Genomic DNA, 57671 nt, shown 5'->3' with positions numbered 1-57671 from the left:
CGCCGACGAATACGTCTCGGTTTCCGTCGACAGCGCGCTTACCAACGTCGGGGTGATGGCCACGATGCGCACCGCGATGTCGGCGGCCCGGCTGACCGGGAGGCCGGAGAATCCACAGTGGGCCGACATCGCCGCCCACATGGCAATGCCGCCTGACATCGCGCCGGGGGTGCCCGCGGAGTATCTCGGCTATCAGGGGGCGAAGATCAAGCAGGCCGACACGGTGCTGATCAGCTACCCGTTCTCCTATGCGGCACCGGGCTATTCACCCGAGGCGACCCTGGCGTACTACTTCGACCGAACCGATCCCGACGGCCCCAACATGAGCAACAGCGTCGGCGCGATCCTCAGCGCGCAGTACGACCCCTGCCGCACCCAGCAGTTCCTGGACCGATCGGTGCAGCCGTACGTTCGACCACCGTTTCGGTTCCAGTCCGAGGCGCGTGGCGACCGGTCGGGTGAAAACACCATCGGTCAACCAGCGTGGATTTTCGTCACGGGTGCGGGCGGATTCCTCCAGGGTTTGCTGTATGGGCCGACCGGGCTGCGGTGGGCCGCGACGGGTCCCCGGCTGGACCCGATGCTGCCCAGCGGGTTTCCCGAGGGGATGACGGTGCGCGACCTCGCGGTAGGCGATAGCAGGCTGACCTTGGTTATCCGACCGGAAGGCACGACGGTCGACGTCACTGCGGGCGGTCCGGTCAACGTCGAGACGCCCGGTGGCCCGGCGACCATCCACCCGGGAATACCGCTGACGCTCCCGACCAGGAGCGCCTGCCCCTGACCGAAGACACCGCACGGCGAATCTCCGATCAATGTGCGAAGAGTCAGCCCGGACAGGACGATGCGACGGGAAATCTTCCGGCTGAGGTTCGGGCGATCGGTGGTGTCGAGTGCGTCGGTGCGTTGAGTGCGCCAGGATCGGAAGGCTTGGTCCACGTCGGTGTGGGTTTCCTGGGCAAGCAGGGCGTTCGGGCGGTAACGGAGGTAGGCGTGTGGCGAGGTTCTCGCCGTTCCTCACCATCGTTGACCCAAGCACGCATAATCTGACCCGTCGCCACCCCGCAACCCGCCCGCGCCTGACACGGTAGGGGAACCGCAGTGTCCACGGTCCGTACCAGGTCTGTTCGAACAATCTCGGCCGGCGCGTGTAGGCAATCCGAATTCAGCGCTGCGGCCGAATGAGGGCGATCGGCTCCGAACTGCTCGTGCCCGCTGTCAGGCCATCGCAGGCAGCGGCGGGATGAGTTTCGTCCAGAATTCGTGGCGGACCGCATCCCACTGCCTCGTCAGTTCCGGAAGGAGTTCTCGCGCTTGCGCGAGATCCGGGTAGTCGCCGGAGCTGAAGGATACTACCGGCGAAGCGTCGGATGCGTGGTCCACGGAGACAATTGCGATCAGATGATGCTTGAGCAAGCGCCACGTCACGCGTAGTCCGTCGACTTCCGTTCGGCGTATGTCATCCATCTTCGACACCCCGTCGTCGCACGCTTACCTCGTCCATGCGGCGACCGCTATCGGTCGGCCGCACTCGGCTATGCGCCAACATCTCGGCTGGCAACTCGGCATGGTCACGGATGCACCGCTGGAGGTGCTCGCTAGGGCTGGTCGGGTTCTCGGACATCGGGATTCCTGCTTCGATCGTGACGCCCGCGCGTCGAGGTATCCGGGAAGGCAGTTCGCATGCCCTTTAACATAAGACATTAGATTTCATAGTTCAATGGTACGTCGGTAAGTATCGCGTTAACTCCGACCACCTGTCCGGATTGCCGCTTTACTGTCTGGCCGTTCGGGAGTCATGGCGGTCAGACCGCCGAACCGGCGAGTCTTGGGGCCCGCGGCCACCGCCCCGCCGCCTGATGATTACCTGGGCGATCCGCAGCATGGGCGTTGTATCTCTAACTTTAGAGTTCATAGTTCAAGGCTAGAATCGTGTTACGTCCCCGCCACCCGAGGAGCAGCGTTGTCCCACCAGGAGAGCGCCGGATTGACCGCTCTCGGCGCGGTGCTGTCGCCGCTCGAGGGCGGCGGTCCGAAAACCGAAGCCGTAGTGCAGCGGCTGTCCGCCGCCATCAGCCTCGGTGTGATGGTTGACGGCCAGCAGTTGCCGAGTGAGACCGATCTCGCCAACCAGTTGGGTGTGTCGACGATGACCCTGCGGGAGGCGCTGGCCGCACTGCGGCAGCAGGGGGTCATACACACCAAGCGGGGGCGCGGTGGTGGCAGCTTCATCTGTGCTTCGGCGGAAGCCCTCGTGAGCACCTCGCTGGCGCGGTTGCAGCAGATGAGCATCCAGGAGCTGCGCGATCTGGGTGACGAGCACTTCGCCGTCACCGGTGCGGCCGCCGTATTTGCCGCGCGCCGTGGATTGCGGGCAGATATAGCCCTGCTCCGCGCCCTGGCCGACCGACTGAACGACAGCACCGAACTCGTCTCGGCACGCCAGGCCGACAGCCGCTTCCATATCGAGATGGCGGTGTGCGCGCAGTCCACCCGGCTGACCCGCGCCGAGGTCGGTCTGCAGGTCGAGCTCTCCGCCTTGCTCTGGCTACCGCGGCTGAAACTGGACCCCGCCGCCGAGGCGGCCGCCCATCGTGACCTGGTGGACGCGATCGAACGAGAAGACGATGCCCGGGCGAGGGAGCTGGCAGAATCACATACGGAATCACGCATCCGCCGCCTGGTCGCCCTACGCTTGGAGCTCAGTGATCGATGAGGGATACCGATAACTTCCCAGCCCCGGTGACCGTCGAGTCGCTTGCTTATTTCGTCACAAAACTGGCCGACGAGGTCTACCTGTCGCTGGCAACCATCGGGACCGCGCTGACCACCCTGTGGGATGGTCTCGCCGAGAAGCTGCGGTCCGCCCCCCAGTCGACCGACCTGGCACCGTTGCGCGAGACCATTGTCGGCGAGCTCGAGCGGCGCGGAAAGCTGTTCAACGGCGCAGGCGTAGTGATGGCCGACGGTGTTCTCGCGGATCGCCCCCGATACCTGGAATGGTGGCTTCCGGACGCGCAGCGCGGACCGCAACGCCTGGTGTTGGAATTAAATCCCCATAGTGAATACTTCTACGATTACACCGGAATGGACTGGTTCGCGATCCCACGCGAGCAGGGTAGGCGATGGGTGCACGGGCCGTACCTCGATTACGCGTGCACCGATCAGTACGTTTGCACGTTCGCGATTCCGGTCACGTCCACACCGGGAACTTTCCTCGGAGTCGCCGGCGCCGATGTGCCGGTTGCCGCGATCGAGGAGGCCTTGCTTCCGCGATTCCAGGCGTCGAGTCAGCGGGTAGTGCTGGTCAACAGCGAGGGCCGCGTCATCATGGGGACCGATCCCGAATTCACGACCGGATCCAGGACCAGCCGGATGGACCGATCGGCTGCGGCAGTGCCGATCGAGGCGATGCCCTGGTCGTTGCGTCCGCTGGGATCCATGGCATCCCACTGACAGCGCGGCTGCGGCTGACGGCCAACCCGATCGTGTTCGCCCCGGGCCCGCCGTCCGCACCCATTCGCTGACGGCGTTTGCCCTCGCCGCAGCCCCGCAGTTGACTCAACCACGGCCGGATCCGCCATAAATCGCCATGGGTTCGGGAATGGCCGCCGCCGAACCGGCCCCAGCCGAGCGCGTACCGGTACCGGCGCCAGTATCGACCGACGCGGTCCAGCCCCTCTTTCCGTGCGGTCTCGGAATTTGCATCCGCGCACCTATTTCTATCCCGTCTGCGTGGTATGAGCCATAGATAGCGTCCGTGTCGCAGCATGGCCTATAGGCACGGATCCTCGCGAGAGACTCGGTAAATCGGGTAGTGCACTTATAGGGGTGTGAATGTCGGCGGCTGATGCCGCACACTGTTGATATGCCAGCGGTGTGCTCACCCGTTACCGACCGCAAAAGCGAGCGCGGGGTGCTCGAGCGGGCATTTACGGTGTTGGAGGTACTGAGTGGCCTTCAGCTGAGCGAGTTGGCGCGGGAAACCGGTCTTGCCAAGTCCACCGCCCGCCGCATCGCGGATCATTTGGTCGCGGTCGGCGCCGTCGAGCGGATCGACCATCGCTACTTCAGACGGGTGTCGGCGGTGATGACCCGGTTTCGGTGAATGGCAATGCTGGAGTGAGTTCTGATACGGCTAATGAAGGAGTGCCATCATGCAGAAGAGACTGCCCTATGTGACAGCGGTGTCGGGAGCGGCTGCTGGTGCGGTTCCGGCTCAGTCGGCGGTAATCGCCCCTGCGGCGACCAGGAATTTCGCCCAGCCAGCTCACTGGGGCGATCACCGTGGCTGGGGCGGCCGCCGCCGCTGGGAACCGGGCTGGGAAACCGGTAGCTGGTAAGGGCAGGTGGACTCGTGATGTCTACTGAAACGCGCGAAGAGCGGCTCGCGCGCCGCATCTCCGATTTGTACGCCAACGACCAGCAGTTCGCCGACGCCCGCCCGAGCGAGGCGATTACCGCGGCGATCGACCAGCCTGGGCTGCGACTGCCACAGCTCCTGCGGACGGTGGTCGAGGGTTATGCGTCCCGGCCAGCGCTCGGGCAACGCGCCGTGCAGTTCGTCGAAGACCCGGAGACGGGCCGCACTTCCCCCGAACTGCTGCCCAGGTTCGACACCATCACATACCAGGAGCTGTGGGACCGCGCCAGCGCGATCGCCAGCGCCTTGACCAACGACCCGGAGCATTCGGTGCGGCCTGGCGATCGCGTCGGTGTCCTGGGCTTCACCAGCGTCGACTACACGACCGTCGACTTGGCGCTCATCCAGGTGGGCGCAGTGTCCGTTCCGCTACAGACCAGCGCAGCGGTGACCCAACTCCAGCCCATCGTCGCGGAGACCGAGCCGCGCGTGATCGCTTCGAGCGTGGACTATCTCGCCGACGCCGTCGAACTGGTGCTGACCGGCCACGCGCCCCGGAGGCTGGTCGTGTTCGACTACCACCCGGAGGTCGACGACGACAGCGAGGCGTTCGAAGCCGCTCGGGCACGTTTGGCGGAAGCGGGCAGTCCGATAGTCCTCGAGAGATTGGCCGACGTGCTCGAACGCGGGAAGGCGCTGCCAGCCGCACCATTGTTCGATCCCGACGACGATGACGACCCGTTGACGCTGCTGATCTACACCTCCGGCAGCACCGGCGCGCCCAAAGGCGCCATGTACCCCCAGCGGCTGGTCGCCAACTTCTGGCGCAGGTCTACCAGAGCGGCGTGGGGCCAGCAGAGCGCTGAGCCGCTGATCGCGCTCAACTTCATGCCGATGAGCCACGTCATGGGGCGGATGATCCTGTACGGGACGCTCGGCAATGGCGGTACGGCCTACTTCGCAGCCAAAAGCGATCTCTCGACACTGTTGGAGGACCTCGCGCTGGTGCGGCCCACTCAGCTGACCTTCGTGCCGAGGATCTGGGACATGTTGTTCCAGGAGTTCCAGAGCGAACTGGACCGGCGGTCTTTCGACGCCGTCGATCGAGCGGCACTCGAAGCGGAGGTGATGGCGCAGCAGCGGCAGAACCTTCTCGGCGGACGAGCCGTCTCGGCGATGACGGCCTCCGCGCCGATTTCGGCCGAGATGAAAGCGTTCGTCGAGTCCTACCTCGACCTGCATCTAGTGGACGGATACGGCTCGACCGAGGCCGGGGCCATTTTCGTCGACGGCCACGTGCGACGCCCCCCGGTGATCGACTACAAGCTGGCCGATGCTCCCGACCTGGGCTACTTCCACACCGATCGGCCACACCCCAGAGGTGAGCTCCTCGTCATGTCGGACGACTTGTTCCCCGGCTACTACAAGCGGCCGGAGGTCACCGCCGAGGTGTTCGACGCGGACGGCTACTACCGGACCGGAGACATAGTTGCCGAGGTCGGACCCGATCAGCTCGTGTACCTGGACCGCCGCAACAACGTGCTGAAGCTCTCGCAGGGCGAGTTCGTCACGGTCTCGAAGTTGGAGGCGGTGTTCGGCAGCAGCCCACTGGTCCGACAGATCTACGTCTACGGCAACAGCGCACGCGCCTACCTGTTGGCGGTCGTGGTTCCCACCGAGGACGCGTTGTCCCGCGGCAGCGGCGATATCGATTCGCTGCAGACGCTCATCGGTGACTCGCTGCAGGATGTCGCCAGAACAGCCGGACTACAGTCCTATGAGATCCCACGCGGCTTCATCATCGATACAACACCGTTCACACTCGAGAACGGCCTGCTCACTGGCATTCGCAAGCTGGCGAGGCCGACGCTCAAGGAGCTCTACGGCGAGCGTCTGGAACAGCTCTATACGGAGCTGGCCGAAGGTCAGGCCAACGAGTTGCGCGCGCTTCGCCGCAGCGGCGCGGACCGGCCGGTGCTGGAGACGGTCAGCCGGACCGCAGGCGCACTGCTGGGCGCTTCGACTGCTGATCTGCGGCCCGATGCGCACTTCACAGACCTAGGCGGAGACTCCTTGTCCGCGTTGTCATTCGCCAACCTGCTGCACGAGATCTTCGACATCGACGTGCCGGTGGGCGTCATCGTGAGCCCGGCGACCGATCTGCACATTCTCGCCGACTACATCGAGGCAGAGCGGACGTCCGGCATCAAGCGGCCTACCTTCGCGACGGTGCACGGCCGCGATGCGACCGAGGTACATGCACGTGATCTCACGCTGGACAAGTTCATCGACGCCAAGACGCTGGCCGCCGCCCCCACGCTGCCACGCCCGAACGGCGAGGTGCGGACTGTGCTGTTGACCGGCGCGAGTGGTTTCCTCGGTCGCTACCTTGCTCTGGAATGGCTCGAACGGTTGACTTTCGTCGGCGGCAAGCTGATTTGCTTGGTGCGGGCGAAGGACGACGCGGCGGCCCGCGAACGCCTGGACAAGACTTTCGACAGCGGCGATCCGCAGCTGCTGCGGCACTACCGGCGCCTGGCCGTCGATCATCTGGAGGTCATCGCCGGCGACAAGGGCGAACCGAACCTCGGCCTGGATCAGCACACGTGGCAGCGGTTGGCCGATACGGTCGATTTGATCGTCGATCCTGCGGCAATGGTCAACCACGTCCTGCCCTACGACCAGCTGTTCGGTCCTAATGCGCTGGGCACCGCCGAGCTGATCCGCATCGCGCTCACCACGAAGCTGAAGCCGTTCAGCTATCTGTCAACCGTCGGAGTGGGCGACCAGATCAAACCGTCGGCTTTCACTGAGGACGCCGACATCCGGGTCATCAGCCCGACACGCAAGGTCGACGACAGCTACGCCAACGGCTACGGGAACAGCAAATGGGCCGGCGAGGTGCTGCTGCGGGAGGCCAACGACCTGAGCGGTCTGCCGGTGGCAGTGTTCCGCTGCGACATGATCCTGGTGGACACCGAGTACACGGGGCAGCTCAACCTGCCGGACATGTTCACCCGCATGATGCTGAGCCTTGTGGCCACCGGCATCGCCCCCGCGTCGTTCTACGAGACCGATCCGGACGGCAACCGGCGGCGAGCGCACTACGACGGACTGCCCGTCGATTTCGTCGCCGAGGCGATATCCACCCTCGGCGAACAGGTGGTGGACGGGTTCGAGACCTACCACGTGATGAATCCGCACGACGACGGTATCGGGCTGGACGAGTACGTCGATTGGCTGATCGACGCCGGGTACTCCATCCAGCGCATCCCCGACTACCGCGCCTGGTTGCAGCGGTTCGAGACCGCCATGCGTGCCCTGCCTGAACGGCAGCGCCAGTACTCGCTACTGCCGCTGTTACACAACTATCAACGACCCGAAAAACCGATCTGCGGGTCCATAGCGACCACCGAGCGATTCCGTTCCTCGGTGCAGAAAGCGAAAATCGGCCCGGACAAAGACATCCCCCACGTCTCGCCGCCGATCATCGTCAAGTACATCACCAACCTGCAAATGCTCGGACTGCTATTCGAGTCGTCTGACGCAATATGATCCCGTGAAACTCATCTGATGAGTCGCCGAGGTAGCAGACGTCGAGTTCGTCCTATCGTGTGCCGGACCCCGCCTGCGCCCCTTTCGCCTCCCCTTCTTTCCGTCTGAATGTGGCATTCAGCAGATGCGATCGGGTGAATGCCCCTTTCAGACGGTTCACGAGGGGAGCGAGGGGGCGGGGATCGATGTCGTGGAGTTCCTCGGTGAGCAAGCGGATGGGTTCAGTGCACGAGTCATAGCGGGCGCTGGGGTCTTTTGCGAGCGACCGGTGCAGGATCGCGTCGACCCCGGGCGGAATCCAATGGTGGCGCTGGGAGATCTCCGGAGGTGGATCGTTCAGTTGGGCCTCTGCGGTGGCCATCAGGTTCGCGCGGGGGAACGGCGGGCGGCCGGTGAGGAGGTCGATGGCCGAGCAGGCCAGCGCGTACTGGTCCGTCGCCGGAGACACTGTGCGCGCCTGCAGCAGTTCCGGCGCGGCGTACGGCACCGACACCACGACGAAACCGTTGATGGCCAGGGGCGGTTCGGGCCGCCGGAGCCACCGGGCCTGATCGAAGTCCGAGATTTTCACTGGCGCAGGCTCGTCCGCGCCGACCAACACATTCGCCGGTTTCACGTCGAGATGGACCACACCGTTGGCGTGCGCGAAATCCAACCCGGCCGCGACATGAGCCAGCACGTGGAGCACCCGCCGCAGATCCGGGTGCTGGTGCGGCATCCGCACCAACGTCGACACCGTCGCGCCTGCCACGTACTCGCGCGCCGACCACAGCCTGCCGTCGGTTTCACCGTGCGTGTACATCCGCACGATGTTGGGGTGCCGTAGCGCGGACAGGATGTCGAACTCGTGCACAAATCGCGCACGCGCCTCGGGTGACCGGCTGTCGTCCGGCCCCAGAATCTTCAGTGACACAAGGCGCGACCGTTCCGGATCCTCGGCGAGATACACCTCGCTGCTGCCGCCACGACCCAGCCGGGCCCGCACAACAAATCCCGCAAACTGGTCACCTGGCTCGAGTACCACCGCCTCACCATAGTTCGCCGGCGTCCGCTGCAGGCCAGTGTTTGCTACTTGTGCAGTTGACTTCGAACATTGACACGTGCTGTGTCGGCTGACGGTCGTACCGAAGGCCCCTACGACCCAAGTCGGACGGCTGCACCCCTTCCTCGTCGACACGCAGCACAGACGACGCTGATCGATGCGCGGAGACGTCGCGAAGCTGAACTGACGATCGCTATTGCGGCTGATGCGATGATCTCTGGGTTCGCCTGCCGAGCCAAGGCGCTGTCGCTTGGTCTATCTCCTCGCCGGTCGCACTGTTGTGGTCGAACAAGGTCCTGGCATTGCCGCTGCTGATGCACACCGGCAGCGGGTAGAGCGCGATTCCCCGGAAACCCGACGTCTTCTCCGCGTTTCGAAGGATCGGTAACTCATTCAAATCGTCGACGAACACCGGAAGAGTACTCGCCCGGACCGCATTCCGGTATGCGCTCACGTAGCTGGCCGCGAGAATGTCCTGGATCGCCGGTGGGGCGACAGTGGTCGGCACGGCGGGACCATTGTGCGAATTGGACACGCGTCGGCCGAGCGGTGAACCGTAGGCCGGCGGGGGGACAGCCATGCTCTCGAAAAGTCTCGTGAATTGCGTTGTGATCGAGGCGACTTCGTCGTCGACGAGGGTGTGGTACTGCTGGAGGGCATACCGGGTCATCCGGCCGGCCGCAAACAGGGCGTCAGCATGTAGCTTGTACTCCGGCCCGGGAATATGCACGAACAGATCTGTGCGGATCCCGTGCTGGTCGGCCAGCGCAGCAAGCGCGATCATCGTTCTTCCGAGACGCGCGACCGCCTCCGGTACATAGATTTGTGTTTCGCCGCGCTCGATCTCCACAATCCGGTTTGCCCGCTCGGAAGGCGGCATGCCAGGCCGTTCCAAGACCGTCCGCTCCCCGGTTCGATCGTAGGTGCGCAACCCGGACCCGCCGAACAGACACACACCGGATACCGCCGTGAGACAGTCGACGTCCTCCATTGACGGCGGTTCGCCGACCATGCGCGCATGGAGATAAACGGGGTCGTCAGGGGCGTCGATGAGGGCGCCGCGGACAAAGGACAGCGATTCCAATTCGATCCCGCCGGGGTCGCCGCTTGTTGTGAAGATGCCGCTCAGATGGCGATCGAGTATGCGGACGATCTTCCGCAGAGGTTTCGGTCGTGCCGGTGGCAGCACCGTCTCCGGGCCGAACACGAGGTCACCGTGCTGTCTGCACCCGATGGAATCGGTGCGACGCGGTGCGAGTAAACAGTTCATGGTTTCCGAGCCCGCACTGGTTCGTCGGCGCCGGGCATGATCTGCTGGCACAGCTCGGCTTCGGATCTCGGGCGACTGTGGTCACCGTGCCCGCGGAGGATGGTGTTCATCCTGATAGCGGCAGGTTCGAGAGCTTCGGCAACGAGGTGCACCGCGTGATCAGGGTCGGCACGTTCCCCGCAGGTGAACACGTCCACGAAGGCCGCACCGATCTCGGGGTAGGCGTAGATGGATGCGTGTGACTCCGACAGCAGTAGCAGAACGGTGATTCCGCGGGGCACGAAACGTTTGGAGGTGACATCGAGTACCGTGGCCCCCGCTCGGGCGACCGCTTCGGTGAGAAGGGTGCGCAGCAGATTCTCGTCGTCGAGCAGCGTCGGATCGATGCCTTCGAGTTCGGCGATCGCGTGTCGGCCGGTGAATGTCCCGACTGCGGTCACTTCCGTATGTTCCTCTCGTGCAATCGCGACATGTCGGCATGGGGCACAGCATCTGGTTCGGTTCGGTGAAATATGCTTCGTCGCAGCGGGAACGCAGGTCTGCTCGCACCGGAATTGTCAACTTTCACAATCTCTGCCTGCCGCATCTGGGGTCCGGGTCAACCGGCGCCACCCTCATGTGTGGTCGGTCAAGTCTGTCGCCACTACCTGAGGCCGAAGCAGTGGGGAAATCCCTACACTGGCCGCGGATTCGCGGCCACTTCCGGCATCAGGATCGTTGTGCGGCAAAGCGCAGGCTCGGAGACCGGGACCGGCGACTCGGCACTCAACGGAATGACATTCCCTACCTTCGGGCAATCAGCAGAGAGGCTTCGCAGCATGGCGTCATACGTCGCTGCCAGAACGAGATTTGCTGATGGAGAGGGAAAATGGCGCACGAAATCCGCGATTAATAGTGATGCGGAGTCCGCGCTTGTGATTCGCCCCCGGATCAGCCGAGATGGTCGGCCGTCGTTCGCTCGCTCCGGTCTCTCTGTGGCGCAGCTCGATTCGATCTGTCGGTAATGGCCTAGCGGAACCAACGAGAGCGCCACAGATCGCCAGGAATGCTCAACACCTACGCCACGGTGTCGAGCCTTCCTGGCGACCCATGTACCCCAGACAGTACGAGGCGTTGCGCCGCACCGCCACCCGGCTCATCACCAGTAGTAGAACCCCCTGCCGCAGCTGTTCGACTCGGGCGGTGATGTGCAACCGTCGACGGACCACTGGATAGACGAAGTGCTGTACCCCTCGTGCGCTACCGTTCTCTTCGATTGCTGACACCACTCGTAGGAGTGACCGTAACAGTCGAACCACTGCTTTTGAGCAGCGGCCGCTGTCGGACTCATGGCGACGAGTGCGGTAAGCGGCAGAACCAAAGCAGCGGCGCCATAGGCCATAGCGGTGGCCGCCCTCTTCAGTTTGTTCATATTGAATTCCTCCCTTTCAGCCGATCGCGCTACGACGATCGGACGGTTTCGTGCCCCGAATTGTGGTGCCAGCGGATCTTCGATGGCTATGAAAAATTCATCTGAAATCCATTTATAGCTGGCCGATTTCGAAGCAATCTTTGCCGGTCGGCCTTGCCGAATTCTTAACGATTGGTAAATGCCTGTCTCGAACCAGGTGGGCCTACCCCGCCTCGTTGGTCCCTGGAGTCACATCGCGGACTGTGGGAGAAGCGGCCCGCCGAACTCGAATGTCCAACTCGAACCTTGGACTCTCTGCTCGAGAGTCTGCAACGCGGCGAAGCGGTTACGTCGGGGCAGAATCCGTAGCCCGCCGCCTGTGTCGGCCGTTCTTCGTTGGCGAACATAGTCCGCCGAACATGTTCGGCGAAAAGATGTTTCGACACACCGCTTGGCTTCCTCGGTCGTCTTTCCTTCGCCAGTTCCTCCCCGTGGCCGCCGCATCTGGCACTCAAACCCGATCGGAGATCCGGTCACCCGGGCACTGATCGCACATGACTACCGACCAGGCTTCGGACTTGCTCGTCCAGGCAACTCGCCCGGATGACTGGCGGTGCGCCAATAGCATCGTCTACCTTCTGGGAGGCGAGCCAGATCTGAGTAGATCGTGATCGAGCGCATCGCCGAACCGGCGGCTGTTCACTCCGCCAGACGGTCCAAGGATCTATTCAGCAAGGAGCTGCAAGTGCGTCTCGACGGCACGGAATTCACCACCGACTGCACCGGTCGGTACCTCACCACGAACGGTATGGTGCCTGCCGCCCGATCCAGGCACCATCCGGCCCGTGCGCGGGTCGTTCAGACCGTCGATTGCGCCGGCCGCGGGCGCGGGCAGGCGGTGGCGCGATGACAGACCTCGACGGTAAGCGGGTGGTGATCACCGGGGCGGCGCGCGGCATCGGTCTGGCCACCGCGCGCGGTGCGATCGCGCGGGGCGCCCGGGTGGCACTGCTCGATCGCGACGAACTCGAGCTGAAGCAAGTGGTGACGGAACTCGGCGCCGCAGCTTCGGCTTTCGTCGCCGATGTCACCGATCCCGAGGGACTGTCGGCGGCTGTCGCATCGGCCGCGGCCGAGTTCGGTGGCATCGACGTGGTTGTCGCCAATGCCGGAGTGGCGCCGAAGATGGCGACCGTCGCAGGCACCAGCCTGGCCGAGTTCGACCGGGTGATCGGCGTAAACCTGCGCGGGGTGTGGAATACGGTGCAGGCTGGTTTGCCGCACTTGGGCGCAAGCCGCGGCCGCCTGGTCGTGGTCGCCTCGGTGTACTCGTTCGTCAACGGCGTGCTCGGCGCACCATACGCGGTCAGCAAGGCCGGTGTAGAAGCGCTCGCGCGCACGCTGCGCGTCGAGCTGGCGGTGGCCGGGATCGGCATCACCACAGCGTATTTCGGCTTCGTCGACACCGACCTGGTGAACGCCACCAAGCTGGGTGACCCGCTGTTCGAGAAGACCGAAAAGCTGTTCCCGCGCATGCTCACCAAGCGCATCAGCCCCGACCGGGCCGCCAAGAAGATCCTGAGGGCGGTAGAACGCAATCGCACCCGAGTCGTGGCCCCCGCCCTCTGGCGACCCCTGGACTGGCTGCGTGGCATTGTCGGTCCGCTCGGCGACATAGTTCTCGCCCGCGCCGGAAAACTGCGGGACATTCTGGTCCAGGTGCGCGCCCGCGAAATCTCGTCCGCAGACGAGACCTGAGCGCTGTTCATCCAGCCGTCGCGGATCGCCGCTGCCGTGCTGTCGGGGCCAGTAGCCGAGCATGACGTTCGCGCCGCCAGCGATGATCCCGACGGTGCCCCGCGATACCTCGTTGCCTGTTTCGTCCACGAGGCGGAGGACCTCCACGCGCGGTGCGGCGCGCCCAGCTGGAACGCTTGCCCGACGCCTGCCTCGGCCCACCCGCCGGCAGTGACGCGAGGTCCAAGTCCCCGCCAGATCGAGCTCGAGCGCTGTGGCTTGCCGATTTTACCGGCAAAGTGGTGGGCTTTTGGAAACCCCACATCGATCACTCCCCCGATCCCGCTCGCAGTCCGGTCGAGAAAGAAGGCGGTTAACCAGGCAATCGCGTGGAATAGCCAGTCATGTCAGCGCCGAGATGACGATGGAGCAAAACATGGACGACGAGATCGAACACCCGCCGCGGCTCACAGCGTTCCCGCGCATCGACGACTACGGTTTCATCTCCGACTGCGAGGTCAGTGCTCTTATCGCCCCCAACGGAGCGATCGAGTGGATGTGCCTACCCCGCATGGACTCCCCCAGTGTCTTCGCGGCCATACTCGATCGTTCCGCCGGGTCGTTTCGGTTCGCCCCCGACGACTTCGTGGTGCCCACCGATCGCCGCTACATCCCAGGCACCATGGTCATGGAGACGAGCTGGCGCAGCGGCGAAGGGTGGGCGACGGTCCGCGATGTGCTGCTGGTCGGGCCCTGGCGACACCAGAAACCCGGCCGTAGCGCCCATCGCCGGACCCCCACCGACTACGATGCCGAGCACATCCTGCTGCGGACGGTGCACTGTGAGACCGGGCAGATCCAGTTCGGGCTCGACTGCCAGCCGGCCTTCGATTACGGCAGGCATCGCGCTCGTTGGGAATACCTCGACAGCTATCGCCTCGCGCAGGCCAGCGCTGAGGGGATCGATCTACGGCTGACGTTGAGCACCGACATGCGCTTGGGACTGGAAGGTACGCACGCGGTTGCCCGCACCCTGCTGAAGACAGGCGACACACGCTTCTGCGCGCTCTCCTGGGGAAGTCGCGATGCTCCCTGTGCCGTTGACGAGGCCGATGAACGGTTGCTGCGGACGATCCACCACTGGCGGCACTGGCTGGCCGGCGGGCGATTTCCGGACCATCCGTGGACAGCCCAGCTCACCCGCAGCGCCCTCACTCTCAAGGGCCTGACCTTCGCCCCAACCGGTGCCATCACTGCTGCCGCCACCGCGTCACTGCCCGAAACACCAGGCGGACAACGCAATTGGGACTACCGATACTCATGGATCCGCGATTCCGCCTTCGCGCTGTGGGGCCTGTATACATTGGGCTTCAGCTGGGAGGCGAACGACTTCTTCTCTTACATCCTCGACTTGGCCGAAGAAGCCCGGGACATGCAGATCGTGTACGGCATCGGCGGCGAAACCGACCTCACCGAGCAGACCCTCACCCACCTGCGTGGCTACGACAATGCCGCCCCGGTGCGCATCGGCAACGACGCATACCGGCAACGCCAGCACGATGTATGGGGCGCGGCGCTGGACTCGGTCTATCTGTACGCCCGCCATCAAGATCAAATCGACGCACGGGCCTGGCCGCTGCTGGGCCGGGCGGTCAAGAGCGCCCTCACCCACTGGCGCGAGCCCGACCATGGCATCTGGGAAGTTCGCGGGAAGCCCCAACACTTCACCTCCAGCAAAGTCATGTGTTGGGTCGCCGCCGACCGTGGCGCCCGGCTGGCCCGCATCCACCAGGACTTCGAACGCGCGCATCGCTGGCAACAGGCCGCCGACGACATCCACGCCGACATATGCACGCATGCGGTCGACTCCCGGCAGGTGTTCACCCAGTACTACGGCAGCACGGCACTGGATGCTTCGACGCTGCTTATCCCACTGGTTCGATTCCTACCTCCCGACGACAACCGGGTACGCAACACAGTGTTGGCCATCGCCGACGAACTGACCGAAGACGGCCTCGTATTGCGATACCGCGTCAATGAAACCGACGACGGATGCGCAGAGGAAGAAGGCGCTTTCACGATCTGCTCGTTCTGGCTGGTCTCGGCGCTGTCGGAGATCGGCGAAAAGAAGCGGGCCAAACAGCTGTGCGAGAAACTGCTTGCGTACGCCAGCCCCCTCGGCCTCTACGCCGAGGAAATCGACCCCCGAACCGGCCGGCATTGGGGCAACTATCCCCAAGCGTTCACCCACCTTGCCTTGATCAACGCCGTGATGCACGTCATCCAAGACGAACAAGCCATACTTCGGCAGGAACTCGGCGGGGAATCGATAGCCCCACGACTGGGCGACGCACCATTCACACTGGGATATATCCACCGCTAACCCCGATAATGGGGATTACAGGGCGATTCTTCGGCAATTTGCGCTGACCGAAGCCGGCACCGGGGCAGTCGCAGGCCGAGCGGAGGCCCCGATTGTCTGCGGCCGATCACTCCGCTTCCCTTTGGCGCAACGGCCGCACCGAGCAAGCACAGCGAGTTGCCGGCGGTATCGTCGTTGAATGGCCCGTGCGACACCGTCCGAGACCGAAGAGGCTGTCGATTCCGTGGCGTCTGGTGATATCGGCTCGCGAGGGCGAGCAGGCTACCGGCGATCGACAGGGTCGAAGCGAGGTGAGGCCCGGCGTCGCGAGCTGCTCGATCGAGTCACCGACGATCTGGTCACCAATGGTTTAGCGGACTTCTCGCTTCGGCGTGCCGCGCGGGCGGCTGGGACCACACACAAAGTGCTCCTTTATTACTTCGACGGAGCCGACGACCTGCTGCTGCAGGCGGTACTTCGGCAGCGCGGCAGACGCGTCGAAGCCGCTGCGGTCGCTGCGGGCCGAGGGCTCGAGCGTCAGAAACTGTCGGCTCGGGTGCGAGCCATCTGGCCCGTCCTCATAGGCCAGGAGTCGGGGCTGGGGTTACTGGATCAGGCCATCGGATTAGCCATGTACGACCCCCAGCGATATTCGTCCTTCGGACGCGAGGCGCAGCAAGAGTACCTCCCGACGCTGCTGTCGATCTGCCCCGAGGACTGGCCGGACCGACGGAAGGTCGAGGTCGCCGAAATGATCCTGGCCGCCCTGCGGGGCTTCTTGGTGGACTGGCGGACCAGCGGAGACAGATCGGGGGTCGACGCCGGCTTCGAAGCGCTGACTCGCGCACTCGACAGGGAAGAAGCCGCCCACGAATAACTCCCACACCGGCCGGTCAACCCGACTCCACGCGGGGACATCGTCGATTGACGTAAAGTGAGCCACGTGGTTCACTTTAGATATCGGTGTCTGATCCATCGGAGGTTGACGTGCGGGTGTCGATGAACAGGAACAAGGTTCGTTTCATAAGCGGCGACACCGAGTGCGTCGCCTGGCACTATCCGGGGAGCAACGGTGTCTGCGTGATCATGGCCGCGGGGACGGGAATCACCAAGGAACCCGGCACTGACCTGTTCGCGAAGCGGTTCAACGATGACGGATTCACAGTCCTCGCCTTCGACTTTCGCCATCTCGGGGAAAGCGGCGGTCAGCCACGCCAGGTCGTGCGCATCGGTGAACAGGTCGCCGACTGGGAAGCCGCGATCGGGTTCGCCGCAAGCCTTCCCGAAGTCGACCCGAGCAGGCTTGCGATTTGGGGTTTCTCCCTGGCAGGAGGTGAAGTCTTCGAGGTCGCCGCGCGCAGTTCGAACCTGGCCGCGGCGATCGCCCAGACGCCGTTCGCCGACGGGCCGGCCGTTGCTCCCAACGCGATTCGGCACGCAACGTTGGTAGCCATGCTGCGCCTGATCAGCCGAGGAATACTCGATGCACTCGGCGGCATCGTGGGCCGTGAACCGATTCTGGTGCCCCTCGTCGGCCCATCCGGCACCATCGCAGCCCTTTCCACGCCCGATGCGGTCGAAGACAGTGATCGGGCACTCAACCCGGACAACATGTACCCGGACTGGCAACAGACCATCGCCGCCCGCTCCACACTGCGCCCAGGGTTCTACCGACCCGGCCATGACGCATCCCGAGTGCGGTGCCCACTGCTCGTCCTCGTAGCCACCGACGATCAATCCGTTCTCGCCGAGCCCGGCATCCGCGCAGCGAACCAAGTGCCCCACGGGGAGGTGGTCCGCGTACCCGGCGGACACTACGCACCCTTCCTTGACGAACACGAACAAACCATCAAGGCCGAGCTGTCCTTCCTGAGGCGGCACTTGTTGGATGATCCACAGGCGAGCCGTCTCTCCGACCCAGGACATGACGCGGTCTCAACCTCCTGAATTGTGGAGGGCGTCGGCAAAGGCCGGGTGGCGCTCATATGCAGGGCTCAGCCGAAGCACCCGGTGCAGCGCCAACCAGTACCTCGGCGCAGCGGGCCAGTTCCAGGTGGTAGGAACTGTCCCGGCCGTCGAAACCGCTGCGCGGCGTGGTGACCAGCCCACTATCGCGCAGCAACCGCAGATGACAAGAGACCAGGTTCCGCGGCTCGCCCACCAGCGTCACCAACTTACGCACCCGGTAATCGCTATCGGACGGTTCCGCCGCCAGCTGCCATCACAACGGATGGGCTGCCAGTTGCACGAACGCCGGGACGGCTTGCCGCGGTGGCTCCACGGCCAGAGGATGGCATCGGATACATCGAATGGATTTGATCGGACTGACCGGACTCGGGTGTCGATAGGAGGAGGGTGTCCAGGAAAACGCCGACGAATGTGTCAGACGAGCTGCGGCGGAGTCTGGGGGTGACCGATGCCGTCGTGATCGGGCTCGGCTCCATGATCGGAGCGGGGATCTTCGCTGCCTTGGCTCCGGCGGCGCGCGCGGCGGGGTCGGGACTGCTGTTCGGACTTACGGTAGCGGCGGTGGTGGCGTACTGCAATGCGACCTCGTCAGCGCGGTTGGCCGCACGCTACCCAGCCTCGGGCGGCACGTATGTGTACGGCCGCGAACGGCTCGGCGAATTCTGGGGGTACCTGGCGGGGTGGAGTTTCGTGGTCGGCAAGACCGCATCCTGCGCGGCCATGGCGTTGACCGTCGGCACGTACGCCTGGCCCGAGCGGGCGCACGCCGTCGCCGTAGCGGCGGTCGCCGCGTTGACGGCGGTCAACTTTCGCGGCGTGCAGAAATCCGCGGTGCTGACGCGGCTGATCGTGGCAATGGTGCTGGCCGTGCTCGGCGTGGTGGTGGCGGCGGCACTGACCTCCCCCGCCGCCGATTCCGCACGGCTGGCGTTCGGTTCCGACGCCACCTTCGGCGGGGTGCTGCAGGCGGCGGGTCTGCTGTTCTTCGCCTTCGCCGGATACGCGCGGATCGCAACCCTAGGCGAGGAGGTCCGTGATCCCGCGCACACGATCCCGCGCGCGATCCCGCTGGCGCTCGGCATCGCTCTACTCGTGTACGCGGTCGTCGCCGCAGCGGCGCTCACAGTGCTGGGACCAACGGGGTTATCCGAGGCGACCGCGCCGCTGTCACGCCTCGTACAGGAGGCAGGTGCGGGCTGGCTCGAGCCGGTGGTGCGGGCCGGAGCCGTGGTCGCGGCGCTGGGGTCGCTGCTGGCGCTGATCCTCGGGGTGTCGCGCACGGCCTTGGCCATGGCCCGTGACCACCATCTGCCCCACACGTTGGCGGCAGTGCATCCACGTTTCGCGGTGCCGTACCGCGCCGAGGTCGCGGTCGGTGTGATCGTGGCCGTCGCCGCCGCAACCACCGACGTCCGTGCCGCGATCGGGTTTTCGTCCTTCGGTGTGCTGCTGTACTACGCCGTCGCCAACGCGACCGCGTGGACGTTGACTCCGGCCGAGGGGCGGCCCGCCCGGCTGATCCCGGTGCTTGGGCTAGCGGGATGCCTAGTTCTGGCGTTCACCCTGCCGGGGAGGTCGGTGCTGGCCGGGGCCGCGGTGGTGGCCGTGGGCGCCGCTGTCTACGCCGCGCGCCACCGCTTCGCTTCCTCTGCCACCACGACACCGAAGAACCGGCACTAGCGTATCCCGAGCGGAAGGGGGGTCGTATGCCCGACCACAACACTTGGCTGGCTCGGCTGACCGCGACGACGGCGCCGGGTTCGGTGATCTGGATCCGTCTCTACGTGGGAGCGGTGTTCTTCTTCGAGGGCATCCAGAAGTTCCTCGACCCCGATACGCTGGGAACTGGGCGGTTCAACAAAGCCGGTATCCCCGCGTCGGAATTCTTCGCCCCCATAGACGGGGTCTTCGAAATCGCATGCGGCGCATTGATCCTCGCCGGGCTGCTCGCGCGGATAGCAGCGCTACCGATGATCGTGAACATGCTCGGCGCACTGCTGATCACGAAACTGCCCATTCTGTGGGGCGACGCGGCACTGTTCGCCGGCAAGTCCGGATGGTGGGACCTCATCCACGAATCCCGCACAGACCTCGCACAGCTGTGCGGCAGCGTATTCCTGCTCATCGTTGGCGCGGGCCCCTGGTCATTGGACGCCCGCCTCAACCGCAGCCTCGCACCGAGTACGGTGCGTGCGCGTTCACGATGAGCTCCTCACATGCCCGTGACCACCAACAGCATCGGCCCGATGGATAGAGATGGAGCAGCCCAGACGAATAACGGTGTACTCGTCCGGGCACGCTTCCAAGCGAGGACGAATCCGCACAGATCAGCCCCGGGGCGATGCGGTCGGTGAGCGCGGGATCCGGAGGTGTCCCCGCCGTCAACTCCCCATCGAACGTTCGAGGTGGACGATGAGTGGGCTTGCGGCGCCGAGGGTGAGCAAGGCCCTGGGTTCGATGCTCGTCCCTGATATCGGAACGAGCTGGTGGCGCTGCAGAATCATCGCGATCGCGAACTGCATCTCGGCCATGGCGAAGGTATTGCCGATGCAGAGCCTGGGCCCGGCGCCGAACGGGTAGTAGCCCGCCGGATCACCGGTCGCACTGTCGCGCTTGTTGAAACGGTCCGGGTCGAACCGCTCGGGATCGTCCCAATACTGCCGGTGCCGGTGCATGAGGTACGAACACCACAGGACGTTCGTCCCGGCAGGAATGGGATAGCCGCTGATCTCGTCGTCCTCCCCCGCCTGCCGGAATATCTGCCAGGCCGGTGGATAGAGGCGCAATGTCTCTTCGATGACGTGGCGGGTATAGACCAGCCGGGGCAGGTCGTCCATCGTGGGCCTGCGACCTCCCAGGACCTGATCGATCTCCGCGCGCAGCCGTTGCTCGACCGCGGGGTGTCGGCCGATCGAATACCACACCCAGGCGAGCGTGCTGGCAGTGGTCTCGTGGCCGGCGAACAGCATCGCGAACACCTCATCCCGAAGCTCTGCGTCGGTCATGCCGACTCCGGTGTCCGCGTCCCGGGCACGCACCATCATGGCCAACAGGCTGCCCCGGTCGCCTTCGTCCTCCCGGTGCCGGTGGATGATCTCGTAGGTGACCTCGTCCAGCACCCGCAGGGCGCGGTGGAAGCGGCGATGCCCAGGAGTTGGCACCGAGAGCGGCACCAGCGGAAACCGTATGTAGGCCGACATTTCTCGGGTCGAGGTGGCGACCGCGTCGGTGAAGCGACGGGTCATTGCATCCGCGGGGTCCATAGCGAAGAGAGCGCGCACGACGACCCGCAGCGTGAGACGGCTCATCTCGGCGCGCACATCGAGGTTCCCGCCGCGGGCCGACACCTGCTGCCAGCTGTCCAGGAAGGATTCGATCGTGTCGGTCATGAGCTCGCCGAAGGTGGCGATGCGCTGGCGGTGGAAGGCTGGTTGGAGAAGTCGTCGCTGACGCAGCCAGCCCGGTCTGGCCGCCATGAAAAGACCATTGCCGAACAGAGCACGCGCCATGGTGTAGGACGGGCCGCCCCGATCGTAGATGCGCTGATGCCGCTTGAGTATGTGATCGACGTCGTCGGGGTGGTTGATCAACACGAACGGCATCCCGACCAGATCGACGGAAACGATGTCCCCGTACTCCTCGACCAGCCCGGACAGAAAGGCCAATGGTGACCGTTGAAATGCCAAGGTCGACCTCATCTTCCCGCGTGGGCCGGGTGGCCGGAGGGACTGTTCGGATTTTGCTGATATCCACGATGCAATCGCCATGATGATCTTGCTCTCCGTTGGACTTTTCGAACCGACTCAATGGTTCGATCGCCGCTCCTGTCCGGCCAAGTAGGGAGATCCCCATACCGCGCCGATCGAATGTACAGATGTTCGTAATTGCACCGATGCGGGCAGACATCATCCCGAGAATTCGAATGAAAGCAGTAGGGAATTCCCTACTGCCCATACTCGGACGCCCGCGCCACACTTGGGACCCAATCAATCCCGTGGTTCCAGACAGGCAGCAGTAATGAATATTCATGACATCGAGGCAGGCGGGGTGGATCACTTCTGGAATTCCGTACCGCTTGAAATGCCGCACGCGCCGGCGACCGAAATCGCCTCCGGTGCGGAGCGATCGCGGGGCCCCCAGGAGCTCCCGCCAACCGACCTGGGTGCGCACCAGATCCGAGCGGTCCGCGACACATACGGTCCGGTCGGAACTGATGAGGTGCGGCAGCACGTCATGGCGGCAAGACGCACGGGAATACCGGTCTACCCGCTGAGCACGGGCAGGAACTGGGGTATGGGCTCACGTTCTCCGGTGGTCGACGGATGCACCATCCTCGACCTGAGCACGATGACCACCATCCGGACACTCGACCTCGACCTGGGCTACGCCGTGGTGGAACCGGGCGTCACCCAGCGGCAACTCGCGGATCTACTCGAGGACACGCCATGGATGTTGAACGTGACCGCGGGTTGTGCGGACGCCAGCATCGTCGGGAACACGCTCGAGCGTGGCGACGGCACGATCCGGTCCCGCGTCGACGATCTGCTGGGACTCGAGGTCGTGCTCGGCACCGGTGAGGTCATGACGACCGGCGGCCTGGACCGCACCGGTCGGCGCCCCGGTACCGTCGCCGGGCCGGATCTGACCCGAGCCTTCCTGCAGAGCAACCTCGGTGTGGTCACCGCGATGGCGATCAGCCTCATTCCGCGGCGCGAGGCGATCACACTCATCCATGCCACCTTCGCCAGAACTGCTCTCAACGAGGCCATCGACGCTGTGATCCGGGTGGGCCGGGCGCGGGTCGCCACCGACGGCATGTTGCGGCTGAAGGAGCTTTTCGTGGTGCCTGAGGCGGGCAACGCCGCGCTGCCCGAAGGCGCCGACCCCGGCTTCGTCACGGTCGAGGTTCCACTGCTCGGCTCCGGCGCGGCCGTCCGGCTCGCCGAAAGCGACATCCGCCGAACGTTTTCCCGTGTCCCCGGGCTGGTTTCGTGCCGATCGCTGGACACCTTCGCCACGCCCGCCGACGACCCGCTGTACCCGCGGACACTGTTCGCACGCGGGATCCCGTCCTGTGCAAACCTGCGGCGTCGACTGGGCGTCAGCACCTGCTCGCAAGTCGACGCGGCCTCCGTCGGGTGGCTCATGTTCCTGCCCGTGGTACCTCTCGAGCAGGCCGCCATGCGCAAAGCGGTCGAGCTGTTCCACTCGGAATCGGAGAAGTACGACACCGCCGGCATGCTCGAGTTCAACGTGATCTCGCAGCATTCCACCAATATGGTCACGCAGATCCCGTTCCTGCGCGCTGCCGAAGCGGTCGAGCGGGCGCACGCGCTGCGGCACTCAGCCCGAAAATCGTTCCTGCGCGCGGGCTTCCCGCCGTACCGTTCCGATATCGATCATGTGCCGTTCGAATTGGCCGATCGGTCGGCCGCCTTCCAGGACGGGCCGCTGAGCGGACTGAAGCGCTTCTGCGATCCGAACGGGATCATCGCGCCAGGCCGATTCCTGGCATCGGACCGATGACCGACCGACAGGCGAGGGCGGCCTTGGACCTCGACTACGTAATCCTGGGCGCCGGTGTCGGCGGTGCACTGCTGGCACTGCTACTGGGCCGGGACGGCCACCGCGTGCTGGTGGTGGAGCCACGGCTACACCAGGCCACCCGCGGCGCGGAGATCCTCAAGCCTCGCAGCATCCGCATGCTCGCCGAACACGGCCTGCTCGACCGGCTGATGTGCCTGGGCGCCCTGGAACGGCAGATCATCGACTTCCATCACGATGGCGCGCTGCTGTTCTCCTACGATTTCGCCGAGCAGACGTCGCTCGGACACTTCCTGATCGCCCCCTACACCGACACCATAGGAACGATCCTGTCGGCATGTGCTGAACTGCCGAATATCGACATTCGGTTCGGCCGACGCCTGCTCGATGTACACACCACAGATTCCTTCCTCGGCGAAGGGACGCTCGATGACGGCACCCCGTTCCGGGCCCGTGCCCTCATCGACTCCAGCGGATCCGCCTCGCCGCTGCGTGAGTTCGTCGGATCCGAACGGGATACCAGCAGCCACGGCCATGTCCTGCGGATGACGACGATTCCGGTCACGGCCAGTGTGCTCACGCGGAACCGGCTCTACTTCAGTTCGTCCGGCTGGTTCGCCTACTTCTACCCCGTGACCGCCGTGTCGGCCAGAGTGTTCGTCGGCGTTCCCCGGGAACTGGAGACACCGGTATTCGAGAGCGGCAGCATCGACCTGAAAGCACAACTCGGCGCCTTCGTCACCAAAAGCGGCGACGCGCTTGCCCTCCTGGAGACCCGCCGGTTCGTGCCGGCACCCGTGTCGGCGTACAGCAGCAAGCCCTACCACCGTGGCAATGTAGTTCTCCTGGGCAGCGCGGTTTTCTCCCCCCATCCGATGACCGGCCAGGGAATGAGCTACACCATGGAGGATGCGACTCTCCTGGCGGAGATTCTGTCCGAGGCACGCGACGGCCGCGACCTGGATCTACTGCTTCAGCGGCGATACGAGCCTCGCCGTGCGACGCACATCGAATTGGTGGCATACGGCGACGCCCTTGCCCACGCTTACCACGACCGTGATGAGTATCTGAGCGTTCATCGTTCCAACCTGCACGGCGGGGACCGATGAACGCATGGATCCATCACCCCTGCATGGGATCCGCGCAACCAGCCGAGCCGCCGCCACGGGCGGCATCACGTGCGCCGCTGCGCCTGCTCGGCGGCGAGTGCTGCGAGTTCGGCTCTGGAGGAGACCCCCAATTTGGTGAACAAGCGGTTCAGGTGTGCCTCTATCGTCTTCTCACTGAGGTAGAGCTCTTTGGAGATCTGGCGATTGGTCATACCGAGCACGACACGGCTGATGATCTCGGTCTGGCGTTCCGTAAGCGTGCTGAACCCGACGGCGGTCGCCCGGGACCGACTACGCCGGCCCGAGGTCTGGCGCTCCCCCACCCGGTGTAGTGCCAGACGCGCGCGTTCGGCGAGCCGCTCGGCGCCGCAGGTTTCGAATGTCGTGAGCGCGCTGTCGAATTCGCTTCTGGCTGCGGTCTCATCACCGCGGTCGACGAGAGCGTGGCCGAGCAGCAGTCGTGCCCGAGCGGCCTCCACCACGGTTCCGCTGATTCGGTATTCGGCGACGGACTGCTCCGCACTCGCGAGAGCGGCATGGGCGTCATTCCGCGCGAGAAGGACACGAGCGCGCGCGTAGCGGGCATCGCCGATACGCATGTGCAGGATCGGCGCGGCGTCGGCGATGGCCTCGATCTGCTGAGTCACCTTCTCCGCGGCGTCGATTCGTCCGAGCGCCAGTTCCGCGTCGACGAGAGGCCGAAGGAAGTGCGGCATGGACGTCACGTTGATCATGTCGAGGTAGTCGCCGGCGTACCCACCGAGCTGGACGATCTGCTGGCGGCCACGCCGATACTGACCTGCCTCGATAAGCAGACCGCCGTATACGAGTGGCGCGTGCCACGAGTTCATCCCGGTGGGCACCTGCGCACCCGTTCGGACGCTGTCGGCACCGGCGATGAGCGCCTCACCGGTGCGCCCCAACAGCGACAGGACCCAGGCACGAGACGCCCCGGTCATCGCGACCATCGGTGAATTGTCGAGCAGCAGAGCCGTTTCCACGGCGTCGTCGGCCGCCGCAAGTGCTCGCTCCAGCTGTCCCTGCAGCAGAAAGGCGAGGGCTTTCAGATGCGCAAGCTCGACCAGATGCCAGTTGTGCCCCGTTACGTGGCACAGCCGGATTCCCCGGTCCGCATGTTCGACCGTCTCCTTCCAACGCTCGAGACAGGTTTCGGCCAGCACGACATGGGTCAGCCCATTGAGCAACGTGGGCGCGATATCGCTGTCGGCAAGCGAATCGAGCGTTTTCACGGCCTCATCGAGATCAAGTTGCCCGCGCAGCAGTAGGTCGCCGGACTGGTTGATGCCCAGATAGGCCGCGGCCGCGGTCGACAGGAAGTACAACCGCGGATCATCGAGCGTTCGGGCAGACTCCCGGATCTCCGATGCCACCGCCAGCGCTCCGGCCCAGTCGAGCATCATCAGATGGTTCTCGATGAGTTCCAGTTTGAGCGCGGCTGCCCCCACGCTGTCGGGAGGCGTAAGCGCCAGCGCGCTCGTCAGTAGACGCCGGCCCTCGGCGGCGTTGCCGAGGCCCTGTTCGGTCACGGCGAGCATGGACATCATCCGGGCACGGTCCTCGGATGCGGCGGGCGAGACCAGTTCCAGTGCGTCCCCCAGTGCCTCCCTGCTCTCCCGGAGACGGCCGGAGGCACTCAGCGCTTCGGCCAGCGCCATCATCAGCGCCAACCGCCGGTCGGCGGAAGCACCGTTCGGCAGCAAACGCAAGGCGGCCCGGAACCATCTGGCGGCGGCAACCGGGGCGCGGGGCGCGGCGGCGGCCCCTGCGTCGGTCAGCACCGCGACAGCCGCTTCGCCCCCCACGATGCTGCTGTGCTCGAGGTGATGCGCGCGCAGCGTCAGGGTTGAGCCGCGGTTGGCGAGCGCTTCGGCGGCCCGCTGGTGCGCCTGTCTTCGCCATCCGTATCCACTTCGCTCGTAGACGGCACGGCGGATCAAGGGATGTCGGAAGGCCAGTCGCCCAGGTATTCCGGAATCGTGGACGAGCCCGGTCTCCATCAGCTCGTCCGTCACACGGCCCACATCCGCCTCGTTCAGGTCGGCGATGTCGGCGGCCAAGTCGAGGTCGAAGGGTTCACCAACGACGGCCGCAGCCTGCAACAGCGTACGCGCGCTCGGTGACAGTGCCCGGATCTCCTGTTCCAGGGCGGCCTGGATGATCGCGGGAACCCTGCTCGCCGTATTGAAACCGGACTCCTGCGAGCCGGGCGTGTGATCGGCACGTATCCGGGCACGTGAAAGTTCTTGCAGATAGAAAGGATTGCCCCCGCACTCGCGATGCAGGTCGGCCACCTCGCTTTCACCCTGCCCGGTGAGTAGCTCGGCGGTCTCGCGCAGCGACAACGGCCCGAGTTCCAGTGACATCACGGCGTTCTCGTAGGCGGCCCGGAACAGAGCGGTGGCATGCATCGACGGAAGCTGTCCGGAGCGATGCGCCAAAAGAAAAACGCACCGCTGCACGGGGTTTCGCAGCAGGTGCGCGATCACTTCGAACGAAGCATGGTCGGCCCAGTGCACGTCATCGAGCACCAGTAACAACGGCCGCCGGGCCGCCAATTTCTGCAGCGCGAGCCGCACGCTGCGGTGAAAGCGGTGCCGCTCTATCCGAACAGGCGGCGCCAGTGATCTCGCACGCTGATACAACGAGGGCAGTACCCCGCCCAGCTCCGACAAGGTCTCGTCACCGAGCGCGGTCATCTCCATCCGGGACAACAATCCGAGCGGTTCATCCAGGGCGTCGATCAGGATGGCATACGGAATCTCACGTTCGAGTTCCGTGCCGCGGCCGTCGAGCACATGGACGCCTCGCGTGATCGCTTCCCGAGATACCTCCTGCACTAATCGGGTCTTGCCGATTCCCGGTTCCCCGGTCACCGCGACCGCGGCGGCTCCTCCCTGTTGTGCGACGTCGAGCGCATCGTTGAGCTTGCGCATTTCATCGACACGGCCCACCAGCGGCCGAATGAATTCTCCTGGCGACCTCATGTCACCTCCAAGCACTGACAGCGGGATTCGCGGAGTGTCTCTGCGAATTTCGGCTGCATCGTAACCAGTCCAATCGGCGGTGTCTTGCCAGCGATGGAGAGCGGTTCGTAGGACCGCAGGAGCAGGGAATTCGCTACGCCATCTCGTTGCTTTGCCAAGCAAATTGATTGCCGCAGTGCATACTTCGACACCATCGATACTGTGCGCCGAGCGCACCCCGCCGGCCGATCTCGATGCCTGATCGCTGTGCAATCTGGACCGGCCGACCGCGCTGGAGTCGACCTGGCCCCGACCCGCCGCCGGTGAAACGCTGCTACACAACGACCTTCGCCAGGACAACGCAATGCTGGGCCTTGATGGCACGTGTCAGTAGCCGACTGGTGTGGCCATGTCGCGACACGACCTGGATCGGCCTCGTTTTACTGGCACCATCGATCGCCGCCAACGGGACAGGACCCGACCCGATCCTTGCCGGACATGCGCTGAGTAGGAACGCCGCTGTCGGGCTGTGCGCGGTGCAGGCGACACCGCGCCGTCTGCCGTGCGAAGAACGGTTGCTCAGCCGACCTGTCGAGTGCTGGTCTGGGTACCGGGCTCGCCGCGCGGAGCGCTGTTCGGCTCAGGCAGAAATCCGGATGCGATGAAGGAACCGATGTAGGTGTCCAGCACGGTCTCGTCTATTGCTGGGCAGCGGATGCCGTTCTCGGCGAGCGCCTTTCGGGTGTTGATGTCGTCCAGCACGATGTCGCTGGTCCCTCCGGCGTAATTGCCGCTGAGCAGGACCGCGCGAACCAAGGAATCGTCGCCGGCCGCGTTGCGTGTCCGGGCTTCGTCGGCGAGCCGGAGCTGGACCGTGTCGAGCGTTTCGGACACGACGGGCAATCCGCGCCTGCGCAGGCATTCGAAAATATCGTGGAGCGCGACCGGCTTTTCGTTCACCAAGTGATACACGATGTCGGTCTCGGGCTCGGCCGAGATCGCCACGATGGCGGCGGCCACGTAGGACACCGGAACCAGCGCGATCGTCGCGTCCCCGACATCGGGGGCAATGCCGAGGATCGCGGCGGCCCGGATCATGTTCCAGAACGCGTCGTCGACATTGTTCACACCGAGCTGGAGGTCGCCGGAAACCAAGCCAGGCCGGTAGACGCGGGCGGGCACGCCGCGCTCAGCTGCCTGGAGGATCAGTTGTTCGGCAGCCCATTTGCTGGCGACGTATCCGTGTGCGGGCAGCTCGTCGGCGTCGATGCGGGTTACCTCGCGGATGATGCTTCCCGAAACAACCGTCGCGGGCACCGCGGTGTCGGCGGTGGAGACGAAGTGGACGAGCTTGATCCGTTGGGTAGTCGCCAAACGCAGCACTTCGCGAGTGCCCTCGACGTTGGGGGCCCGAAGCAGTGAATACGGTTCGACATGGTTGACCCGAGCGCCGTTGTGGTAGATCGCGTCAATGCGGGCGGCAAGCCGTGCGAAGTCGGCGTCGGCCAGGCCGAACGACGGCTCGGCGAGATCACCGGGCACCGGCACTACTCGGGCCTCGAGTGTGTCGTCCCACAGCCGGTAGGCCTGTAGTGCGCTGCGGATGCGGTCGCGGCCCTGCCGGACGCTGTCCGCGCGGACCAGGCACCACACTTGGGCGTCGGTACGGTCGACCAGTTCTCGCAGCAGGTAGGCGCCGACAAATCCGGTCGCTCCGGTCAGCAGCACATCACGCGCGGGCCCGGCGTGCACGGGCGCGAGTTCCGCGATGCCGATCTCCGGCCCGAGTACGGCGTCAGCGGCGATCAGAGCGGGGCTGTGGACCGGAACGTCCTGGCCCGCGACGCGCCCTGCGAGGCCGCGCACGGTGGGGGCGCCGAACAGCGCCGACATCGGCAGCTCGCGGTCGAGCCGCGCGGCCAGTGCCTGCTGCAGGGTGAAGGCGAGTAGTGACGTGCCGCCGAGCTCGAAGAAATTGTCCTCGACCCCGACCCGGGGGACCCCGAGGACTTCCGTGAACGCGTTCGCGATCAGCTGTTCGATAGGCGTTGCGGGCGCGACGAAGTCGCGGGGTCGGAACACCGGCTCAGGCAACGCCGAACGATCCAGTTTCCCGCTGCTGTTGACCGGGAACGTGTCGAGTACCTGCACCGTCGACGGAACCATGTACGACGGCAGCACCCGCGTCAACGACTCACGCAGTCCGGCCGCGTCGACATGGGCGCCGCCCGCGGGCACCACATAGCCGACCAGCTGATCCCCGGCGGTCACTGTCGCCACCGCCTGAGCGACGGCGGGGTCGGCCAGCAGTGCGGTCTCGATCTCGCCGAGCTCGATGCGTTGGCCGCGCACCTTTACCTGGAAATCAACCCGCCCCAGGTAGTCGAGTGCCCCGGCGCGGGTCCACCGCACCAGATCGCCGGTGCGGTACATCCTGGTACCGGGGGTGCCCAGCGGGTTGGCGACGAACCGGTCCGCGGTGAGATCCGGCCGCCGGTGATAGCCATCAGCGAGTTGGGCGCCTGCCAGATACAGCTCGCCGGTGACGCCGGCGGGAACCGGCCGCAACCGGCTGTCGAGCACGAAGACCTGCGAATTCCATTCGGGTGTGCCGATCAACACTGCACTGTCGGTCGCGCTGACCTGCCGGTGGGTGATGCTCACCGCCGCTTCGGTCGGGCCGTAGAGATTGTGCACCTCGGCGGCGGCGACCGCCTGGAACGCACGGACTGTCTCCGGCGGCAACGCCTCACCGATAACCAAAACCGCACGCAATGACTCCAATTCGCGCGCCGGTGCGTGCGCGGCGAACACCGCGAGCAACGAAGGGACGAAGTCGGTGATGCTGACCTGGTGCTCGCGGATCAGCCGGGACAGGTACCGCGGATCACGGTGACCGTCCGGCGCGGCCAAGATCAGCCGCGCACCGGTCTGCAAGGGCAGGAAATATCCCCACAGCGACACGTCGAACGTCGCAGCGGTCTTCTGCAGGTACACGTCGGCGGCGTCCACACGGTACTCGGCCCGCATCCACGCGAGCTGGTTACCGAGGGCGGCGTGGCTGACCGCGACCCCCTTAGGCAGACCGGTCGACCCCGACGTGTAGATCACATAGGCGGTGTGTTCGGGTCGCAGGGGCCGCACCCGCTCGTCGTCGGAGATCGGCGCGGCCGACAGCGTCGACAGATCCAGGGTGTCGACTGTGGTGGCAGGAGCCAGCGTGAACTCGTCGGCCGTCGAGGTCAGCACACAGTGTGGTGCCGCCGAGTCGAGCACATGACGGAGACGTTCATCGGGTTGATCCGGGTCCAGCGGCACATATGTCCCGCCCGCTTTGGCGATCGCGTACATGGTGATGACTTGATCGAGGGATCGGCGCATGGCCGAGACGACCAGTGCGTCCGGGCCCACCCCCTGTCCGATCAGCCACCGCGCCAAGCGATTTGCCCGGGCGTCGAGCTGCGCATAGGTCAGGCATTCCCGGCCGAATACCACGGCGGGGGAATCCGGATCGAGCACCACCTGTTCCTCGAACGCCGACATCACGCTCGCCCTGGCGACAATGGGGTGGCCGGTGTCGTTCCATTCGACGAGCACCCGGCTGCGTTCGATCTCGTCGAGCAACTCGATGTCGCCGACCGCCACGACCGGATTCGCCACGACAGCGGACAAGATCCGCACCAGCCGATTCGCGAACTCCTGTGCGGTCGACGCGTCGAACAGATCTGTCGCGTAGGTGAGCGCACCCCCGATCCCTATGGGGGTGCCGTCGTCGGCGTAACCATCCGAGACTGTCAGATCCAGGTCGAATTGAGAGGTCGCGATGTCGACCGCCAGACCCGCGACTGTCAAGCCGGGCAGTTCGAGCTCGGTGCGCGCCATGTTCTGAAATGCCAGTCCCACCTGGAACAGTGGATGCCGCGCCGTGGACCGGGGCGGATCGAGAATCTCGACCAGCCGCTCGAACGGTATGTCCGCGTTGGCGTATGCCCGCAGGTCGGTTTCCCGCTGCCGCACCAGCAGAGCGGTGAACGGCTCGCTCTCGTCGATTCGGGAGCGCAACACCAGGGTGTTGACGAACATCCCGATCAGATCGTCCAACGTCCGGTCCGCACGACCGGCGACCGGCACCCCGATGGCGATATCGCCGGTGCGTGACATCCGTGCCAGTAGCACGGCAAACGCCGCGTGCAGCACCATGAACAGGGTGGCACTGTGTTCCCGGGCCAGGCTGATCAGCGCCTGGTGGGTGTCGGCGTCGATCTGCCAGTGGACGGTGTCCGCGGCCAGCGACGGCACCGCGGGCCGTGGCCGGTCCGATGGGAGGTCCAGCTGGCCGGGCAGGTCGGCGAGTGCCGCACGCCAGTACGATATCTGCTGGCTTGCCGGCGAATGCGCGTCGTTCTCCGAGCCGACCGCGGCGCGCTGCCAGAGTGCGTAATCGGCGTACTGCACCGGCAGCGCAGACCAATCGGGCGCTGCGCCCGTGGCCGCTCGTGCGGCGTACGCGCGCATCACGTCTCGGGTCAGCGGGCGCACCGAGGACCCGTCGGCAGCGATGTGATGCACCACCAGCGCCAGCACATGGTCGCGCGGGCCGAGTTCGAACAAGCCGACCCGCACCGGTACCGCCGACGTCACATCGAAGGGCGTGGTCGCCAGCGCGTACAGGCGGTCAGCGAGCTCGTCCGCCGGCACCGTCGTCACGGCGGTGTCGGGCATGGCGTATTCGGTCGGCAAGATCTCCTGCACCGGGCCGTCCTCCGTTGCCGGATAGACGGTGCGCAATACCTCGTGCCGTGCGATGACATCGGCGACGGCCGATTGCAGCGCCGATACATCGAGTTGTCCGGACAACCGGACCGCGATCGGAATGTGGTAGGCCGCGGAGCGCGGATCGAAGCGATTGAGAAACCACATCCGTTGCTGTGCGAGGGACAGCGGAATCCGCTCCGGGCGAGGTCGCGCCGTCAGGGCTGGCCGGCCACCGGCACCTGCGATCCGGGCGACGCGCGCGGCCAGCTCCGCGACGGTCGGCGCCTCGAAGAGTGTCCTTACCGGGACCCTGGTGTCCAGGGCGACGCCGAGCCGCGCGGCAACCTGGGTCGCGACCAGCGAATTGCCGCCGATCGCGAAGAAGTCGTCGTCCAGCCCGACCCGGTGCACGCCGAGCGCCTCGGCAAAGGAGTGCGCCACTATCTCCTCGATGGGAGAGGACGGTGCCCGAAACGCAGGGGCCTCGAATACTGGATCCGGCAGTGCTTTCCGGTCTACCTTCCCATTCGTGTTCACCGGGATTTCCTCGAGAACCACGAATGCCGAAGGCACCATGTACGACGGCAGCACCGCCGCGACCGCCGAGCGCAGCACCTCGATGTCCAGCTCACGGCCGGTGGGGACGACATAGCCGACGAGCCGATCTCCGATCAGCGGATCGTTGTGCGCGACCACCACCGCCCGCGTCACCGATGGGTGCGTGGCGAGCGCTGCCTCGACCTCACCCGGTTCGATGCGGAAGCCGCGCACCTTGATCTGGAAGTCGTTGCGGCCCAAGTATTCCAGCTCGCCATTTGCACGCCGCGTGACCAGGTCGCCGGTGCGGTACATCCGGCCTCCGGCGGGGCCCATCAGGTTGGCGACGAACCGATCGGCGGTCAGCTCCGGGCGATGGTGGTAGCCGCGCGCCAGTTGGGCGCCCGCCAGATACAACTCGCCCGGCACGCCGTACGGCACCGGATGCAATCTCGAATCCAGCACCAGCGCCTGGGTGTTCCATACTGGCGCACCGATCGGCACCGATCCCGGCCGATTATCGCTTACCGAGTATGCGGTGGCTGACACCGCGGCCTCGGTCGGACCGTAGAGATTGAACAAGTCGGCGGAGTTGTTCTGGCGGAACCGGGTCGCGGTCGCCCGCGGCAGCGCCTCTCCGATCGCGAGTACCCGCCGCAGCGGGCCGGGTAATGTGCCGCCGCATGCGTCCAGCAGAGCGTCCAGCATCGCAGGCACCACGTGCAGGGTGGTGACGCCCTCGGTGCGGATCAGGTCGTTGAGGTATGCCGGCTCGCGGTGGCCGTCGGCCGAGGCGAGCACAAGGGCACCGCCCGATACCGGCCCACACCAGTACTCCCACACCGACAGGTCGAACGTCGCTGTCGTCTTCACCAACACCCGGTCATCGGGGGCAAGGCCGAATTCGGCGGTCTTCCACAACAGTTGGTTGACAATCGCACCGTGTGCGATCGCGACGGCCTTCGGCCGCCCCGTCGAGCCGGACGTGAACAGCACGTAGGCGGTATTGCCCGGCCGAAGCGGTGCGAGCCGGTCGTCGTCGGTGACGCGCGCCGCCGAGTGCGCCGACAGGTCGACGGCAGCCATGGCTGTCGCGGTCAGCGTGGCGACCGGTCGGGCGGCGTCGAGGACCCGCTGGAGTCGTTCCGGTGGTTGGTCTGGGTCGAGCGGCAGATACGCGCCGCCCGCCTTGGCTACGGCATACATCGCCACAACCAGGTCGACGGAGCGGGGGATGGCCAGCGCGACCACGGATTCGGGGCCGACGCCCAACGAGATCAGATGACGGGCAAGGCGATTCACCCGAGCATCGAGCTGAGCATAAGACAACCGCACTTCGCCGCAGACGATCGCGAGCGCATCCGGGACTGCCGCCACCTGCGTATCGAACAGCCCGACAAGGGTTTCGTCAGGTGTCCGATGATCCGTCCCCGTGGACAGGGACAGCAGCCGAATCTGCTCGGCGTTGTCGACGATCGAGATATCGCCGACCGGGATCGTGGGATCGTCGAGCACCGACTGCAGGATGCGGGCGTAGCGCTCGATGAACTGCTGTACTGTCCCCTCATCGAATAGGTCTGTCGCGTAACCGAATTCGATCCGGATCGGTCCAGGGGCGCCATTCGCGTCATGTTGGTCCAGTACCTGGATATGCAAGTCGGTCTTCGCCAGCCGCGTGTCGATCTCCACCGCGCGCAGTCCGAGACCAGGCAGCTCGAGGTCGGCGGTAGAGAAATTCTGGAAAGCGAAACCCACCTGGAACAAGGGATTGTGGGCAACCGATCGAACCGGGTTGAGCGCTTCCACCAGCCGTTCGAATGGAACGTCGGAATGTGCGAGCGCACGCAAATCGGTCTCGCGGGTTCGGGTCAACAACTCGGTGAAGCTCGCATCGAGGTCGACGCGGGTGCGCAGGACCAAGGTGTTGACGAACATTCCGATCAGGTCGTCGAGGGCGGCTTCGCCACGACCTGCCACGGGCGTGCCGATGGCGATGTCGGAGGTTCCGGACAGCCGCGACAGCAGCACCGCCAAGGCGGCGCGCATCACCATGAACAGTGTCGCGCCATTGTCCAGGGCGAGCTCGAGCAAGGCGCCGTGCACTGTGGGAGCGAGGGTGAGCCGGACCGTTGCGCCGCGGAATGATTGTGCGGGCGGGCGTGGCCGGTCGCTTGGCAGCACCAACTGGTCGGGCAGTCCCGCCAACTCGGTCGTCCAGTAGCCGATCTGTCGCGACACCAACGAATCCTGGTCGTCGTCGGAGCCCAGCAGCTCACGCTGCCACAGCGCGTAGTCGGCGTACTGCACCGCAAGCGGGCGCCACGGCGGCGCCGTCCCGTTGCTCCGCGCGGTGAATGCGGTGGCGAGGTCCCGGATCAGCGGAACCGTAGACGAACCGTCGGCGCAGATGTGGTGGACGACGAACACCAAGACGTAGTCGTGCGGAGTACGGAACAACCGCACATCCACCGGGACCTCGACGGCGACATCGAATCCGCGCAGCGCGACCGCACGCACCAGGTCGTCGATCTCGTCGTCGGCCGCGGTCACAAGAGTGAGATCCGCAACCGCCGGGCTCGTCACCAGCACCACCTGATGTGGTCCGTCCCCGTCGACCGGGTATATGGTCCGCAAGCTCTCATGTCGCTGCACGACATCGGTGAGCGCAGACCGCAAGACGGTCACGTCCAGATCCCCGGACAACCGCACCGCGAAGGAGATGTTGTCCACGGCGGAATCGGTGTCGAACTGGTTGAGTAACCAATATCGCTGCTGCGCATGCGACAACGGGATACGAGGCGGCCGCGGCCGCCTGGCCAACGCTGGTCGCACATCTGCTTCTGTGTCCAGCGAACGCCGAGCCAACCCGGCCACAGTCGGTGCTTCGAACAGCTCGCGCACGCCGAGGCCGGTTCCCAGTGCCGCGTTGATCCGCGCCAACACCCGCATGCCGACGAGCGAATTGCCGCCCAGGTCGAAGAAGTTGTCGTCCAGACCGACACGTTCGGCGCCGAGCAGTTCCGCGAAGGCCGCGCTGATCACCTGCTCGGCTGCGGTGGACGCCGCCCGGTAGAGCGGTGCCGATAACTGGACGTCGACGTCGGGCAGCGCCCGACGATCGAGTTTGCCGCTCGCGGTGAGCGGAAGGCTGGGCATCGGAATGATGTGCTGCGGAACCATGTAGGCGGGCAGCGACCGCGCAGCGTGATCGGCCAGCTCGGCCGGATCGATGGCGGCGCCCGCGGTGGGAACGACATAGCCGGCCAGGAAGTCACCCACATGCTGGTCGTGCTGTACGACGACGACGGCGTGGTCTACCGATGGATGCGCAGCGAGGGTGGCTTCGATTTCGCCGAGTTCGATGCGCAGACCACGTAGTTTGACCTGAAAATCGGTGCGGCCGAGGAACTCCAGGTTCCCATCCGGCAATCTCCGGACGAGATCGCCGGTTCGGTACATCCGGGTCCCTGTCGCGCCGTACGGGTCGGCGACGAATCGGCCCGCGGAGGCCGGGCTGTCACCGAGGTAGGCCCGTGCCAGCTGTACGCCGGACAGGTAGAGCTCCCCGGGAACGCCGGGTGGCACGAGGTGTAGTCGTGAATCCAGCACATACGCACCGGTGTTGGGAACCGGCCTACCGATCGGGACCGCGCCGAGGTGGCGGGGCCGGCACCGGAACACCGTGGATGTCACGGTGGCTTCGGTCGGGCCGTAGGTGTTGTCGACGATGATCTCGTGCCGGAGGCGCTCGAGCACAGTCGGCGAAAGTTGCTCGCCCCCGATCGACAGATACCGCAGGCTCGACGGCAGTTCGGCGCGATCGGCCAACAGCAGCGCCAGCATCGATGGCACGAACTCGAGGATGCTCACTCGGTGCGTCCGGGCCTGTGCGATCAGATAGCCGGGGTCGAGATGGCCGTCATGCCGCGCGACGACGAGCCGCGCGCCGATCTGCAATGGCAGGAACAGCTCCCACACCGAGGCATCGAATGTGAACGGTGTCTTGTGCAGGAACGCGTCGGTGGGACCCAGCTCGTAGTGTGCCCGCATCCACGCCATCTGGTTGACCACCGATCGGTGGCTGACCACAACACCTTTCGGGCGGCCGGTGGATCCGGAGGTGTAGATGACATATGCGGCATTGTCCGGGCGCAACGACGCCGACCGGTCGCCGTCGGAGATCGGCGCCGCACTCATGTCCGTCAAGTCGAGCGCGTCCAACAGCACCACCGGACGTTCGGGTGCATCGTCCAGCTCCACACCGTTCACGGTGAGCACGAGGACGGGAGCGCTGCTCGTCAACACATAGGCGATCCGCGCATCGGGATGATCCGGATCGATCGGCACGTACGCACCGCCGGCTCGAAGGACCGCGTAGACCGCGACCAACTGCTGCATCGAACGCCGAACAGCGATGCCCACCCGGGATTCCGGACCGACTCCTGCCGCGATGAGATACCGCGCGAGCCGGTTCACCCGCGCATCGAACTCCCGGTAGGTCCACTGGTTGTCATCGAAGACCAGCGCCGTGGCATCAGGCGTTCGGGTGACCTGCGCGTCGAACAGGTCCAGCAGCGTGCCGGACGGCGCGGGTGCGGCAGTGTTGTCGGACGCTCCGAGTAGTGCGCTCTCGGATTCGGACAGGATCGAGATGTCACCGACTGGTGCGCACTCGTCGTGACTTACCGATTGGAGTACCGCGACATATCTGCGTGCGAACGATTCGGCAGTGACGTGGTCGAACAAGTCCTGCGCGTATCCGATTTCGCCGAGCAGGAGGGACTCGCCGTCTTCGTCGGTCTTCTCGGTGAGCGTCACTGCCAGATCTACCTTGGCGACCTCGGTGTCGAATGCCATCTCGGTGACACCGAGCCCGGGCAGCTCGATCCGCGGCTGCGCAAAGTTTTGCAGCATGAGCAGCACCTGGAACAACGGCGCATAGGACAACGAGTGGCCCGGCCGCAGCAGCTCGACGACCCGATCGATACTCAGGTCCGCGTGATCGTAAGCGGCCAGGTCGGTGTCGCGGACGCGGGCGAGCAGGCGGGAGAAGGATTCGTCCGGCTGCACCTCGGTACGCAGTACCAGGCTGTTGCCGAACATCCCGACCAACTCGTCGAGTGCGACGTCCCCGCGGCCGGCGACCTGTGTGCCAACTGTGATGTCGGTATTGCCGGACAGCCGAGCCAACACGACGATCAATGCCGTGTGCACCACCATGAACAGTGTCGCGTTATGCTCTCTGGCCAACCGCCGCAGCCCATCGGTGACGTTCGCGTCGACCGAGAACTCCACTGTGCCTCCGCGACCCGATGGTGTCGTCGGTCGCGGTCGATCCCAAGGAAGAGTAAGCAACTCTGGCGATCCGGTGAGCTGGCGCACCCAGTATGCGGCCTGCCGCGCAGACAACGACTGTTCGTCGGCCTCGTTGCCGAGCAGTTCGCGCTGCCACAGCGCGTAGTCCGCGTACTGGACCGGTAACGGGCGCCATCCCGGCGCGACACCGGCCACACGCGCCTGATAAGCGACCGCGAAGTCTCGGGCCAACGGCGCCAGCGACGTACCGTCGCAGGCGATGTGATGCGCCACCAGAACCAGGACATGCTCGTTCGGCGCGAGCCGGAACAGACTGGCGTGCATCGGAAGATCCGACGTCAGATCGAAACCGATCGAGACTGCTGTCCGGATCCGTGCCTGGATGTCGGTGTCCGTCGTCGGCCGCGGCTCCAGCGTCGGTGCCGCCTGCGGTGAAAGTAGTTGCTGGAACGGGCCATCCGCGGAGTCGGGGTAGATTGTCCGCAGCGGCTCGTGCCGTTCGACCACGTCGCGCAGCGCCGTCTGCAGCGCGTCCAGATCGATGACGCCGGTCAACCGCAGGGCGAAGGGAATATTGTATGCCGCCGATGCGGTGTCGAACTGGTTGAGGACCCACATGCGTTGCTGGGCAAGTGACAAGGGAATCCGCGCGGGCCGCGGTCTCGGGGCCAGCGGCGGCCTGCCGCCCTGGCCGGCCAAGGGCGAAATCCGACCTGACAACCCTGCGACGGTCGATTCCTCGAACAGCACCCGAGCCGAGAACTCGGCGTCGATCCGCGCCTTGATCCGCGCCACCGCCCGGGTGGCCAGCAACGAGTTGCCGCCGAGTGCGAAGAAATCATCGTCCAGGCCGACTCGGTCTACGCCGAGGATGTCAGCGAAAATGTCGGCGACCGCGACCTCGACCGGGCCTGCCGGAGTGCGGAAGACCGCCGTGGCGGCTGCCGGCGCGGGTAACGCCTGGCGATCCAATTTGCCGTGCATGGTTAGTGGAATCGCATCGATCACGACGAATGCCGTAGGCACCATGTGGGCGGGCAGCACCCGCGCCACCGCGTCGCGGACGACCGCCACATCCGGTTGGCCTACGAGATACGCAACGATCCGCTGGTCGCCGGGCATGTCCTCACGGACGATAACAACCGCCTGGTGCACCGATTCCACGGCAAGCACGGCGGCTTCGATCTCGCCGAGTTCGATTCGGAACCCACGCACCTTTACCTGGCTGTCCGCACGGCCCAGGTACACGAGATCGCCCTCGGAGTTCCACCTGGCCAGGTCACCGGATCGGTACAGGCGAGTGCCGTCGGCGGCGAACGGGTCGGCCACGAAACGCCCGGACGTCAGCCCCGCCCGGCCGAGGTAGCCGCGCCCCAATTGCTCACCGGCAATATAGATCTCGCCCTTGACACCTACCGGAACCGGACGTAATCGCTCATCCAACACGGAGATCCGCAAACCGGGGATGGCAGCGCCGATCGTGCTGCTGGTCGCCGCCGAGAGCCAGTAATGGGTCGCATGCACGGTCGTCTCGGTGGTGCCGTACATGTTCACCAATTTCGCGGTAGACGCACCGCGGGCGAACCAGTCGCCGAGTCTGCGGAACTCCAGCGCCTCCCCGCCGAACACGATATAGCGCAACGACAGCGGAGCGTGCTCGGTAGCCGCCGCCGACGTTGCGCGGTCCGCCTCCGCCAGCTGATAGAACGCCGAGGGCGTCTGATTGAGCACGGTCACCTGCTCGCCGCGCAGCAGCTCCAGAAATTGCTCGGGTGACCGCGACGTCAGATAGTCGACGACGACGAGTGTGCCGCCGTACAGCAGCGGACCCCACATCTCCCACACCGAGAAGTCGAACGCATACGAATGGAACATCGTCCACACGTCACGGTGATCGAAAGCGAACAGCGACCGCGTGTTCGCGAACAACGTCACCACATTGCGATGGGGGATCTGCATGCCCTTGGGCCGACCGGTCGAACCGGACGTGTAGATCACATACGCGACGTTTCCGGGCCGCAGCGGAGACCGACGGTCCCGGTCGGTGACCGGAGAATCGTCGATATCGGACAGATCGATCCGGTCCAGCTCGAGCACGGGAGCTTCGGCGGGCAGCGGCGTCCCGGCCGTTGTCACCACGCAGACCGGGTCGGCGTCCGACAGCAGGTAGGCGATCCGGTCAACCGGGTAGGCCGGATCTACCGGCAGATAGCCGCCGCCTGCCTGCACGGTTGCGAGCAATGCGACCACCAAGTCCAGCGATCGAGGCAACACGACCGCAACCAGGGTTTCCGGACCCGCGCCCAGCGCCACCAGCTTGCGGGCCAATTTGTTGACGCGACCAGCCAACTCGCGGTAGGTCAGCGTCTCGGCGCCGAATTTGACCGCGGTCGCGTCCGGATAGGTCGTCACCACACCCTCGAACACCTCGACCAGCGTGATCTCTTCCCCGGGCTGCGGCCCGCGGGAAGCGTCCTTGTCACGCGGCGCACGTAGGAAGGCGGTGCGCGCGGACACCGCGGACAGGAAATCGCTCATCGGTTCCGACGGCGGGAGATGGAAGACGGTCCGCCGCGCACCGATCGTCGCCACCTCGGCCTGGGTCACCCGGATGACGCCATCGACTGTGCCGGTCGTGCTCCAGGTGTAGGCCACATATGCGACGTCCTCGGCCCGAATCGGGCGCAGTCGATCCTCGTATGACACCGACTCGGCGGACCAACGGACGAGCTCATGCCGGAACTCCGGATCATCGAGTACCAGCCACTCGATCGAACCAGGCAAGTGCTGGCCAGCGCCCGATTCGCGACCGGGCAAGGCCGTGCCTGTCGTGATACCGATCGCTGGGGTCGCATCGACCAGCATGTGAGCGACGCGCTCCGCCGGAGCGGTCGCGTCAACGGTGACGAACCCCGCACCCGTTTTGGCCACTGCCCACATGGCCGACACCGACTCGATCGACGGCACAATCGCCACCACGACCAGATCCCCTGGACCGACACTGCGCGCTATCAGTACACGCGCCAACCGCGACGACACCTCGTCCAACTCGCGATAACTGAGTGCAACCCCATCGTGTGATACGGCCGTCCCATCGGGATCGGCCTCGACCGCCGCAGCCAACAGCCGCGGCAGCGTGGTCACCGTCTGCTGCCTCGCCCGAACCGGCCGCACCCGCACCGGGTTCTTCGCCTGGCCGACGCTCGCCGGACTATTGCCCATCACACTGTTCACCAATCAGCCAGCAAAGAGGTAGAGACTTCGAACTCGAAGAAGAAGCTACCGTCCGGCGGTCCGTGCTGGTTTTCCAGCTCTGGTAACCGCAAAAGCAGACCGAGCGCAGGTCACGGCGGCACTCCGCCGAGTAGCCACGTCGGGAGTACACGCGACCACCGCCGTTTGGCATCAATCACTGGTGACGCGCTCGGGCCCGATCCCGTAGACACCGGCAAACGTCGGTTCGAACTAGCCACACCGGCTGAACCAGCACTACTTCAGGCCGTGCCACGACGAAAACGCGGTGCCGCGTTCAGAGAATCAGCCGTGTCCGGGCCTGACGGCGAAACCACCATCTCCTGACCACGTGCGGCGGCTCACGACGCCCGGCCACTCGCCCAGTGGTTCGAGCTCATCAGAGAGCACCTGAGCACCGTCATCGCGACCGTGGCCGTGGAGCGGCTCGCCGTGACTGGTGCTCGGCGCAGCGGCCCAGGGCAACACCCGATCACTGCGCGATGATTTGTCGGCCGAGGTAGCAGCGCCGATACGTCACAACGGCGGCAGATAGCTGATCTGGACCATTTCGGTGTCGCGACTACGCGAGACGAGATGGCCGCGGCCGGGGGGCAGCTTCGAGGACCGGATCCCGCCGAGAATGACGCCCTCGTCCTTCGGCGCGCTCATCAGGAACGCGTCCACCGACATGTCCTTGAGCGGGCCGAGCACCGCGTCGTACAGGGCACGGCTGGCGCCGCCCGCGCGGCGGGCGATGATCACGTGCAGCCCGATATCGCGGGCCTGCGGAAGGAATTCCAGCAGGGCCGTCAGCGGGTTCTGCGACGACACCATGTCGTAGTCGTCGACAACGACATAGATCTCCGGCCCGGACCACCAGCTACGCTCCCGCAGCTGCTGCGGGGTGACGTCGGGTCCCGGAATCCGCTCCTCCAGGTATTCGGCGACTTCCTTCAGCATGGGAGCCGACGTTTGCGACGACGTCGAGTAACCGGCGAGGTGGTCGCCCTCGATGGCGCCGAGCATGGTGCGCCGGTAGTCGATGAGAATCACCCGCGCCTGCTCCGGCGTGGTCCGCTCGACGATGCCCTCGACGATGTTGCGCAACACGGTCGTCTTGCCCGCCTCGATGTCGCCGAAGATCACTAGGTGCGGCTGGGCGTCGAAATCCAGTACGATCGGCTGCAATTCGGACTCCCCCAACCCGATCGCGACACGGGTCGCTCCCAGGTCCGCGCCGCCGCCCTCCGCCCCCGCGATGACTTCGGCCCGGTCGACCTGCGCGGGCAGCATCCGTACAGCGGGAGCGCGGCAGTCGCCATGAAGCACGGACAACTGTTCCTTGGCTGCGGCCACGCCGTCGGCCAGCGTCTCGGGCTCGAGCTGCGAATCCACCCGCGGCAACGCGATCAGCATGTGCAAGCTGTCGGGTGTCAACCCACGGCCCGGGCGTCCGACGGGCACGTGCACGGCAACGCGGCGGTTCATCTCCGAGTCCGACGGATCGCCGAGCCGCAACTCCAGCCGTGTTCCGATCTGGTCCTTGATCACCGGACGAATCTCCACCCAGCGGGACGCGCCGAGTATCAGGTGCAGCCCGTACGAGAGCCCCTGTGCGGCGATCGCGTTGACGAAGCCCTCCAGCGGTTCGAATTCCTCGCGAAATGCGGCCCACCCGTCGATCACCAGGAAGACATCGCCGAACAGGTCTGCCGACAGCGGATCCGCCGCACGTTCGCCCGCCTCCCTCTGCATCAGAGCGGCTTTGCGCTTGCGGAAGTCGGCCATGTTCTCGATGCCCAGCGCCAGGAACCGCTCCTCGCGCTGCCGCAGCAACGTGGTCAGCTCGGCGATGGTGCGGCGCACCCGATCCCCTTCCAACCGGCCCGCCGTCGAGCCGACGTGCGGCAGCCCGGCGAACGCGGCGAGCGAGCCGCCGCCCAGATCGATGCAATAGAACTGCACCTGCTCAGGGGTGTGCGTGGCGGCCGCGGACATGATGATGGTGCGCAATGTGGTCGACTTGCCCGCCTGCGGACCACCTACGACTGCGACGTTGCCCTGGCCGCCGGACAGGTCGATGGTCAGCACGTCGCGCTTCTGCTCGTAGGGCTTGTCGATGACGCCGATCGGCATCCACAGCTGCCCGTGCCGGTTCACCGGCGACTGCCAATACGGATCTGGCAGCAGCATGTCCACCGACGGTGAGACATCCAGGGGCGGCAGCCACACTTCGTGCGCGGGCCGGCCGTGCCCGGTCAGCCGCTCCACCACGACCTGCAGCAGCGTCTTCTCCTGGCCGGTGTGCGTCTCGGCGGAAAGCATCGCCTCCAGCTCGTCGAGATCGGGTAGCTCCGTGCTCGTGGGTTCCGGCTGGTCCCTGATCTTCACCGGCGACGCCGTGAAAATCTCCACGGGCTGCTCGCCGACCACCGTTCCGTCCGCGGCACGCCGTGCGGTGCGGGGCGCGACGTACGGGCCGGACACGTAGGTGGTGTTGAACCGCAGCGGGTCGTCGGCGTCGCTTTTGAGGTAGGCGGACCCCGGCACGCCGGGCAGGTGATACGCGTCGGTGATGCCGAGCACCTGCCGGGACTCGCCCGCCGAGAAGGTACGCAATCCGATCCGGTAGCTCAAGTGGCTGTCCAGGCCCCGCAGCCGGTTCTCCTCCAGTCGCTGCGATGCCAACAACAGGTGCACTCGCAGCGACCGGCCGAGCCGCCCGATCATCACGAACAGGTCGGCGAAATCAGGTTTCTGCGCGAGCAGTTCGGAGAACTCGTCGACCACGACGAACAGCGCGGGCAAGGGGTCGAGCGGGGCGCCACCTACGCGGGCCTTCTCGTACTCGGTGACGTTGGCGAAATTGCCCGCGGCGCGCAGCAGTTCCTGGCGGCGATTCAGCTCTCCCGACAGCGCGTCATGCATGCGGTCGACCATCGAGAGTTCTTCCTCGAGGTTGGTGATAACCGCGGCCACATGCGGCAGCGGGTCGAGGCCGAGGAAGGTTGCGCCGCCTTTGAAGTCCACCAGGACCAGATTCAACAAGTCCGGCGAGTGGGTGGTCACCAGTGACAGCACCAGCGTGCGCAGAAACTCCGACTTGCCGGACCCGGTGGCGCCGATGCACAACCCGTGGGGTCCCATGCCGTTCTCGGCGGACTCTTTGATGTCGATCTCGACCGGTGCGCCGTCCGGCGTCACACCGATCCTGACCCGCAGCCGTTCCCGCGCGCTACGCGGCCGCCACACTTCGAGCGGGTCGATCTGGGCAGCGTCGTTGATCTTCAGCAGCGCCATCAGTCCGGGGTCGGCGCGGGAATCGTCGCCGAGATTGACGATCTGGGCGGCGGTGGCAACGCGGAAGCGGGCCACCGCGCGCGCGAACGTCTCGGCCTCGGTGCGGCTCACAACATCTGCCGTGGCGAACTTTTCCACGCCTCCGGCGGATTTGGCCGCCACCATACCGTCGTGGGTGGCCACCAGCTGCAGACCGCGGCGTACCGCAAGTCCGGCCTGCGGGGCCGTCACATCGATGACGGTGACCGAATCCAGGCCCGCGTCGCTGATGATCCGCTCGGTGCCGTTGACGAATCCGTCGTCGATCACCACCACGAGATGGATTCGTCCGGTGGTGGGTTGAGCATTGCGCATGAATCGGCCGCGTTCGAGGAGTTCCTCCGACAGCGCGGTCTCCAGCTCCGAAAGCGAGTCGAACATCATGCGAGCCGAGCCCATTCCGTCGCGCAGCAACGGATGCTGGAGCTGTGGAAGCCATTTCGCCCACGCCCAGTCCGGCCCGTCCGGGTCGGCGCAGACGACGGCGACAGCGAGATGGTCGGGTCCGTGGAAGGCGCACAGCTGCAGCAGCATCGACCGCAGCAGCCTTCGCGTGAGGGCTCGGTCGCCCTCGATATTGATCGCCGGAAAGGCGCGCAACGACAAGGCCGTCGGCAACCCGTGGACCACCGAGTGGGTGCGGACGAACCGTCGCAGCGCCACCGTCGACACCGGTTCCAGATCCTCCACCGGACCGGTCTCCGGGCGGGCCAGTTTGGTGGCGAGGCGGTGGCTGCCGACGCCGATGCGGACATGGCCGAAATCGGGATCATTGGGCCGGCGTTCCCACATCCGCCGCGTGCCGACCAACGAGTACAGGTCCGCCGGATCCGGATGCGACCACTCCAGCGCCTCGCTCTGTGCCACCGCGGTATTGCGGACATCTTTGCGTAGCTGGTCGAGGTAGCGGAAGTAGTCCTTACGATCTTCGTTGAGTTCGGCGGCGCTCTTGTTCGCACCCTTGCCGAACGCGCCGCCGAAGAACATGCCGCCCATCGACATCAGCATCATCACCGGAAACATCATGGTGAGCGGATTGTTCAGCAATGATCGCGCGCCCGAGGTGATCATCAGCGCCATCATGCCGCCGACGGCGACGATCATCACGACCGGCATCAGTTTCATGAGCAATCCACCCGGCACCGGGCGGGGCAGCTCCGGTGGCGGGTTGAGGATGACCTCGGCGCCGGGCGCACGGGGCGGGGCGATCCGGGCCAGGCGCACAAAGCCTTCGGTACTCACTGTGGTCCCTCTCGGCTTCAGTAGTCGACATTCTCGGAGAGCTTGCGGCGTCGCGCATCACGCCGATAGGGAATCGACACGGCATAGCCGACGCCGAGCACACCGAGGCATGCGAACGTGCCGGCAGCCGCGATCCGCTTGGGCCACGGGTCTTCCCGAGCGGGCGGTGGCGGGGCCGCGACCGGTTTCGGGCGGGTCGCGCCGACCTCCACCGGTTGTTCGGGCAGCTGAGCGGTGAGCGCGGCGACCGGGTCGACCATGCCCGCGCCGAGGGTGTCGTCGCGGCCGGCGCCGGGTGCGTGCGCGGTCCGAATGATCCGGTCCATCACCTGTCGCGCGGTCAACTCCGGGAACCGGGACCGTACCAGCGCCACGACACCGGAGACGTAGGCGCTGGAGAAACTGGTGCCGTCGATGGGGTGCGGTTCGCCCTTCTCCCCCGGTGTCGCGTTGACCAAACCGACTGCGCCGGGCCCACTGTCGAGCGAGATGATGCCGCGGCCGGGCGCAGCGACAGAGACCCACGGGCCGCGGATGGAGAACGGGGAGGCCGCGCCATCCGGGTCCACCGAGGCGACCGACAGCACGTACTGGCTGTACCACGCCGGGCTGGCCACGGTTTTCACCGCGTTCCAGCCGACACCGTCATTCTGGGCCTTACAGGGGCCGTTCTGCTGGAGATTGCCCGCGGCGGCCACCACGACAACGTTGCGGTCATGGGCGAACGTCACCGCCGCGCCGAGCGCGCCGTCAGAGATGGGCTCTCCCGCTGCGGCACAGGCGACTTCGGAGATATTGATCACCGTCGCGCCCATTTCCACCGCCCGCACCACGGCGAACGCGAGCGTCAGCACGTGGCCGTAGCCACCGACCGCCAGCTCACCCGGCTGCTGGTGGCGGTTGGAATCTTTTGCCTCGAATGCCAAACTCAGCTGCCGCATGCCGAGCACCGCCGCTTCCGGCGCGACCCCGGAGAAGCCGTCACCGGGACTCGGCCGCGCCGCGATCAGTCCTGCTACCAGCGTGCCGTGGCCGTCGCAGTCCACCAAGCCGTCGGAACCGGACACGTAGTCCCCACCGGGAATCAGGATCGGAAGGCGCGGATGGCGATTCACGCCGGTGTCGATCACCGCCACGGTCTGGCCGTAACCACGGCTGAATTGCCATGCCGAGGCGAGATCGAGTTGCCGCTGCGCGAGCGGCGCGGTCCGCGGCGGCGGTCCGGTGAGCACAGGACGCTGGCACACCGACTTCTGCTCGGTCTCCTCCGGTGGCCGCGGCGGAAGGTTCGGTGGGGGCAGCAGGCCCGGATCGGCGAGCGGCGGACCGATCGTCCGTGCCGGGACGGCTGCTGCCGGGGCGAAGGCGGATCCGAGGACGAGAGCGAGGGCCGCGATCAGCGCCGCCAGCGCGCGCACCCGGGGGACCGCCCCGGCAGGACAGGCCGACGCACGCGCGAGACGGCGCAACTCGCGACGGGGTGAGGCGGTCATATGTTTCGGGCGACGGAGTAGAGGTCCATGATCCACACGACAAGCGGAATCATCGCGATGATCAGACCGTATTCGAGAAGTTCGCCGGCACGACGAGTCACCGGTGAGAGATCGGTGGATTTGCCCGCGACCCCGATGAACGCCGCCACCGCGGCCACCACGAGCAATGCGCCCGCCGCGGGAATCACCGCGCTACGACTACCCAGACCGAGTCCCGTGGCGACTGCGATCAGGGTGAGGCTGCCACCGCCGATGAGCGTGCCCGCCTGGGTGATGTCGGCGTAGAACCGTCCGCGCAGACACAGGACCAGCCCGGCGACGACCGCCAGCGCGACGCCCTGCCAACGTGGCGAGTCGAGCGGGTCGGCCGCCACCACCGCCCCTGCGACCGCGGCGAGGGTGGCGCCGATGATCATGCCGGACTGGTATTGGTTTGCCACGCGGGCGCGTTCGGCCAAACCGGCCGCCGACGGCAGCGCGGTCGCGCCGATCGCGCCGAAGCCCTCGATGGTGGGGCGCGGTTCATGGTCGGCGGGATCGATTGCCCCGCCTGCCGTAGGCACCGGCGGCACCGGAAGTTTCGCGGCCGACCCCGCCAACTGTGCCGCCGGCGTGATGAAGGTGACCGCCGCGACCAGTACGCCCGCGGCGACCTTCGTCCCATCCAGGTCGAAGGCCATGATCAGTCCAGCGGCCACCCCACCGAACACGACCGTCGTCGCCACCGCGGCGCACAGCGTGGCACCGACACCGGTCATCCGATAGGCCGCCGCGGCGACCACCAGCGTGACCGCACACGCGAGCAGAGCATGCGGACTACCGATCTCGCCCGGGACGAGCAACCCGACGCCGGGGCCGAGCAACACCACCGCACACAATGACAGCACCGTGGCGACCGCGATCATGGCATAGCGGCGTGCGGTGATGACCGCGGCCGCGAACGCGACGACCCCGCCCGTCACCGCGACCGCGCCCGACCCGAGCAGCGGAGCCGACAGCACCAGCAACACCAGTGCCTGCACCGACGCCACCAGCGCGACAACAAGACCCGCCCACCGGGCCGCACCGTCGTTCCAGCCGCGGAACGAACTCTCGGTCAGCCGTGCCACCGCGTCGATGACGTCGTCGAACAGCGCCGGTACTTCTTTCGACCGGACCGACCGCAACACCAGCAGCTCACCGTCGAATACTTCCGCTTCGGTGAGTGTCGAATCCGACGGAATCGGTTCGCGCCCCAACCTCGCCAGCGTCCAATGCCGGGATAGCACCGGGGCGCCCTCTTCCGGCTCCGTCAGGTCGGGGTTGCGCGATTCGATCAGCGCCGCCACTTCGCCGATGAACACACCGACCGGAACCGACGTAGGCAGTCCCATATCGAGCTGGGTATTGCCGCCGATCACGCTGACGCGACACAACTCGGGTTCGTCAGCGCCCGGCCCATTCAGCACAGAATCCATCACTTCTCCGGGTCCTCGGGTCGTTCAGGGGATGTGAGTGACCACGCTCTCGAGTCAGGACCTGGGACCGAGTCGTAGGCCATCAGAGCTTGGGGGCGGGCGAGGGTTGGGCCGGGGACCAGTTGGCCGACGATCTGCCACGGGGCGGGTTTCGGTTTGTCGCCCAAGCCCAGGATTTCGGCGGTGGCGCCGTCGGGAATGCCGTAGCGGATGCCGGTGTCGGCGATGTAATACAGCGAGCCGAGGCGCACACTGCCCGGATCGATCCCGGTGACCCGCACGAACTCTCCCGTACTCGGCGCGACGTAGGCGGCGTCGATGCGGTCGGCATCCAGGCCGGAGCCCACCGACATCGCGGGCTTGGCGGATCCCGGCAGCGGCCAGTCGCGGCCGGCGAGCAGCGTCAGGGTGGCGTCGTGATCGGCGTCCGGCTTGGCCCAGGACGCGCACGTCACCGGAAATGTGTCGGAGGGAAGTATGTTCGGCCGGGTGGCCGGGAACTTGTCGATCGGCAGCGTGTTCACCACCGGCACGCCGCGCAGCGTGTCCGGCGGGACCGCAGTGATTTCGCTCGAGCCCAGGGAGTTTGCGTTGCGGATGACCTCCGCGGCGAACGGCGAGATCCGCTGGATACCGGTGGGAACCACCACGAACAGCTCGGTCGCGGTGACGCCGGCCACCTTGAGCACAGAGCCGACCTTGGTGCCGGGCACCTTTCCCGGCGCACCGATTTCCGGGATCGTGGGCGGAGCCAGCGCGGGCACCGGGACAGCGGCGTTCAGCAGGCCGGCGCCGATCGGGCGCGGCTCGATGTCCTGCAACTGCAGGGAACGGACGATCGCGTCGTTGCCCAGGTCCATCTCGGCGCGTTTACCGTCGTACAGCAGGTAGGTCTTGCCGCCGACCGACACCAGCAGCGCCTCCTGCGAGGTCATCGGACGGATCGCATCGCTCAGCTTCGGGTCTCCTGCCACCGCGAGCCGAGACACCCCGTGGAGCGGTGCGGCCGAGTCGCACAGGTTCCACGCCGACCGTTCACCTTTCACCGTGGGGCCGAGCAACGCGCTCGGCGCGCCGGGTATACCGAGCATCGGCCCGCGCGGCAGCGACGACAGCTTCGACTCTTTCACCGAGGTCGGCTTCTCCGCCGAACCGGTGATCAACCGGGCCGACGCCAAGTTCAGCGCCGGATGCAACACCCCCTCCTGCACGACGAACAGCGCGCCGCTGTCCTTGCCGACGATGATCTTCGCGTCGCGGACTGCGCCCTGCGGTTTGAGCAATCCCAGAATCGCGCAGCCCGCCACGGCGAGTGTCGCCAATACCGCGCCGACGACCATGGACCGGAATTGGGCGCGCATCGGGTCGTGCAGCATGCGCACGTCGCGGCGCACCAAAGCGTGCTGAATGCGTTTCAACAGAAATCGATAGCCGTTGACCTGGGCTCGCGTGGTCAACTGAGCCGGCACGGAAAACCTCCTCGCGTTCTGTATGTGAGGCTGTGCCACACCAGGGTGTGGCACAGCCTCACATGCCCATCAGAGGTCTCCGAACAGCCCGGCGATCTGCTTGTCGGTCGCGTGGATGCCGTCGGCCGCGTCACCAACCTTCCGCGTACCTTCCTTCAGCGAGTCCAGAATCTCGACCAGGCTCGCCTTCATGCCGTCGAAGGCCGGCTTGTATCCGTCGTTGAAGGACGCCCCATGACAGGCATCCATAATTTGCCCGTCGGTGGTCTCCGCCTTTTCCTTGTGCGCAATGAACGCGTCGTAGTGCTTGTCGAGCTCGATGATGAGGCTGTCGACAGCCGCGTTGTTGTAAACCGTCAAATCATAGTCGTTGGCCATTGCCTATTCCTCTCAATTGACACGTGACGTAACCGCTCAGGCCCGCCGCAGGCTCGTGAAGCTCGCCTGGGCCGCTTGCTCCTGTGCGTGGGTTTTCGTGCTTGCCGTACCTAACGTTTGAGCCAGCGTGTCCAGCCGCTGATTCAGCTGTGTGATGTCTTTGTTCAGGTCGAGCTGCATGTCGTGGAACGCGCTGGCCGCCGCGCCGTTCCAGCCGTTGTTCTGCTTGGCGACCGCATCGACACTCGCCAGCAGGGCCTTGGCGGTGCCTCGGATAGCCTCGATAACCTCGGTCTGCATGGTGCCCTTCGCCTTATCGAGCGCCACATGGTCTATCTGAAAATCGGTCGGAGCCATTGCTTGTTCCTTTCAGGCTTCAGTTTCTTCTTGTCTCATAGATCCCGGTCCGGCAATGAATGCTCTCGTCAGGGCATCCACCTTTCTCCCGGGAGAAGGCCGATCAACGCGGAGATGCTCTGTGTCACACGGTGGTCAGTGCCGGGTGCGAAGGTGAACCAGGTCTGGTAGTCGGCGGTCCGGGTTGGCGCAGCGACGATCCGGCCGCGGGCGGTGTCGTAGACCGCGACTGCGGCTGCGGTTCGGGTGGCTACCCCGTCGCGGTGGTGGTAGGCGGCGATCTCGGTGTGCGTATGACAACCGGCCATCGCCATCCCGAACGCGACGGCCTCCCGCTCGGCGCGCCCAAAATGGAAAGCGATGTCGGTGAAGTCGCCCGAGGTGCGGGCGGCGTCCATGCGCTCGCGCAGCTGGCCGGCGAGCCCGCCGAAGGCCGCAATGCCGGCAGGTGTGCTGGGACCGAGGGCAGACAGAAAAGGCCGCGCCAGCACGGCATGGTCTTCGTCGCCCCAGACCGACCGGATGTCGAACTCGTCAGCGGCGCGGAACGCCACGGCGTGCTCACGCCCGCGGCGCGCCAGGCACACACGCCGCACCCCGTCCGACCGGTGCACGCGAGCGACCAGTTGCCGATCGGGCCGAGCAAATACGTGCAGCGCGGCAGCGAGTTCGGCGTCGACATCGCCGTAATCATCGATGACACCGGTGCTGGCGAGCGTCGACCGTGCTTCCTCGCGCGCGGCTCGCCAAGTCTCGATGCGGTCGTGCCGTTGCACGACGGCGAGCACCGCGGGAAAGGTCTGTACGCCTAGCAATTCGGACACCGTCAGCAGACCATCGTTGGTTACCGTTGTCATGCTGGCACCTCTGGCGGATCGATCATGCGTGCACGCGGCGCCGCCTGACTGCCGACCACGGCGGGCGCGGTGTGATAACCGGCGTCGAGGCCGATCCGGTCCGGATCGTCCGCCGCCGCGGCGATGCCCGCACCGAGGTGACCGGTGTGCTCCTCGTCCTGAGGGTGCGCTGGGGCCATCAGCGGCGAGACTGACGGCAGCGGGGTAATCGGTGCCGACGCCACTGTGACCGGATTGCTGGCTGTGACCACCACAGGCTCGGTAACTGTCTGCACCATCGCCTGAGCTTGGTAGGCGGTTTTCGCCCGTGGGAACACGACCTGAGGAATCGCTCGTGGTGAGGGCGCGGCGGTCGGCATCGGGAGTGACCCGGCCGGCTGCTGTTCGGTCACGGCTTCCTCGGCCATCAGGGCAATGTCACTGGTGAGCGTGGGCGGCTCGGGCTGCGCCCACGGTTCGGCCAGCGGGGTCGTCGCCTTCTCGTATTCCTGCATCACCCGGGCCGCGTCGGCCCTGGCGACGTCGGTCCGGTCCTCGATCTCCGCGGATACCGCCTGCAGCGGCGCACCCAGCGTATTGCCCTGCAGCAGTGCGGCTTTCATCATTTCGAGGGCGGTGAGAGCAGTCCCGCTGGGCATGGCGAGGCGGGCGATCTCGTACGCGGCTGCCTGCGCCTCCGCCTTGACGGCGTTCGCCGCCGCCGTGGCGGCAGCGTCGGCGAACCAGGTGCCCAGCTCGGCGAGCCGGCCGAGATTCTCTTCATTGTGGGTGGACGTCCACGCCCGGCCGAGTTCGGCGCGGATCAGCTCGTATTCGACAGCCGCCTCGCCCAGCCCGGCGGCCAACCGGGCGAACGCCAATCCAGCCTGCGCCATCGGCGCCGCTCCCGCGCCCGTCTCCAGGTCGCTCACCAGCTTGTCCGGGGGCACCGCCTCCCATATTCGGCCGGTGAACCCGGCCTCGTGTGGTTCCACCATCGATACTGCCTTTGTCCGAGCGCTGCCTTGCGTCGACGCGGATTCGCTAAATCCGCGGCGTGTTCGGCACGAACATCGCAGTGTTCTCGGCCTCGACGCGCTCGACGGATCGTGTGTGCGCTCGCAGGGTGGCAGCCAGCTTCCGCAGCTCCAGCGCGCCGCGGCGGTGAAGCTGCTGGTACTGGTCGCTCACGGAGTTGAAGGTCTGGGTGGCCCGCCCGGACACCTCGTCGATACCCGCGGGTGCCACGGTCAATGCCTCGCGTGTGGACTCCAGGTCGCCCTCGAGTCGCGCGGCCAGCGAGTCGAGCCGTACCGCCACCGCGCGGGTCGCGGTCTGGTCGAGTTGGACGATTCGGTTCATCGGTTCCCTCCTAGATCTTCCGGGTGTCGGCTCACAACGTCAGGGCCTTGTCCGGTGGCTCGCTCAGGTCGTCGGCCACCACACCCAATACAGGTGTCGCGGCGCCCTCCGCGGTGGCGACGACCTCTTCGTCGAGTTGTCCTGTCACCAGTGGGTTGTGCGCCCCGGTGTTGCCGGGATCTCCCGACTTGGCTGCCGCGGCCAGGGGCGCGAGCGGCATCATCGGCGAGGCAGTGCTCGCCCTCCGCGTGACGGTTTCCTCGGCGACGGCTCCGGATGAGGAACCCCCGCCGCCCGTCGCCATCGGGCTGGAAAAGCCCGCCACGCGCAGACCGCCGGCCTGATAGGCGTTCAAAGTCCGGTGGTGGACCGCACCGCCGGCCGCCGCCCCACCACCGATGTAGCCTGCCAGGGACGCAGCGCCCGGTGCCGCAGATTTTTCGTGGTGCGCCACCGGCTCCGATACCCGGGCCGCAGAAAGTTCATGCTGGGATACCGTCTGCTGCAACGCCTTGCTGCCCTGCTGCAGCATCTGGGTGAGGGGCTGGACGAGTTGCAGGACCTGCTGCAGCATCTGCTGTGGATCGCCGCCCCCAGCATTGGGCGCGGCCGTGATAGGCACAGGTTGGCCCGCCGCCTCCATTTCGGCGGTGTGAACACCCAGCTGCGCGCGCACCGCCGTCACAACCGCCGCGGACTCCGCCGCCCCCTCGGCCACCATTGCGACGGCGGCCGGCTGGCCGCCTGGCACGGCCGCCAGAGCCGCCGACGTCGACGCCGTTTTCGCGGCGATCGCGGCGAGCGCCGCGTTGCCCATCTGGACCGTGAGGGCAGCCTGGGTGACGATCGAGTCGATCGAGCCCGCCTGCGTAGCCACTTCCCCGGCGTTGGCTTGTGCCGCCGTACTCTTGTTCGCTGCCGATTGCGTTCCCTGGCCGGCCATTCCGGACAGCATCCCGAGTGCCTGAGTGCCCATGGATATGGCCTGGCTCATCCCGTTGGCCACCCCGGAGAATATCTGCTGGGTGTTTGCCCCGCCCATATCATCGAGTCGGCCGGTGCCGAACTGGCCGAGCATGTCGGTGATCGGTTTCAACAGCATCGCAGGGTCGAGCACCGGCAGCGGCGGCAGCCCGGGCAACGGCGGCAACGGCGGGAATTGCGGTAGTGCAGAGCCGATTTCGGCCAGCACCTGGTCGACTGGCCGGCCCGTCAGCGGTGCGGCCGCGAACTGCCGCAGTGTTTCCTGCACCGCCGAGTCCAGCGGCGCCGGTTCGGGCGGCGTCATGCCCGTAGCTTCGTGAACTCGCCTGCGCTGGCCGACTCGGTGGCCTCATAGGAGGCCGCAGCCAGGGTCGCCGCCACCGACGATGCGGCGTGCACCTCGGCGAGCCGGCCTACGGCGTGCAGATGATTGGCCTGAGCCTGCGCGAACGACGCCAGGAAGTCGGCAGCGATGGGCCCGAACACCGGAGCCGCGGCGGCGATAGTCGCCCCCTGATCCACTGCCCCCGACAGGGCCACGGCCGCAGCCTGGGTCGCGTTCACCGCGCCGAACTGGCGGAATACAGTGGGGATCACCACAACGTTGCTCATGGCATACCTCTCTCACCGAGCAGTGGATCGTTATCAGATATACGTTGCGCGGCACCCATGGTTCGCGAACCGTCCTTTTCAGGTAGTCGGTATGAACTCGGAAGCCAACGAGATGCATTCACCATAAATTTCATCCTGCGAAAACCGGCCTCCTAATGCTGCGATACCCGGCCATCGTCGAACTAGTAGGGATATCCCTACATGGGGTGCCGGTTTCCCCTACGCACGGCAGCGACGAACGTTGCTGAAAGACAGCTCATATGAGTCGGAGTCGAGCCGCAACCGTTTCGGCGACGAAAATGCCTGATACTCACCCGAGAGCTGACCGGTGCAGCAGTGATGAAGTTCGCCGAAGGACTCGGTGAACAGGCGCCCTTATGCCTGCCGGTGTCAGTCATCGGCTGCGCTGCAGACATGATGGTGCCGCAGCGTGCCGGGCGAGGTGTGCGGTGACGCGCGTCCGGGTTGGGCCGACCACGGCCGCGCCGGTTCTCGGTGTCGTGGGGCCGGCAACGCTGTCGAGAATCTTGCCCCAACGCGCACCAGCGCAGCGCGCTCGTGGCTACCCGGCGTTGAACGCCTCGATCAGCGCCGCTTGCTGAGCAAAAGCCTGGCGGGCAGCTGACAGCGCGGTATCGACAACAATCCGTTCGAATTCGTTCGGGGTCATTGTAGAAATCGCACTGGACAAACGGAGTTCGCGCAACGTGCCATTTCCGTCGACCACTGCGGTGACTTCACCCGCGGCGGAGACCACTGTCGCCCTGATCTCCGTTATATGTTTGCCCAGGCTGGAAAGTAGCTCCGCGTGACCCTCCAGTTGCGCCTGGACCGCATCTACTCCTGCCGCCGCCGACGCGTCGCTACTCATAGCCACTCCGAAGCCAACTGCCTGGCTGGTATTCCATCTCTTCCTCGTCAAACTCTGCGTGTGCAACCTCGTCGACGGTGGGCAGCCCGAGCCGCGCCATGATTTCCGCGTCGGCGCCCGCCTCGGCCAGCTCGGCTCGGCGGGCCAGTTTGGCGCGGTTGGCGGCCTGAGCGGTCAGCTTCATGATCTCGCGAGCCACCTCGTCGGGGTGGCGGCGCAACTCGTCGCGGTCGATCGAAATTGCAGTGGGCAGCCCGGTTTCCGTAGACTCGACCGTGATCGAGCCGGCGCGGGAGGTCGCGGCGCCGGTGAAATAGGTGGGGTCGGGCGTGGTCATGCCCGCCGCCCAAGGGTCCGATTCTCGTCGTCGATCACCAACTGCACTTCCTCGATCTCCTCATTGACGAGATGGACAAGGCCCTTCGCGTCAACGCCCTTGGCGATTCGCGGATTGTCGCCGACGATCGCATACCTGCCGTCGTCGACGATGTCGCACCACCACAGCCTGCGATGAACTCGACCCCGTGGTCCGAAGGACGACTCGCCCTGGACGATCTCGATCATCCCGGCAGCCGACGCGGGCAGGCGCCGGAATGCCTCCGCCTGCTGCGCCACCGAGTCCTCGTCGTCGTCGCGGAAGCTGGAACGGCCGTAGGAGTAGTCCAAGCCGTCGCTCGCGCCCTCCCGACCGGACGGAAGTTCGGTAGCAGGCCGCCTGCCTGCGCACACCCGAGGCAGCACGCCCACCACCGCGTCGGCCAGCATTGTCGGATCACATGCGGTGACCACGAAACCGGCGGCATGCCAGATGGTTCTGCCTGGCAATTGCTTCACCACGAAGGCCTGGTCACCGCGGCGCGCCGCGTAGATGCGGATCGCCGCCGCCACATTCTCGGGCGCACGGGGATCGCGGCCGGCTGCCCGTACCGTGAGGTCCGGGCGGGCGAGCGCCGCGAGCAGCTCGTCGATCGCGTCGTCGGGTTCGGACTCGAGACGATCCCGCACCCGCCGTTTGGTCGCCTCGTACTCGTCCGCGTCGGTGATGTCGGTGGTGAAGATCAATGGGGCGGGCAGCCGGTCGCCGGTCACGGCCTCCCAACGGACGACGAATTCGAGGTCGTCGAAGTGCTTTTCGGACATCATCGGTCGATCACCGCCTTGAACACCGTGGGAGCCTCACCCAACGCCTCATCCAGATGTTCGGTGGACTGCAGATACTTCGGCCGCTTGTGGTCACCACCCTTGCCCTGGCCGGCGCCATGCGCGCCGGGCGGCGCGGCGGTACCCGGAGATCCCGGCGTACCCGCTATGGGCTGCTGCTGACCGGGCGCCAGCCCTGCGCGGGGCGGCGCGGCGCCCGCAGCCAGTTCCGCACCCGCCCTGGGGAATAGGCTCGCCGGGTAGTCCCGCAGTGGCGTAGAGCTGCCGGTCGGACCCGAGCCGAGACCGCCACCTGCTCCACCACCGGCGCCACGGCCGCCTCCGCCGGTCGGCGCCTTGCCTTCGGTCCTGGACAACGCAGAGTCCAGTGCCTTTGCCGCATCCGGCAAGCGCCCGGCCTGGGGAAGGCTCTGGCTGGGCTGCTGCGCCAGATTGCCTGCCTGTTGCGCCATGCCCGCAAGTTGGCCGATCTGATTCTGGGCTGCCAGTTGCCCGTTTGGGTCGCCCGCTGCCGGGAGCTGCCCACCGGGCTGTGGCACACCGTCCAGCACCTGGCGCCCCGACGTCGGCAGAGTAGCCTCGGCGTCGACCAATCGCGCACTCGACGTCTGGTTCTCCGGCGCGACTGTGCCGACCTCCGGGCCTCTTGGATCGATCTGCTGCGGGCTGGACTGCCGCTGCTTGCCGTTGGTTTGTTGGTTGTCGGTTATCCGTTGTCCTGGAAGATCGCCCGTCCTTCTTTGATCGTTCTTCTTCCGCGGATCGGTCTTCTTCCGTGGATCGGTCTTCTTCCGCGGATCGGTCTTCTTCGGAGTCGCTTGCGCGGGCGTGAATTGCGGAATCCTTTCCGCGCTTCGCTGGAACCCGGCCGCATAGGCGCGAAGATAGTAATCCCGGAACTCGGTCAACGAAGTCGTCCAGTAGAAAAACCCGTCACCCGCCAT

The 57671-nt window shown here is 65.9% G+C and carries 36 protein-coding genes and 1 pseudogene (1 of these 37 running past the window's edge); 14 read left to right on the top strand and 23 right to left on the bottom strand.

Annotation, left to right across the window (positions count from 1 at the left end):
• A protein-coding gene (locus AB4Z47_RS17520; protein ID WP_441952005.1) for a haloacid dehalogenase crosses the window boundary here: on the top strand, positions 1–784 show its end. 1499 nt of this gene lie to the left of the window's left edge; 784 of the gene's 2283 nt are visible here — the last part of the coding sequence; its start codon lies beyond the left edge, outside the window; it ends in the stop codon at positions 782–784.
• A 434-nt stretch (positions 785–1218) separates the two neighbouring features.
• Here AB4Z47_RS17520 and AB4Z47_RS17515 read toward each other — a convergent pair whose 3' ends face one another.
• Positions 1219–1467: a hypothetical protein gene (locus AB4Z47_RS17515; protein WP_441952003.1), complete on the bottom strand. Its 249-nt coding sequence runs from the start codon at positions 1465–1467 to the stop codon at positions 1219–1221.
• A gap of 496 nt (positions 1468–1963) precedes the next feature.
• On the opposite strand from AB4Z47_RS17515, the gene AB4Z47_RS17510 reads away from it, so the two are divergent.
• The 5 genes from AB4Z47_RS17510 to car all read left to right on the top strand — a co-directional run bounded on the left by AB4Z47_RS17510 (position 1964) and on the right by car (position 7918).
• Positions 1964–2716, top strand: a complete 753-nt coding sequence (locus AB4Z47_RS17510) for a FadR/GntR family transcriptional regulator (RefSeq protein ID WP_441952001.1) — start codon at positions 1964–1966, stop codon at positions 2714–2716.
• On the top strand, positions 2713–3456 hold the full coding sequence (locus AB4Z47_RS17505) for a cache domain-containing protein (RefSeq protein ID WP_441951999.1): 744 nt from the start codon (positions 2713–2715) through the stop codon (positions 3454–3456). The genes AB4Z47_RS17510 and AB4Z47_RS17505 overlap by 4 nt, the downstream gene beginning before the upstream one ends.
• Positions 3457–3868: 412 nt before the next feature.
• Positions 3869–4108 (top strand): helix-turn-helix domain-containing protein, encoded by a 240-nt coding sequence (locus AB4Z47_RS17500; protein ID WP_441951997.1) that lies wholly within the window; start codon positions 3869–3871, stop codon positions 4106–4108.
• A gap of 49 nt (positions 4109–4157) precedes the next feature.
• Positions 4158–4343: a hypothetical protein gene (locus AB4Z47_RS17495; RefSeq protein WP_441951995.1), complete on the top strand. Its 186-nt coding sequence runs from the start codon at positions 4158–4160 to the stop codon at positions 4341–4343.
• A gap of 17 nt (positions 4344–4360) precedes the next feature.
• Positions 4361–7918 carry a carboxylic acid reductase gene (gene car, locus AB4Z47_RS17490; protein ID WP_441951993.1) on the top strand — a complete coding sequence of 1186 codons (3558 nt, stop codon included), beginning with the start codon at positions 4361–4363 and terminating at the stop codon, positions 7916–7918.
• A gap of 52 nt (positions 7919–7970) precedes the next feature.
• Here car and AB4Z47_RS17485 read toward each other — a convergent pair whose 3' ends face one another.
• From AB4Z47_RS17485 to speD, 3 genes are all read right to left on the bottom strand, one after another.
• Entirely contained in the window at positions 7971–8942 is a 972-nt protein-coding gene (locus AB4Z47_RS17485; RefSeq protein WP_441951991.1) for a serine/threonine-protein kinase, read from the bottom strand.
• A gap of 211 nt (positions 8943–9153) precedes the next feature.
• Complete coding sequence (locus tag AB4Z47_RS17480; protein WP_441951989.1) at positions 9154–9810, bottom strand: hypothetical protein; 657 nt, start codon at positions 9808–9810, stop codon at positions 9154–9156.
• Positions 9811–10226: 416 nt separating this feature from the next.
• Complete coding sequence (speD, locus tag AB4Z47_RS17475; RefSeq protein ID WP_441951987.1) at positions 10227–10670, bottom strand: adenosylmethionine decarboxylase; 444 nt, start codon at positions 10668–10670, stop codon at positions 10227–10229.
• Positions 10671–12526: 1856 nt separating this feature from the next.
• On the opposite strand from speD, the gene AB4Z47_RS17470 reads away from it, so the two are divergent.
• The 4 genes from AB4Z47_RS17470 (at position 12527) to AB4Z47_RS17455 (ending at position 17666) form a co-directional block, all read left to right on the top strand.
• Positions 12527–13378 carry a short-chain dehydrogenase/reductase gene (locus AB4Z47_RS17470; protein ID WP_441951985.1) on the top strand — a complete coding sequence of 284 codons (852 nt, stop codon included), beginning with the start codon at positions 12527–12529 and terminating at the stop codon, positions 13376–13378.
• A 373-nt stretch (positions 13379–13751) separates the two neighbouring features.
• Complete coding sequence (locus AB4Z47_RS17465) at positions 13752–15740, top strand: glycoside hydrolase family 15 protein (RefSeq protein WP_441952057.1); 1989 nt, start codon at positions 13752–13754, stop codon at positions 15738–15740.
• Positions 15741–16143: 403 nt separating this feature from the next.
• A complete protein-coding gene (locus AB4Z47_RS17460) occupies positions 16144–16596 on the top strand; it encodes a hypothetical protein (RefSeq protein ID WP_441951983.1) in 453 nt (150 codons plus the stop codon).
• 122 nt (positions 16597–16718) lie between these two features.
• A complete protein-coding gene (locus AB4Z47_RS17455) occupies positions 16719–17666 on the top strand; it encodes an alpha/beta hydrolase (RefSeq protein ID WP_441951981.1) in 948 nt (315 codons plus the stop codon).
• A gap of 34 nt (positions 17667–17700) precedes the next feature.
• On the opposite strand, the gene AB4Z47_RS17450 is transcribed toward AB4Z47_RS17455, so the two are convergent.
• The gene (locus tag AB4Z47_RS17450; RefSeq protein WP_441951979.1) at positions 17701–17901 is read right to left on the bottom strand and encodes a hypothetical protein; all 201 of its coding nucleotides are present in this window, start codon (positions 17899–17901) and stop codon (positions 17701–17703) included.
• 173 nt (positions 17902–18074) lie between these two features.
• On the opposite strand from AB4Z47_RS17450, the gene AB4Z47_RS17445 reads away from it, so the two are divergent.
• Both AB4Z47_RS17445 and AB4Z47_RS17440 read left to right on the top strand, forming a co-directional pair.
• Positions 18075–19367 (top strand): APC family permease, encoded by a 1293-nt coding sequence (locus tag AB4Z47_RS17445; protein WP_441951977.1) that lies wholly within the window; start codon positions 18075–18077, stop codon positions 19365–19367.
• Positions 19368–19393: 26 nt separating this feature from the next.
• Complete coding sequence (locus AB4Z47_RS17440) at positions 19394–19894, top strand: DoxX family protein (RefSeq protein WP_441951975.1); 501 nt, start codon at positions 19394–19396, stop codon at positions 19892–19894.
• 174 nt (positions 19895–20068) lie between these two features.
• Here the strand turns inward: AB4Z47_RS17440 and AB4Z47_RS17435 are convergent, their stop codons facing one another.
• Entirely contained in the window at positions 20069–21373 is a 1305-nt protein-coding gene (locus AB4Z47_RS17435; RefSeq protein ID WP_441951974.1) for a cytochrome P450, read from the bottom strand.
• Positions 21374–21704: 331 nt separating this feature from the next.
• On the opposite strand from AB4Z47_RS17435, the gene AB4Z47_RS17430 reads away from it, so the two are divergent.
• Together AB4Z47_RS17430 and AB4Z47_RS17425 are read left to right on the top strand one after the other, a co-directional pair.
• Entirely contained in the window at positions 21705–23213 is a 1509-nt protein-coding gene (locus AB4Z47_RS17430) for an FAD-binding oxidoreductase (RefSeq protein WP_441951972.1), read from the top strand.
• Entirely contained in the window at positions 23210–24340 is a 1131-nt protein-coding gene (locus AB4Z47_RS17425; protein ID WP_441951970.1) for an FAD-dependent monooxygenase, read from the top strand. The genes AB4Z47_RS17430 and AB4Z47_RS17425 overlap by 4 nt, the downstream gene beginning before the upstream one ends.
• A gap of 65 nt (positions 24341–24405) precedes the next feature.
• Here AB4Z47_RS17425 and AB4Z47_RS17420 read toward each other — a convergent pair whose 3' ends face one another.
• From AB4Z47_RS17420 to AB4Z47_RS17340, 17 genes and pseudogenes are all read right to left on the bottom strand, one after another.
• The gene (locus tag AB4Z47_RS17420; RefSeq protein ID WP_441951968.1) at positions 24406–27345 is read right to left on the bottom strand and encodes a helix-turn-helix transcriptional regulator; all 2940 of its coding nucleotides are present in this window, start codon (positions 27343–27345) and stop codon (positions 24406–24408) included.
• Between the two features lie 558 nt (positions 27346–27903).
• Positions 27904–41166 carry an amino acid adenylation domain-containing protein gene (locus tag AB4Z47_RS17415; protein WP_441952054.1) on the bottom strand — a complete coding sequence of 4421 codons (13263 nt, stop codon included), beginning with the start codon at positions 41164–41166 and terminating at the stop codon, positions 27904–27906.
• Positions 41167–41700: 534 nt separating this feature from the next.
• Positions 41701–45747 (bottom strand): type VII secretion protein EccCa, encoded by a 4047-nt coding sequence (eccCa, locus tag AB4Z47_RS17410; protein ID WP_441951966.1) that lies wholly within the window; start codon positions 45745–45747, stop codon positions 41701–41703.
• 17 nt (positions 45748–45764) lie between these two features.
• Entirely contained in the window at positions 45765–47240 is a 1476-nt protein-coding gene (gene mycP, locus AB4Z47_RS17405; protein WP_441951964.1) for a type VII secretion-associated serine protease mycosin, read from the bottom strand.
• Positions 47237–48697, bottom strand: coding sequence for a type VII secretion integral membrane protein EccD (gene eccD, locus AB4Z47_RS17400; protein WP_441951963.1), 1461 nt, complete (start codon positions 48695–48697; stop codon positions 47237–47239). The genes mycP and eccD overlap by 4 nt, the downstream gene beginning before the upstream one ends.
• The gene (gene eccB, locus AB4Z47_RS17395) at positions 48697–50166 is read right to left on the bottom strand and encodes a type VII secretion protein EccB (protein WP_441951961.1); all 1470 of its coding nucleotides are present in this window, start codon (positions 50164–50166) and stop codon (positions 48697–48699) included. The genes eccD and eccB overlap by 1 nt, the downstream gene beginning before the upstream one ends.
• A gap of 69 nt (positions 50167–50235) precedes the next feature.
• Entirely contained in the window at positions 50236–50544 is a 309-nt protein-coding gene (locus tag AB4Z47_RS17390) for a hypothetical protein (protein ID WP_441951959.1), read from the bottom strand.
• A gap of 36 nt (positions 50545–50580) precedes the next feature.
• Positions 50581–50901, bottom strand: a complete 321-nt coding sequence (locus AB4Z47_RS17385; protein WP_441951957.1) for a WXG100 family type VII secretion target — start codon at positions 50899–50901, stop codon at positions 50581–50583.
• 68 nt (positions 50902–50969) lie between these two features.
• A complete protein-coding gene (locus AB4Z47_RS17380) occupies positions 50970–51758 on the bottom strand; it encodes an ESX secretion-associated protein EspG (RefSeq protein WP_441951955.1) in 789 nt (262 codons plus the stop codon).
• The gene (locus tag AB4Z47_RS17375) at positions 51755–52735 is read right to left on the bottom strand and encodes a PPE domain-containing protein (protein ID WP_441951954.1); all 981 of its coding nucleotides are present in this window, start codon (positions 52733–52735) and stop codon (positions 51755–51757) included. The genes AB4Z47_RS17380 and AB4Z47_RS17375 overlap by 4 nt, the downstream gene beginning before the upstream one ends.
• Positions 52736–52781: 46 nt before the next feature.
• On the bottom strand, positions 52782–53099 hold the full coding sequence (locus AB4Z47_RS17370) for a PE family protein (protein WP_441951952.1): 318 nt from the start codon (positions 53097–53099) through the stop codon (positions 52782–52784).
• 31 nt (positions 53100–53130) lie between these two features.
• Positions 53131–54291 carry a hypothetical protein gene (locus AB4Z47_RS17365; protein WP_441951951.1) on the bottom strand — a complete coding sequence of 387 codons (1161 nt, stop codon included), beginning with the start codon at positions 54289–54291 and terminating at the stop codon, positions 53131–53133.
• 92 nt (positions 54292–54383) lie between these two features.
• Complete coding sequence (locus tag AB4Z47_RS17360; RefSeq protein ID WP_441951949.1) at positions 54384–54695, bottom strand: type VII secretion target; 312 nt, start codon at positions 54693–54695, stop codon at positions 54384–54386.
• A gap of 562 nt (positions 54696–55257) precedes the next feature.
• Positions 55258–55566, bottom strand: coding sequence for a YbaB/EbfC family nucleoid-associated protein (locus AB4Z47_RS17355; RefSeq protein ID WP_441951947.1), 309 nt, complete (start codon positions 55564–55566; stop codon positions 55258–55260).
• The gene (locus AB4Z47_RS17350) at positions 55559–55903 is read right to left on the bottom strand and encodes a hypothetical protein (protein ID WP_441951946.1); all 345 of its coding nucleotides are present in this window, start codon (positions 55901–55903) and stop codon (positions 55559–55561) included. The genes AB4Z47_RS17355 and AB4Z47_RS17350 overlap by 8 nt, the downstream gene beginning before the upstream one ends.
• Positions 55900–56709: an ESX secretion-associated protein EspG gene (locus AB4Z47_RS17345; RefSeq protein WP_441951945.1), complete on the bottom strand. Its 810-nt coding sequence runs from the start codon at positions 56707–56709 to the stop codon at positions 55900–55902. Before AB4Z47_RS17345 ends, AB4Z47_RS17350 begins: the two co-directional genes overlap by 4 nt.
• Positions 56706–57671: pseudogene (locus tag AB4Z47_RS17340) on the bottom strand (hypothetical protein); the annotation flags it as partial. The gene AB4Z47_RS17345 and the pseudogene AB4Z47_RS17340, both read right to left, overlap by 4 nt.

The sequence above is a fragment of the Nocardia sp. 2TAF39 genome (assembly GCF_052114905.1).
In the GTDB taxonomy this organism is placed as follows: domain Bacteria; phylum Actinomycetota; class Actinomycetes; order Mycobacteriales; family Mycobacteriaceae; genus Nocardia.
Note: the sequence above shows the minus strand (reverse complement) of the source record. Positions and strands in the feature narration are given on the sequence as shown.

Bases quoted from the DNA above. Each gene is read 5' to 3' on its own strand.
- AB4Z47_RS17505 (WP_441951999.1), top strand. From the start codon at position 2,713: ATGAGGGATACCGATAACTTCCCAGCCCCGGTGACCGTCGAGTCGCTT.
- AB4Z47_RS17425 (WP_441951970.1), top strand. From the start codon at position 23,210: ATGACCGACCGACAGGCGAGGGCGGCCTTGGACCTCGACTACGTAATC.
- AB4Z47_RS17350 (WP_441951946.1), bottom strand. From the start codon at position 55,903: ATGACCACGCCCGACCCCACCTATTTCACCGGCGCCGCGACCTCCCGC.
- AB4Z47_RS17355 (WP_441951947.1), bottom strand. From the start codon at position 55,566: ATGAGTAGCGACGCGTCGGCGGCGGCAGGAGTAGATGCGGTCCAGGCG.
- eccD (WP_441951963.1), bottom strand. From the start codon at position 48,697: ATGGATTCTGTGCTGAATGGGCCGGGCGCTGACGAACCCGAGTTGTGT.
- car (WP_441951993.1), top strand. From the start codon at position 4,361: ATGTCTACTGAAACGCGCGAAGAGCGGCTCGCGCGCCGCATCTCCGAT.
- AB4Z47_RS17455 (WP_441951981.1), top strand. From the start codon at position 16,719: ATGAACAGGAACAAGGTTCGTTTCATAAGCGGCGACACCGAGTGCGTC.
- AB4Z47_RS17430 (WP_441951972.1), top strand. From the start codon at position 21,705: ATGAATATTCATGACATCGAGGCAGGCGGGGTGGATCACTTCTGGAAT.
- AB4Z47_RS17500 (WP_441951997.1), top strand. From the start codon at position 3,869: ATGCCAGCGGTGTGCTCACCCGTTACCGACCGCAAAAGCGAGCGCGGG.
- AB4Z47_RS17515 (WP_441952003.1), bottom strand. From the start codon at position 1,467: ATGGATGACATACGCCGAACGGAAGTCGACGGACTACGCGTGACGTGG.
- AB4Z47_RS17495 (WP_441951995.1), top strand. From the start codon at position 4,158: ATGCAGAAGAGACTGCCCTATGTGACAGCGGTGTCGGGAGCGGCTGCT.
- AB4Z47_RS17440 (WP_441951975.1), top strand. From the start codon at position 19,394: ATGCCCGACCACAACACTTGGCTGGCTCGGCTGACCGCGACGACGGCG.
- AB4Z47_RS17380 (WP_441951955.1), bottom strand. From the start codon at position 51,758: ATGACAACGGTAACCAACGATGGTCTGCTGACGGTGTCCGAATTGCTA.
- AB4Z47_RS17385 (WP_441951957.1), bottom strand. From the start codon at position 50,901: ATGGCTCCGACCGATTTTCAGATAGACCATGTGGCGCTCGATAAGGCG.
- AB4Z47_RS17390 (WP_441951959.1), bottom strand. From the start codon at position 50,544: ATGGCCAACGACTATGATTTGACGGTTTACAACAACGCGGCTGTCGAC.
- AB4Z47_RS17360 (WP_441951949.1), bottom strand. From the start codon at position 54,695: ATGAGCAACGTTGTGGTGATCCCCACTGTATTCCGCCAGTTCGGCGCG.
- AB4Z47_RS17470 (WP_441951985.1), top strand. From the start codon at position 12,527: ATGACAGACCTCGACGGTAAGCGGGTGGTGATCACCGGGGCGGCGCGC.
- mycP (WP_441951964.1), bottom strand. From the start codon at position 47,240: ATGACCGCCTCACCCCGTCGCGAGTTGCGCCGTCTCGCGCGTGCGTCG.
- AB4Z47_RS17345 (WP_441951945.1), bottom strand. From the start codon at position 56,709: ATGATGTCCGAAAAGCACTTCGACGACCTCGAATTCGTCGTCCGTTGG.
- AB4Z47_RS17420 (WP_441951968.1), bottom strand. From the start codon at position 27,345: ATGAGGTCGCCAGGAGAATTCATTCGGCCGCTGGTGGGCCGTGTCGAT.
- AB4Z47_RS17375 (WP_441951954.1), bottom strand. From the start codon at position 52,735: ATGGTGGAACCACACGAGGCCGGGTTCACCGGCCGAATATGGGAGGCG.
- AB4Z47_RS17370 (WP_441951952.1), bottom strand. From the start codon at position 53,099: ATGAACCGAATCGTCCAACTCGACCAGACCGCGACCCGCGCGGTGGCG.